Here is a 55452-nt window from a genome sequence, read left to right on the forward strand (position 1 = left end):
ACCGCGCTCACAGCGGCCTAAGACCCCGAGTCAACAAAAGCCGGGGCAGTCCCTTTTTTGGTCTTGGATCGCAGTGTTGGCAGGGGTTTTTGCGGTTTCTACCGACCAAACCGACCTTTTTGGGGATGGGCGGGCTTATATAGGGAAGAGGTATGTATTGGTTATATATATGGGGTCCCCTATAGAGAGAGTTAAAAGGTCGGTTAAGTCGGTTTTATATAGGGGCCCTGCTTCCCAGTGCTGGCACGATTTTTGCTGACCGACCCAGTGGTCGGTTTCGGGTCGGTTAGCGTCGGTCCTACGTTTTGCCCGTGATTGGCGCCAGATCCGGGGTGCTGCCGCACACAGACAGGTATGACCAACCAGAACCGAGCGCAGGCCGGCGTCCCGGCCAGCGGAGAATTCGCAGCCACCGAACACAACGACAGCGTCCCCGCCCTCCTCGTTCCCGGAGCGCCGTTCCGACTGTCGACGACCGCGCCGTCCGGTACAAGCGATTCGCCGCGAACCGGGCGGGGCTTGCCGTCGCGGATGTTGTAGTCGATGTCCTGGTCACTATCAAGGACATGAGCAGATCCGGAGAACCATGCTTGCTGCGACGCGCATCTTGCCTCCTCGACCAGAATCGCCGAGGCTTTCATGCCGGGCCGCCCCGCGGAACCCCAGCCAACACGGGCGACTGGGAAATGGCCGCTCAAGCGCTTATTTCAAACGCCTATAACCTAAAGCGGCATTTTCCGGATAAGGTTATTTGACATATAATCCCCGTTAGGTCTAGCAGAAAGGTTTCCGACAATGGAACAGCAAACTATCTTGTCGCAGGCCATGCTACTGCTGCAACAGGCGGAGGTTCGCATTTCCGGAGGCAACCTCGAAGCGCTCTCTTTGACGCTGCCGGACCGCAGCACCCGGGAAGTGAAAGTGCAGGTCGCCGACGCTCCTCCGACGCCCAGCAAGCTCGATGCCATCCTCAAACGCAAAGTCCGAACCCTCATCGTGACATCTCACCCGACCCTGGCTCTCTCCCAGGCCGCCTCCCAGGACAAAGTCGACCTCATCACCGTGGACCCGGCGTCGGTCACGATCGGAGGCGTGCAGCGCCTGCAATCGAGCAAGGAAACTGACTCTCCCACTGAGAAGACCCGCGGGCGCGCCCCGTGGGGTCGTTGGGCCATCCTGCGCGCGCTCGCCCTCGCCGACGGCCCCTGGACACAGCAGGAGCTTGCGGGCGCCGTCGGCATCAGCCAGCCGGCCGTGAACAAGCACCTGAAGCTCCTCACCCCATTTGTCGAGCATGATCAGTCGGGCTGGAAGGCCCACGACGTTTCCGCGATCGTGTCCTGGCTGACCCAGAACTACCCAGGTCCGCGCGGAGTGTCTTCATACTGGTACAGCCTGAAGTCCCCTACGGAACAGGCGGAGAAGGCAGCGGCATTCGCCAAGGAGATAGGCGCCTCGCCGCTAATCTCCGGTGACGCCGCAGCGGACATCTATGCACCCTGGCGACTTCCAGACAGCGTCCTCGTGTACCTGCGCGAAACTGTTGACTTCACCGACGCAGGCTTCAGCCGGGCCAGCAAAGAAGAGGCCACTCTGATCACCACGGTCCCTGAGGACCCGACCCTGTGGGCAACCGCACTGCTGGTTCACGTGTCCGCCAGCATCCCCCTTGCTGACCCGCTCGTGACCCTCCAAGATGTCTTGGCAGACGACGCCGTCGACAGCGACGAGGCCGCTGAGCACCTACGTGAAGCCATCCTCGCCGGGACCGCCCGATGACAGCCATTAACGTCATCTCAATGTCCAACGCCGCAGACCTGGGGTACCGCGCACTGGCAGATGTCGCCGCGGCGTCTGAAGGTATCCCGCTCGCGGACTACCGGATCGTCGGCGGCCACATGGTCCAGATGCTCATGCACGTTTACCCCACCCCCGCGGCAACGGAACGAAGCACGGCCGATGCGGATGCTGGAATCAGAGAGGCCGTGGCAGCTGGGCAAAACCTGCACCACCAGCTCCTGGCACGCGGATATGAGGCCGTGAAGGGCAACCATTACATCCGCACCGACGAAAAAGGCGCCAAGATCGAGGTAGATTTGCTGATTCCGCACACCGGCGTCGGCAGACCGATGACACGCCCCACCGAAGTCAACGGCCGCGGATTCGATGCAATTCCAGGCCTCGGGTTCGCCTTGAATGGCACGCCGTTGCTGATCGACGTGAAAGTACAGCTCCTTGGAGGTAAGGAAGACCTTGCCTTCACGATCCCAGTGCCAGACGTCGAGGCAGCCCTGATCCTCAAGGCTCTTGCGTGGAAATATCGCACCTCAGATAAGGACCTCGCTGACATCTCTTCCCTGATGGAAATCGTCCAGATGCACAGGGATTCCCTGGCGAGCTGGGGATTCGGGGACGCACGTCTGGCTGCCATGGGGCAGCGGCAGGACGCGGCCAGGGTGCTACACCAGCTAATTCAATTGGCCGACCGCGGCCGCATAAAGCCTTTGAGAGGCCTCGCGTCCCCGGCCAGGTTCGCGGCCCTGCTGCGCGAGCATGTCCCGGCGCCGACCCGGTAACTTGCCCTGAGCCAGATGCCGTGAAGACGAGGTTGTGGCCGGTCTACGCATGGTCCCCGGTGAATAAGCCAGATGCCGAGGAGGCTACTGTGATCACGTTCCGGTTCCGCCGCGCCGCACTGACCGTTCCACTTGCTGCTGTCGCCATGACGCTCCTGCCTGTTCCTGCGCAAGCCGACACTTGCATGCTCGATAACAAAGGCAATCAGGTCTGCGGTGCGAGTGGATTCCGGCCGCAGGCCAGCCCGGCTCCGACACAAGCGTTGGCATCAACAACGGCACCCCCGGCGCGAGTGGCCCGGACGGACGCCCCACGACGGCCGCAACTCCGCCGGCCTGGTCGGCACCCGGTTACCAGCCGCCTACGGCCCCTGCTCCGGCACCGAACGACCCGGCTGTGGCTCACCGGCACCCTGCCGCCTGGAGTGACCGCACCTGGAACCTCCGGGGTCACCGCAAGCGCCCCTCCGACTCAGACGGGCACGAAAGAGCTACCTCCGGCTATTCCTTCCGGCGCCTCTAACGCATCAGGATCCCGTGCGTCGACCGCCGCCGCCGCGGCCACGCCGTCGTCGACGGCAGCAGCGTCGGCACGGGCTACCCCGCGACCTTCGATGACCGAGATGGCGGTCCACACTCCACCCCCGATGACGACGTCAAGAACTGGCGCGGCCCAGCCCTCATGTCCTTCGCCGTCAAGATCCCACATAGCGACTCCGATCCGTTGTCAAGCTTTCCTGACACGACCTTGTCGTGCAGCCAGACCGGTTGTCAAGGAATCCTGACGACACTGCTTGGGGCGAGGTGAACGAAATCCAGTTCTCGTTCGTCTCGTGGACCGGGCGCAATGCAGGCGACCATCCCTCGCTGACCCCGTCACACAGCAGTTGAAGCGTTAGTCCTGCCTGTGGACAGCACGCGATGGCGCGCCTGCTGGAATGCCGCCGGGACATCAGACGAACGCACGGCACGACGGCGGAAATCACCGTCCTCAGCGTTGACGCCCGAGAACCTACCGGTTCGTGGATCACCATCAACTGGGACCGTTTCGGTCATGTCCAAACCGCATGGCTGGAAGCGCTGCAAGAACCCATCTGGACGGGATCAGTCCTGCTGATAGCCAGGTACTACCTCCGGGCTTCACATTGCCTTGCCTGGGCTCCACGCTTAGAACCCCTTGCGCCGCGCACGCCGCATTTGTCGGCAAGTCGGTGAGGTTCGAGTAGCCAAGAACATCATTCGCTGCTGGATGCATCTTCAAAGATCGTGCACGAGGTCCACTCCTCGATGCGACGACCACTTGCCAAGATCCGCCGAGACGCCCGTGTGGAGGGCATGTCGATCGGCGGGTTGGCAAAGCGGTATCAGGTCGGCAGGGACACCGTCGGCAGGCCTTGGCGGATCCAGTCCCGCCGGCGCGAAAGAAACCCATGAGAGCTCCTCATCGCCGAGCGGCCGACCCTGGCTACTAGGGCCAGGATTATCGGCCCACGCGTCGGCGCAGGGCCGTGACGAGTTCGTGTTCGTCCGTGTTGACCAGCTGAAAGTCACGGACGACCACTCTGCCCGCGACCACCACATGGCGTGGCCGGCGCCCGGGCGATGCCCACAAGATCCCTGCAACGGGATCCGCGACGCCGGCGTCGGCGATGCCTGCGACATCCCACGCGCATAAGTCGCCTGCGGCCCCGGACCGCAAATGGCCGAGTTCGGGGCGGCCAAGGCCTTGTGCCGAGCCTTCCGTGGCGATGCTGAGTGCCTCGCGGGCGGACACGGCCCGGCCCACAAGGGGCGCAATCTGCATGGCGAGCCGTGCATCTGCGAGGAGGTGGCCGGCGTCGTTCGAGCCGCCACCGCTCGTGCCGAGGCCCACTTTCACGCCGGCGTCGAGCAGTGCGGCGACCGGTGAGATTCCCCAGCCCATGGGGAGGTCGCAGCCAGGGGCATGGGTCGCGGTTGCGCCAGATGTGGCAATCCGGGAGATCTCCCAGGGCGTGACGCCGCACAGGTGAGCCAGGGTTACATCGTCCTCAAGCCAGCCCCAGTCCTCCAGAAGCTCCAGAGGGCGGCGGCCGTAGCGCTCCTGGGCAATTCCGACGTCAACCTGCTCGTTCGATTGGGTCCTGCGACGCAGCCCGTGCCGGCGGGCCACCTCGCCGAGCAGCTTGTACGTTTCAGGGCCGTCGCTGTGGACTCCGGCGGGCCCGACGGCGAGCTGGAGCATGCCATCGCCGCTCACCCCGCTGGTGGTGCCGGGCAGCAAGGCCGAAACGATATCCTCCGCGGAGGCAGCAGCGGCCTGGGGATCGTCGCCTGCGGTTCCCCGTACGAAGGCAAGACGCGCGCCAACTCGGCGGACGGCCTCGGCGCTTGCCCGGGCGATTGACACGGTGTCGGCGCCCCGGGGCCAACTCAGGTGGTGGTCGGCCACGGTGGTCACCCCGCACAGCAAGCCCTCCGCGGCACCCACTGAGGCCGCAAAACTCGCGAGTTCGGGGTCGACACTGGCCGCATCATAGGCGGTTGCCATGGTGGGCAGCCATTCGCTCATGGCCACACCGCGCGTGCCAGGAAGGGTGCGGAAGGCCGATTGAAGCAGGTGGTGATGCGCATTCACCAGGCCGGGTGTGACCACACAGTCGGTGGCGTCAAGGACCTCCCCGTCGTCTTGGGCGGGGTCGGCGCCCACCACGGTACCTTCACTGATATGCAGCGGGCCGGTGCGTTCCTCGTTGCCGTCGATGAAGATCCGTTCGGCGTTGGTTATAGTGAGCACGGGACTCCCTGGATAGTGGTCGTTTGGGTGAAAGTGGCGGCTGGGGTCAGAGATCGAGCACGAGGCGGCTGCACGCCGCGCGCGAGACGCAGACCATCATCACACGGTTCTCGGCTTGTTCCGCCGCTGTCAGAACGGAGTCTCGATGATCAGCCGTTCCGGAGACGATGGGGGTCTCACAAGTGCCGCAGGTACCTTCGCGGCAGGAGGAAAGAACAAAAGCCCCGACTTCTTCCACGGCCTCCAGGATCGTGCGGCCCTCGGTCACTGTGACGGTCACACCTGTCTGCTGGAGTTCCACCTCGAACGGTCCGTTATAGACCGGAGCGCCGTTCTCCTTCGGGGTGAAACGCTCCAGATGCACGCTTACTCCGTGATAGCCGGCGAAGGCGTCCTCGACGCCGTCGAGCAGCCGGGCGGGTCCGCAGCCGTACACGGCAAGCCGGGCACCGGGTCCTGGACGGCTGTCGGCCGCAAGAACGCTTAGTTCCAGCCGCTGACCTTCATCTGCGGCGTGGATCCGGACCCGTTCCGGATGGTAGGCGAGCAGTTCGTCCACGAACGCCATGGTCTGCCGGGAGCGCCCGGCATAGAGCAGGGTCCAGTCGAGGGCCCGTGCAGCTGCCTCGCGGACCATGGGAAGGATGGGCGTGATGCCGATTCCGCCAGCGACAAAGATGATTCGGGCCCCCGCTTCGGGTGCGAACGGGAAGTGGTTGCGGGGGCCCCGAACGCGCAGTTTGGTCCCAACTGTGGCGGAGTCGTGCAACTGGATGGAGCCGCCCCGGCCGGCGGGCTCGCGCAATACTCCGATCCGCCAGGGCGATCCGGTACTCGTGCCGCCGCACAGGGAGTACTGCCGTTCTATCCCGCCAGGTAACAGGACATCGAGATGTGAACCGGGCGTCCACGGGGCAAGGGCCGAGCCGTCTGCTCTTGCCAGCTCGAAGGCCACGACCCCCGCCGCAAGCTCTCGGCGTGCCGCGACGCTGACCTCGAACACCTCGACGTTTTCGGCGCTCATGATTTCCCGTCCAGATCGGCGTCCGCGCGCTCGAAGTGGACGTCGCCGGTCCCGCCGGTCAACGACCGGTCTTCCTTGACGACGATGGCACGGTAGACGCTGCCATCCGGTGAGCTCCAGCGGTGCCGGGTGCCGCCCGGGTAGTGGATCGAGTCCCCCGCATGCAGCAGCTCGCACCCGCGGTCGTCCAGGTCCACCAGCACGCTGCCGGAAATGATGAACAGGAACTCGTCCTCGTCATGCACAAAGAACCTGCCCGGTTCGACACTGGAGTCGCGCCATTCCAAGGTCATGACTCCCCGGTTCCCTCGGGCCAGGGTACGGGCCTCGCCCTTGCGCGTCGGCCCGCGGACGCCTTCGTCGGCCCGGACCACGTGGACGTTGCCGTGGTCGTCCGAGGACGCGCCGCGGGACTCCGCCGCGAGCATCAGCTCGATCTGGCTGATGCCCAATGCGTGGGAGATCCGATCCAGCGACGACATGCTCGGACGGGCAAGACCCCTTTCCAGTTGACTCAGGAAGGAATGCGAAAGATCTGTTGCTCCGGCGAGCTGGACCAGCGTGAGTCCCTTGTCCTTGCGCAGCACACGGACGCGCCGTCCCATCAGTGCGATCTGCCTGTCAATGGCGGGGGCCCGGCCGGTGCCTTCGCCGCCGGATCGCGCCACGTCTACCGGGTTTTTCACCGTGACTCCTTTCGGTCCTTCAGGACTATGGAACTGTAATTTCACCAGCCGTGGTGCAGGACCCCGGCTGATTCACGGTCGGGAAACCGACTTGTTACGTGGGCGAAACACAACCACCGTATGTTGAAGCTATCAACATGTTGAGTGTATCAACATTTTGCCACACATCGAGAGCAATGAAATCGGAGGACCGGATGCACCAGCTGCCTTTCCATATCTCGCTCCTTCGTTCAGCTACGCTTCCCGACGGAACCGTCCGGGACGTAGAGATCAACGGAAACCGGGTTGGCCGCGTCGTGGCCGCTGGGCAAGGCAGGCGGTCCGGCTCCGGAGCGGAGATAGACCTCAGCGGCTTCATGCTCCTCCCGGCCCCCGCCGAACCGCACGCTCACTTTGACAAGGCATTGTCCGCGGAGGCCATCCGGCCTCCCCTAGGAAATCTGCGAGACGCGATCGAGGCGTGGCGCCGCCACGCCTCCACAATGACCGTCGACGACATCCGCGGCCGGGCCCTTGAAGCGGCGCTCACGCTGCTCGCCAACGGCACCACGTCGGTGCGGTGCCACGTCGACGTCCTGCTCGGAGACAAACCCCTCCGCGGCGTCGAAGCCCTTGTTGCTGTCCGCCAGGAGCTCGAAGGGCTCATGGACCTCGAACTTGTGGCCCTTGCAGGTTCCGAGGTCCCGGACGCCGACATCGAAGCAGCCCTCGATCTCGGAGTCGACCTCGTGGGCGGATCACCACATCTCAGCGCAGACCCCTTTGCAGATCTGCGCCGACTGATCACACTCGCCGAACGCCGCGGCGTCGGCGTCGACCTTCACACGGACGAGAGCCTGGATGGCGAGCTCACGATCGTCGAGTTCGCCCGACTTGTCCGCGAATGGCCAGCGGGGCGGATGAGGACGGCCGGTCATTGCGTCAGACTGGGAACCCTCGAACCGGAGGGCCTCCACGGTGTGATTGACGAGATTCTCGCGAGCGACCTCGGCATAGTCACCCTCCCGATCACCAACCTCTACCTTCAAGGCTGGGACCACCCGGCATCGACGCCGCGCGGCCTCACTGCAGTCCGAACGCTCCTTGACCGGGGGGCCCGGCTGGGTGCCGGGGCCGACAACGTCCGCGACCCCTTCAACCCTGTGGGGCGAAGCGACGCCTTCGAAACGGCAGGGCTGCTCGTTGTCGCCGCGCATCTGACGCCTGCCGAGGCCTATCAGGCAGTTTCCGTCGGCGCCCGCTCCGTCATGGGCATGCCCGCGGCCGGCCCGGTGGAGGGCGCGGACGCCGAGCTAGTGGCCATCCGCGGCACCAGTATCGGCGATGTGGTCGCAAATGCCTCACCTGACCGATATGTCATCCACGCGGGGCGCCTCGTGGCACACAGCGAAATATCGCGCCGCATCGCCACCCCCGCAAGTCTGCGTCAACTTTCAGCCCCCATGGAACCGAGGTACTCCGCATGACCGAAACACAGGCAGCTGCGCTGTCGGAAACCCGGAACGAGGGGACGACGCTCCTCGATTTCCAGGATGTCGAAATGACCTTCCCCAACGGGACCGTCGCCCTCTCGGGCGTGGACCTCACGGTCCGCCAGGGTGAGTTCGTAACCGTTGTCGGACCTTCCGGCTGCGGCAAGAGCACGCTGCTGCGCATCGCCTCCGGGCTGGAAAGCTCCTCCCACGGAACCGTCAACATTGCCACGTCCCGGATCGGTTACGTCTTTCAGGATGCCACCCTGCTACCGTGGCGCGACGTCCAATCCAACGTCGAACTGCTGGCCGAGTTAAGGAAGGAGCCCCGGGCTATCCGCTCGCAGAAGGCCCGGGAGGCCATCGAACTGGTCGGGCTCAAAGGCTTCGAAGAGCACCTTCCGCGGCAGCTCTCCGGCGGCATGAAGATGCGGGCCTCCCTGGCCCGTTCACTCACCCTGGACCCGGAACTGTTCCTCTTCGACGAACCGTTCGGAGCCCTTGATGAGATTACGCGCGAGCGACTCAACGATGAACTTCTTCGGCTCTTCGCCGAGCGCCGCTTTGCGGGCTTGTTCATCACTCACTCCGTCTCCGAGGCCGTGTACCTTTCCACAAAGGTGGTGGTCATGTCGGGCCGGCCCGGAGCGATTGTGCGCACGTTTGAGGTGCCGTTCCCTGTGCCTCGTGACCCTGACATCCGTTTCACCCCCGAGTTCGCCGCCCTGGTCGGCGACGTCTCCCACGCACTCCGAGAGGGGCACCACTGATGTCAGCCACGATCAACCCCGAGAAGTCCCCCAAAGCCACAGCCTCCGGGCCTTCCCCCATCAAGCGAACGACGCCCGATGTTCGGGTTCGCAGGCCCAAGACGGCCACATGGGTTCCGCCCGTGCTCGTCTCCCTCATGCTCCTGGGGCTCTGGTACGCAGTCAGCTACCTGGTGCTGGACGAGAAGCGACGGTTCCTTATGCCGCCTCCGGACCAGGTGGTCAGAAAAGGCTTCCTGGCCCCGGAAGTCCTTGGCGAGATCCTGGCAAGCCTGGGGCAGACCGCTGCCGTCGCCCTCGCCGGTCTCGCTGCGGCGATCGTCATCGGTATGGCATGGGGCATCGCAATGTCACAGGCCAAATGGATCGAACGCTCGCTGTTTCCCTACGCCGTGATCCTGCAGTGCATCCCCATCCTCGCCTTGGTGCCCCTGATCGGGTTCTGGTTCGGCTTCGATTTCTTCTCCCGGACCGTGGTGTGTGTCATGATCGCGCTCTTCCCCGTCGTCTCGAACACCCTGTTCGGGCTCCAATCGGCTGACCGCTCCCAGCTTGAACTCTTCCGGCTGCAGAAAGCCAGCCGCTGGACGGTCCTGACCAAGCTCCAACTGCCAGCTGCCCTGCCGGCGGTCTTCGCCGGCATGCGCATTTCCGCAGGCCTCGCCGTCGTCGGCGCCATCGTCGGAGACTTCTTCTTCCGCCGCGGCACCCCCGGCATCGGCTCCCTCATCAGCAACTACCAATCACGCGTCGAATCCGCCGAACTGTTCGCCGCGATCATCGCCGCCTCACTGTTCGGCGTCGTGATTTTCTGGCTCTTCGGCTTGATCACCAAGTTCGTGGTCGGCGCCTGGTACGACGTCGACGCCCGCTAAAGACCGCGCCCGCCCACCCCACAAATGTTTCACCGTGCACGTCCCATCCTTATCCATTCAGGAACTTTTCCCACTTGAGGAGACACATGCAACGCCCAACATCCCGCACCTCAACCCGCGCCATTTTCCTGTCCGGCGTCGCGGCGCTCACAGCGCTCACGCTCAGCGCCTGCGGCTCCTCGAACGCCACGGCACCTGCTGCAAGCGCGGCAGACCAGACCATCGGCTCGGTTGACCTGAAGGCCGCCGGCTGCCCGGCCAACGTCGTGATCCAGACCGACTGGAACCCGGAGAGCGAACATGGCCACCTCTACCAGCTGCTTGGTCCCAACCCCACGATCGACGCTGGCAACAAGTCCGTCTCAGGCCCCCTCTACGCCGGCGGCAAGTCCACCGGCGTCAATGTGGAGATCCGTTCCGGCGGTCCCGCCATCGGCTTCCAAAGCGTGGCGTCCCAGATGTACCAGGACCCGGCCATCACCCTCGGCTACATCAACACCGACGCAGCAGTCCAGCTCTCCGCGACGATGCCCACAAAGGCGGTGTTCGCTCCAATGGATATCAACCCCCAAATGATCATGTGGGACCCCAATACATACAAGGCCAAGACAATTGCTGAACTCGGCCCCGAACTTGCTGCAAATCACGGCGTCGTGCGCTATTTCGGCAGCGCCAGCTGGATGAAATACATGACGGCGAAGGGCATCCTCTCCGAGAAGGTACTTGACGGAAGCTATGACGGAACACCGGCCAACTTCGTCGCCGGAGGAGGCAAAGACGCCCAGCAGGGCTTCGCCAGCGCCGAACCATACATCTACCAAAACGAAGTATCGGCCTGGAAGAAACCTGTAGCCTACCAGCTCATCCACGACACCGGATGGCAGATCTACCAAGCCGCAGTCTCCATCCGGTCCGCCGACGAATCCAAGCTGGGCGGCTGCCTCGCCAAACTTGTGCCCGTGCTCCAGCAGGCAGAGGTGGACTTCTTCAAGGATCCAAAGCCCGTTGAGAGCCTCATCCTTGACCTGGTCAAGGAGTACAACACGGGCTGGGTTTATTCCCAGGGCGTCGCCGACTTCTCCGTGAAGACCATGATCGAACAGAAGATCGTGGGCAACGGCAACAACTCCACGCTAGGCGATTTCGACGCCGATCGGGTGAAGACGATCCTCGACCAATCCGTCCCGCTCTTCACCAAGCCGGGAAGCACCCCCAAACCTGGCCTCACGGCCGAAGACATCTACACCAACAAGTACATCGACACCTCAATCGGCCTGAAATAGCCCCGAAAACAGCAACGCGGGACCAGCAGCCGGCCGTGCCTTCGACAGCGCGGCCGGCGCCTGCTGCGGTCTTTCCATAACGAAAGTGGCAATCATGAACTACACCTACCCTCAAACAACGATCGACGCGCTGGCCGGGGAGCTGCGCGGCATTCTGGGCGAGCGCGGGGTCACCACCGACCTTGCGATGCGTGAGAAGGCCTCGATCGACGGAGCCAAGCTCTCACCTGTCATCATGGAGCAGCTTCCGCTCGGCCTCGCGGACCTTGTCGCCTTCCCGGCTACGGCCGATGAGATCGTCCAGGCAGTGGGGGCGGCGGTGCGCCACGGTGTCTCCATTACCCCGCGGGGCAAGGGCACGGGAAACTACGGCCAGGCAATTCCGATGCCAGGCGGGCTCGTCCTCGACGTATCGCGGGCGAAGGGCATTCTCGACGTCGGGGACGGCTATGTCACGGCCGAAGCCGGGGCCACCATGATCCAGCTGGAAACAGCAGCCCGCGCCGCCGGCCAGGAATTGCTCATGTACCCGTCCACGGCCCAAAGCACCATCGGCGGCTTCCTCTCCGGCGGGTCCGGAGGCACCGGCTCCATCGAGCATGGTGTCATAGCCCAGGGGGACTTCGTGATCGCGCTGGACGTCGTTCACGCCGTCCCCAATCCCGAGCTAATCCACGTCGAGGGCCCAGAAGCCCAAAGCTACCTTCACAACTATGGCACCGCCGGCATCATCGTCCGCGCCACCGTAAAACTCGAACCGCTGCGCGAATGGCGCGCGTTCTACGCGAGCTTCCCGTCCTTCGAGGGGGCGCTTTCCATCATCCGCGAGCTCGGGCAGGTCGCACCGACCCCGCGCCTCGTCTCGGCGGACCTGCCGATGCTCGCCGCCGCGCTGCCCGTCGATGCGGCCATCCCGGCTGGCCGGGCCAGCCTGCGCGCCATCCTGGACGTGGCCGCCCTGCCCGCTGCCACCGCCCTCGTCGAACAGGCGGGCGGGCACGTGGAAGACGTCCGGGGAGGCCCTCAGGCAGTCATCAAACTCAGCATGATCTCCTACAATCATCCAATCGAGTGGTTACAGAAGGCGCACCCTGACACCTATTTCCACGTCGAAGTGGCAGGCGATGCCCTGATTGAACGCATCGACGAGGTCCACGCCGTGTACCCCGGCGGAATGCTCCACATCGAGGCACAACGCGACTACCCGATCGGCCAGCTCGCCGGGCGCTACGAAAGCAAGGCCGAAGTGGAGGCCGGCCTGGAGCGGCTCAAGAACCTGGGGGTGCGCGTCCACAACCCGCATCAGTGGTTCGTCGATTTCGAGGTCCAGAGAACCAAGGACCTCGCCGCGGTGACCGACCCCTTCCGGCTCCTCAACCCCGGGAAGCTCATCAACGACGAAGAACAGCCGCACGGCCTCATGACGGTGGAGGCCCAGCGATGACTCGCAAACTCGCAGAACTTTCCGGCCCCGCCGCCGCTTCGATCCTCTCACCATCGTCAGTGATCGTGGTGCCCACGGGCGCGATCGAACACCACGGCCCGCACCTGCCCCTGATAACCGATTACCTCCTGGCCGACTCGGTGGGCAACGCTGCCGTAGAGCGCGCGGCTGCCGCCGGCGTCGACGCCTGGATATTGCCGACCCTGGCCTACACCAAATCGGACGAACACGCCTGGGCACCGGGAACCGTGTGGCTCAGCTGGGACGCGATGATGAAGACCGTGATCGACATCGGCCGGTCCGTGGCCTCCACCCCGGCCAGGACGCTGGTGTTCCTGAACGGGCACGGCGGCAATGTGGCGCTCTTGCAGGTGGCCTTGCGGGAGATCCGCCGCCGCTTCGGCCTCAACACCTTTCTCATGGGGTGCCGGGTCTCGGCCGACGGCGTGGCGCCGCCAGAGGAAGAGTGCGGGCTCGGCATCCACGGCGGCCACGGTGAGACCTCGCTCATCATGCACATCCGCCCCGACCTGGTGGACATGTCACTCGCCGAGCGGAACGTGCCCGCCCATATTGCCGACGCGGAATACATCGGATTCCACTCCAAACCCGTCAGCTTTGGCTGGCTCTCGAACGACTTCGGTCCCATTGGGGTGGTGGGGGATCCGAGGTGGGCCAACGCAGCCGACGGCGCTGCCCTTTTCGAGGCAGCGGTCGCCCAAGCCGCCGCGGCGCTGGATGAAATCTCTCGTTTCCGGCTGGCCGGGGATGACGCATGATCACTTCTTCCGTGACCTTCCGGCCGTCGGCCAGCGGACCAACTGCGCCGTGAAGTGAGCATCGCTCGTCGATGAAGCAGCTACCACATCAACCCCTGCTGCCTTTAATGCCACGATCTTCGCATGCGGCAGTGCTCTGGCTTCACTACCGAACCCGACGCGGTGCTTGCAGAACGCACTCGATGACCTGAAGGAGGACCCCATGGCCGATGCGCCAATCCTCAAGCACCTAAACGACCTGATCGCACACGCGATTTCTCCAGGCGACACCGTCAAGCTCGTACCGCTAACCGGGCCGTCCGACGGCTCTCCGACAAGCGCCTTCTTTGAAATCTGGGAACCACGGGGCGTGCAGCCGGCCAATTCCCATTCGGATTCCGTTGAAATCTTCATCATCCTCAACGGTGAAGGCGAAGCCGTAAGCGACGAGCACACGGTCTCCATCAAGTCGGGAGACGTACTAATACTTCCAAGCGGATCCGTACATCACATCCGCAACACTTCAGAGACTGAGCGACTGTATGCGGTGACAATAATGGCAAACGACATGGGGTCCATGAAGAAAGGCTTCGAAGACCTTGTCACATCGGGGCGAACGGTTGACTTTGAGGAACCGGACAAGGCCGCGATCTTCGTCGGACTCGCCCCAATCGGCAAAGTGGTCGCCGACCCGCTTCATGGACAACGACATGTCTGAGCCCGGGTCGGGGTAAGCAAGCCGAAGATCTCACCGCGATAAATCTGAAACCTGACCCGAATTGATCGTGGGCAGCATGTCCCGCCGTTGGTCGCGCGCGTGGATGCTGCCAGCCAAACCGCCACTGAACGGGCTCCCGGATTTCGTCCGACTCAAGGAGCGAATCTGCGACCTTCGCCACCCGCTACGCCGCCATCATCCTCTATCAGAACCCCACCCGCTACCTGTTGAGGGCGAGTCCCTGACCCCAGCGGCCTCTTCCACTTGGCGGCGGTAGATTAATCGCCGTCCCGAAAGGCTGAACATATTGTCTGTTCTTCAGACTTCGAAAAACTCCTCCAATAACGCCGATCGTGAGGCTCTCAAAATTTGGCTGATGATCGTCCTGACATTTGCGACGGGCGTCGGAGACGCTGTCGGCTACCTTGGCTTCGACAAGGTCTTCGTCGGCAATATGACCGGAAACATCGTCATCATCGGCATGGCTTTGGCCGGGAGCTCGGGCCTACCTCTATTCGGCCCGCTGATCGCTTTGGCAGGCTTCAGCGCAGGGGCTGCGGGTGCCGGGTGGGTTCTGCGCGGTCCCGAACTCCGATGGACTTGGCGGGTGTCAGCCATTCTGGGGGCTTCCAGCCTCATACTCATGACAGTAAGTGCGGCCGCCTGGCTGTTCGACGGGCAACTCAGCCCTATGCAGAAGAACGTATTCGCGACGGCCATGGCCTTCGAGATGGGACTCCAGGCCTGCGTTGCGCGGGGGCTCGCCGTGCGTGACATGACGACGGTCGTGGTCACTTCGACCCTGGTCTCTTTCGCGGGGGAGTCATTGGTCGGCCGGCCGAAGGGTCGAGTGTGGAATCGAAGGCTCGCCGCAGTAACTGCCATCCTCGCCGGAGCCTTGACGGGAGCGGCACTACAGCATGTGCATCTAGTCCTGGCCATGGCCGCGGCAAGCTGCCTCACGATAGGGATGACTGTCACTGGACACCTCAGGTGGAATGGGCGATCTAGCGGTGCCCAAACGGACTGACACTCCTGGAGCGGGAAATGAACATGAGCGCCTGAGGGAGCGCCCGCGGAACTGGCACGGTCGGAGAGCGCCTTGAGATAGTCATGTCGAAGCCGCCCTTACCGCCATTGACCGTGATGACTCGTTGAGGGAAGAAGAGTCCGGATCCCACACACCTTAACTCTGTCGACGGATCGTACGCCGGCAACAGATATGCCATGAGAGGTGCCCGATGACAGGAACGTCCGACAAGAACCTATGATCCGGGCCGCAAAGTCATGTCGACCGGAACAGAGACCTGCATGAACTGGCGAAGGCAGAGCCCGGAGGGGGATTTAGATGCAGGTCAAAAAGCCGCAGTGCACAAAGGTGTGCACAATGTGAACACCCCCTTTGGCCGGACAAACACGCACTGGCGCCCTCTACCTCGCTCGCCGAAGACTGTTATTCGAGGAAGATCCTCGTAGATTATTTCGGTTTGGTCATGTCGTCACCACAACTCCTGACCATGAACGAGTAAAGGCCAACAACTGGCCACCGCTACAGCCAGAAAGGACGACCCATACCCCTAGATTCCAGCAGACGGAAGGCCCCCAAGCCAGGACCCTGATACCGCCACCCACACAACCGAACAGGCGACCGCGGCGCCTGGCACAGACCGCGAACAGCGTCAGAGGGACCCGCGGAGGGTCAATGTCCACACGTTAAAGCAAAAACCCCTCTGACGAGGGGTCATGCTGTGCCCAAGGTGGGACTCGACCCGGCTTCCGAGCCTTGAAAAAACTGGGAACTCCCGAAAACGTACCGAGTACGGCCCAATCCGACCGATATACGACCCAGTCCGACAGCAAAAGTGTTGACACTGTCAACAGCCCGCATCCGCCCCTAGGACTCCCCCGAACCAAACGCCAGAGAGTTCCAGCCATCAGCTTGGGACCGCTCCGCGGGACCTAGCGTCGAATCAGATGTTTTTCGATCACGATGGCGCTGCGCTGCAAATCGATCTCACCGGCGGCCACGCCCACCACCAGGTCGAAGCCCTCGTCGGAGTCGAAGTCGTGCCGGTAGCCGTTGATCCAGAGCAGGAGCACCATGAGTGTCCAGGCGGTGCGCTTGTTGCCGTCGATGAGCGGATGAAACCTGGCCACGGACTCCAGGAGCGCCGCGGCCTTCATGGCCAGTTGAGGATAGGCTTCAGTGCCCATGACCGTCGTAGCGGGGCGCGCTAGAGCGGAGGCGAGCAGCCCGATGTCACGGATATGGAACCCGTACCGGTCGATCACCTGCAATGCGTCCTCGATTTCGAGGTACAAACTCATGCATCCTCAAGGCGTTTGAGCAGCTCCGCGTCATGGCTCATCACGAAATCCAGACCCTCACTGATCTCGCGACGGCGGCCGTGCCGTTGCAGGACCATCTCGGCTCCCTGGAGAAGAAGCGCGGACTTGGACGTATGCTCCTCGGCGGCAAGCTCATCGAGACGGCGGTCGAGGTCCTCGGGAACGCGTAGATTCATAGCCATACCTCATGGTACCAAACCAGTACCAAGGAAACCTGAGGTGAGGAGATTCGAACTCCTGACCTCTTCTCAGGGGAGGGCATATTTCATGGGTTGCCAATGGCTGGTGTTGGCTTGAAAATCCGCGGAATCTAGGCGTTTTTAGTGCTGCGCAAGGTCACTGACATGTCGTCGTTTTTCATCGTTTCCGTGGGGTAAACGTGTGGCGGACAGATCTTGGTTGCCCGTCGCAGAGGTATTTATCTCGGCGGCGCTCTGGTGTTAACGCGCGCAACCGGGGGCGCCCCCACAGCACTTCCGCGGGAGTGGGCAGAACGCGGTACATCCCGGCACGCCCGCGCGAAAGGAAGAATCCCTGCCACGGGCCGAGCTAGTGTGCCTGCTGTTACGGAATCAGCTCACCGGACCGGATCAAGCTGGGTCAAGTTCCCACTCAAGTTTGTCCGCTTCCTCCAGCAGCTGGCCTTGGCTGGCCGTACTGAGGATCGCAGAAAACACCATTTCGCCGGGTTCAACGGGGATCTCGGCTATACCGTCGGGCTCAGGCAACCAGTCGTCGACGTTGACATCAGGAAATGAGCTCATCAGGAGCGCATATGTCTTCGGATCCGCTAGCCCATGGGCGCCAATCGCTATGTAGACGATGTTGCTTTCCATCATCCGCACCCTGACCCAAACCAAGGCTTCGCCAATTTGAAAGCAAAATGCTTTACTCAGGCTCAGGGACAGCCAGGCGCAGCGCCGGACCATCCGATGGGTGATCTCTTGAGTCGCGACCGCTTGTTCTGCGTACCAGCGTTTCCAATCCAAGGGCTGCGGGAGGAAAGGGCTGGTGTCTGCCGGGAGCGTAGCGTAAAAGTCCTTTTGAGGGCTATCGTTCTGGCGCCAGCCAGCGGCAGAGTCCCAATCAGGGCTTCGCGGCTCCGCGCCTTCGCCGATGCCCGCGCGAGTGATCGACAGATCGCTCAGTGCTTCAAAAGAAGCTCGATGTCGTCTCCGACCTCCTCGGTGGGAAGTGCAGCGTGTTCACGAACAGCGACATAGTCTGTCTCTCGGAGCGTATACATTCACAAACCGGCATCCCGAATGTTTCTGGGCGCGGCACAAGATCAGCCCCAGTGTCTCCTAGACTTCAACAGCTTGGCGCAGCTCATCCACCAAGTCATGTTCACGCCAACCTGACGTATCGAACTGTCTGTGCCTTCTGCTTCGGTGCCAAAATATGCCCATGACACCACGCCTCTTCGACCTCAGTTCCACCTGGCACCTCCCCGCAACGCCAGTGGGAGTCTGGGCGATCATCGCCGACGTTGACATGAGCTGGCCAAGCTGGTGGCCGGACTGCAGCTTTGCCGCACCGCTCGTTCGGACGGAACCGAGGAGCACGTCCCAAGAGGACGTCCTCAAGGCCACCACGTCCTGCCTCAACTTCAAGGCAGTCCTTGGCTACACGCTCACCGTCAGCATCCATCCGACAAAAGTCGTCACCCCGAGCGAGATTGAGTTCGACGCCGGCGGCCATCTGGAAGGCACCGGGCGGGTCACCCTCAGCCCAGAAGCAAACGGCACAGCCACACGCATGGACATCGAATGGAAGGTACGACCCACTCAGCGTTGGATGAACCTTCTGGCACCTATCGCTGCGCCGGCCTTCACGGCAGCCCACACTCTCATGATGCGCCGGGGCCAAACGGGTCTCCGACGAGCTTTGGAAAAGGGCACCACTGAACTACAAAAGTAGACCTGTCTACATGTTAACTAGCCACCCAATCGCAACGGTTCTACCATGGAATAGGTCGGCTGAACAGGGGACCTAAAACCCCAGCTTCGAACGCGGACTGAGAGCACAGCGAATGGGGGCACTGTGAACATCAACGCCACGCTTGCCGCGAGCCTCCACCGTCAGGAAATCGCTCCTCCTGACGGCTGGGAAGCGACTTTCCGCCAGATGGTGCTCTTCGACCTCGCCGCGGACATGGAGCTCGGGTTCTTCCTCTCGTACTACCGCAACTTTGCGATCCCGAGCATCGCGGCGACCCTGAACGCGAACGCCGAGATCCAGCAGCGCCCCATGAAGCGCTCGTACGACACGGCCATCGTGATCTACGAACTGATCGCCTGCGGCCTGGACAGCGACCGCGGCCAGCACATGGTCGAGCTACTCAACCGTGTCCATCGCAGCGTCCCCGGAAGCAAGGACGACTTCCTTTACGTCCTCCTCACCCTGCTGGTTGTGCCGATCCGTTGGATCCAGAAATACGCCTGGCGCCAACCTGCAGTAGCCGAGCTCGCGGCCGCCTCGCGCTTCTTCACGGAACTGGGCGCGCGTATGAACATCCCCGGAATGCCCGGTACCTACGCAGAAGCCGAGGCCTTCTTCGACCACTACGAGGCCAGCCACGTCGCTCCGTCGGCCGAAGGTCAACTCCTCATGGACGTCACCGTCCAGGTGTTCCAGGACCGTCTGCCGAAGGTCCTGCGCCCGCTCGCGAAACGGCTCATCAGCACTATGCTCGACGACGACCGCCTCACCGACGCGCTCGGCCTCCCCCAAGCCGGCCGGATCACCCGGGCCGCCCTCAAAACCGGACTCACCGTACGCAACGCAATCACCCGCCGTCGTCCGCTGAAAACCAAGCCGCATTTCATCCCCGGCGACGCAGGCTCGAGCCTGTACCCCGGCGGGTATTCCCTGGACCAGATCGGCCCGGCCAACGTTCCGCACTCCCCCGTCCCGTCCGGCAATGAACTACCGTGAAGCCCGCAAAGTAGCGAGGAAGGCCGAACACGCGTTCAGCTTGCCCAACAACGCCACGCTCGAGCTCATCCACAAGAAACTGGAACAAAAGCGCGGCAGAACCATCACGGTTGCGGAACTGCCCGAACTAGCCAACGAAGAAGTGTGCGGGGTCTGGCTCATCTGCGAGGACCGGGACGTCGTCCTCCATGCCCCGACCAAATCCGACTGGCACCGGCAGCAGATCATCCTCCACGAATTCAGCCACATGATCCTCGACCACGATATTGAGGGCATTAGCAGCGAACTGGTCAAAGCCCTTCTCCCCGATCTCGACGGCGAGATGGTGCTGCGCGCCCTAGCCCGCAGCAGCTACACCGACGACGCCGAACTCGCCGCCGAAGCCCTCGCAGATGAGCTCGCAACCCGCATCATCAACAGCGACGCCGGCACCCCACCGGAGCCACTGGCCTTCCGTCAAGTCTTCGGCTGATGGAATACGTCCCGGCAGCCACCCTCTGGGTATTGACCATCCTCAGGCTGCCCGCCGCGCTCGATCCGCACCGCGGCAGCGTCTTCCGCGCGACCATCCTGGCCGCAATCGCCTGCACCCTCTACATCCCCGCCGTCTACTACGAAGTCGACACAATGCTCGGTGGACGGAACCGCGTAGGCCTGGCTACTCTCGTGTCGTTGCTCCTAGGATTCTGGCAGTTCCGGACCGCCATTCTGCTTGCGGCGGTCGGCGATGTTGAAGCACGACGGCGGCAACTCGCCTTCGGCCGGTGGGCTGCGGTCATCTCGTGCTCCGCAGTGACGGCCGGATTCATTGCCAGCCGCACCCCTGTCACCGACCCGAACCTGCCCCTGAGTTACGGGGACCAGCCCGGAATGGCGGTGTTCCTATGGACCGGGTCAACGTTCATCATGTGGATCTGCCTCGATATCGCACGGGTGTGCCACAAATATCTCCCGAGCATGCGAGGACCAGCTTTCCGCTCAGCTTTCCTCCTCATATCCATCGGATGCATCCTCTTTGCCCTGGTCCTCCTCGACCGCCTGCTCTACGGGCTCGTCACGAAGATCGACGGTACCGCCAGCCCCGCCGCGGCTGTCCTGACGTTCTTGTACTGGGTCGGCGAAACCTTCGCCGTTCTCCTTGTCAGCCTGGGCTTACTTCTCCCCCGGCTCGCAAGTCACCTCAAACACGGCACCTTCGTACTCCATGTCCGGCTACTGCTCCTGGAAATCGGGCCGATCTGGAACCGCATAGCCTCCAGCCAACGTGAGCTGATCCTTGAGAATCGACGAGCCACTCGACTCATTGTGCTCAGCCGGCATGCGGAAACACAGCTCCACCGCCGCCTGGTCGAGATCCGCGACTGCGAAATGGCGACCTCCGCGGCCGGTCGGCGTCTCGACGCCCACGACCGGGCCATCGTGGAACGCGCCGAACTCGCCCTCGAACGGCGCTCCGGTACCAGGCCCACCCGCTAGAGTTCCCGCCGGGAGAACAAGACCGCGAAGCGTCATGCCGCGCCGCCACAACCCAGCCATGGACAGCCATAGGAATCATCGCTGTTTGTCATTCTGGTCTTCGATCGTCGCTGGGCGGGACCTCCGCGCAACCAGGGCGCTACGCGCCGCTCACCATCCAAAACTTCGTTCGGCGCTCCTCCGTCGCTTGTTTCTTCGCGAACTTTTGGATCGTTCCCGGTACCCCAAGTTGCGCTCCGGCCCTCATCCCAGCGGTGGCTCCGCTATCAGAACGACGCCGAAAACTGAACGGCCGCCCGTCAAGGAGAATCACCGTGGAAACGCTCACCATCAAAACACCCGCCGATGTCCTCAGCTTCATCGGCCACACCCTGGGCTTCTGGCCCCACGAAAGCCTCGTCTGCATCACCATCGACACCAACCGCATCGGCGCCACCCTCCGCGTGGACCTGCCAAAGCACGACGGCGGCGAACTCGCCTACGCACGCACCGTCGCCGACTACCTCGCCAACGACCCCAAAGCCACCAGCGCCCTGTTCGCCATCTACACCTCAGCCGCTCCGGAAGCCGGGGACACAAAACCATACGCAGCGATGATCGCCGCCCTCACCGGTGCCCTCGCCGAACGCGACATCACCATCAAGGACGGCCTCCTCGTTGGCGACGAAACAGTTTCGCCGTTCGACGACGATCCGAGCCTACCTGCCCCACTGCCTCTGTCGATGATCGCCTCAAGCGAAATCAACGCCGAACTCGTCTACCGCGGAAGCGCCGTCGCATCCACAGACCGTATCACCCTGCCGGCCTCGCCCAAAGAGACAGCGACGTTTGACGCCGTCGAGGCAAAGGTTGCATCCATCCGGGTCACCCACGACCACCGCGCCATCGAACAGGCCCGCACCTTCTGGGCCGACATCCTCAAGTCAGAGACCATCCCCAGCGATGACCAGACAGTCGCCCTGATCGCCAACTTCCAGTTCCCCGCGATCCGCGACCAGCTCATGGCAGACATTCCAGGCGTCGAGGGTCCGATGGAACGGATCCTGCTTGCCCAGACTCCCGACAAGCCGCAATGGTCCCGCGTCATGTGGGCCGAGGAGGTGCTGCTCCACGCCTACACCAACAGCAGCACAAAGCACGCGGCACCGCTTCTCACAGCCATCGCGTACATCAGCTGGTGGGAAGGTCGCGGCAGCAAAGCACACCAATACCTCGAACTAGCACTCGAAGCAGACCCCGGCTACCGCCTGGCCAAAATCAGCGATCAACTCATAGGCAACGGAACGATCGCTGGCTGGAACATGGACAAGAACACGGCGTACCGTATGCGGGGGCTTGGGACGGCAGACTGACAAACCTCAACTATTGGGCGTCGCCGAGTGATTCGGGTGTCGACATTTCTGCCCTTCCCCGCCTCACCGGGCGGATCCATTCTGAGGTTATGGGCCACCGGCCCTATGTCCGACGCTGGATTCACCCCGGCCCGGACACCGCCCCGGGTCATTCCCCAGTGCGAGTCCACTCCCGAACGGTGGTGACGCTCGTTGCCATCCCGACTCGATGACGTTCAATAGTCGCTGGTTCGTGCTTTCACCTGATCGTCGCTGAGTCCGGTGACTTCGTCGATCCATCTACCGAAGTCGCGGTTCGGCGCGTAGCCTGTCTCGGTCCAGCCGAGTTTGCTTGGCCGCACGGGAGGTGTTGAAATGTCCAGGCCGAACCGTTGGACTACGGACCTTGCCCCAGGGAAGAGACGGTCTACGGTGCCGATTGGATCATGTTCCCAGTCGCGCAACTCGTCGGCCGGGACTGCGTCCGGATGGAGGGCATCCAACACCAGCCCGCCGTCGTTTGCTGCCACATAGTCCGTCGACAACACGATTGCGTCGAGCACGTCATTGCGATCTACGCGCTCGTAGAGCAGGCCGCGACCATAGTCACGGGCCCAGTCCGTCCAGGGCACCAGCGAAGCAGGGCGGACCGCAACATATGAGATGCGGTGGCGCATCCGGTGATAGTCCAGAAGCTGCTCGCCGATGACTTTCGTGAATCCGTAGACGTCGCTCGAGTCATGCCAAGCCTGCGAGGAAAGCCAGACCACTTTCCCCACGCCGGCGGCGACGGCCGCCTGCAGGGTGCGGAATGTGCCATTTACATTGAGGTCCCAGAATTCCGTTTCAGTGTGATCGGCGACGTGGATGCCGTGCAGGGCCGGCAGGTGCACGAGAATGTCGGCGTCGACCATCGCGGCCTGGAGGCCCTCTCCGGTCCGGACGTCCGCCGCGTCGAAGCGTGCTTCCGTAGCCAGGCCGTCGACGGGTTTAAGGTCGGACAGGGTCAACTGGTATCCAGCGGCTAGGAGTCGTGGGGCGAGGCCACGGCCGATGTTCCCGCCGGCACCGGTCATAACGACGCGCGTACCCCTTGGCGCGGTGGCGGCATGGTTTCCGTAATTCATTACGCTCCTTTCCGGAAGTCGGGACATGCTGGAGGGTTTCTCCGGCATTCCCTGATCCGGGTCTTCGACAGGTTCGTTGCCCAGAGCACGTCTGGCTTGCCTCACGGGGCGGATGGATCGGGCCAGCACCGGTGTGTCTGGCGAGACCTCGGGCGGATGATCGACGAGGTGACATTCCTGCCTTGACGACAGCGGCGGCAGGGCAGATCACTCACCCCCCGATGTCGGAGGACCATCCTTGGCGATGGGACCACAACTTCCAGGGGCTACTTGGAACAGCACTAACGTCCTGCAAGCGGAATCTTGGTCTGGAGGGCCACAGGCCAACATCGACTGACGAGATCGCATGGCGTTGGAGTCCTTCCGAAGGCCCCTCAACAACCGCGGCCGAAGGGGGCCAAGAAACATGAGCTCGCCGTACGTTTCGATCAAGCGCTTGGTCGACAACTCTCGGTGCTGCGACATCGTTCCGGTACTTGCTGACCGATCACTCGATCTTGCAATGCCCTCACCGGATCGGTGTGTGAGTGTTGCCCTGACTAGCTCAGGCATACGGCCTCGGTCGAACGATGGCGGCGCCAGATGCGATCTCACGGCCAGCCCATTCCTCAACGATCTCGGCTCTGATCTTGCGGCTGTGGTCTGACCCATGCCTGCGGACCAGCTCACCATAGAGATCGGGAAGGTGAGCGCGACGAGCATCACGGCGATTCCGGCCAGGCTCACTCCGTAGAAGGCTCGATACTGCAGAGCTGCGGCTGGCCTGGGCATCATTCGTGCAAGTTCGTCGAATCCGTACCGGCGGGCGATGAGCGTGAGCAGTCCACCCCCAAGCAGCGCGCACAAGATCACGATTCAGACGATCCAGACAGTTCCTGCCCAGCTGCGAAGAGTGGCGGTGATGTAACCGTGCTGGGCGCGACTGCGAGGAGGACCCAGATGGTGCCCGTCACTGCGCTGCCCCGGCCACCGTTGAGTGAGTGGACACACGACGTTTCTTACCCCCTCTTGGAATCAGCCTCACTACCGACACACTCAAGACAGGCTCAAGGGTGCGGGCGAGGATCCGCTGGACGGAACCAGTCCCCAGTTCCTGTTCTCTGGCGGACTCGTCGACTTCCGCCAGGCTGCGTTCTGTGGAGGGGACATTGAGTTCGATGCGGCCCTCTTCGCCGGGGGCACAGCGAACTTCCGCCTGCCGAAGGATTGGTCCGTCCGACTATCGTCCCGTGGTGCGACTCACCGCCTGTGAATGTGCTGCCCCAAGAATTACCGTTTGTTTGGCATCACCTGGACTCCAAGCCTGCCAACTGAATCGGGTTATCAGAACCTGCGGCCCGCCGGGTACGGGTCCATCGTAAGTGAGCTTCTAGCCCGAAGACCGGACCGACCACGCCTCTCCGGCACGAATGAATTCGAAGGTGGCGGGGACCTCCGGATCGCCGACCGCTGGGTAGGCCTGTATCTGCCACACTTCGACGTCGATTCGGCCCCTCTTTGTCCCGGATACTCATCCGTGTCTTCGTCTCCCAGCATGGGACCCGCTCGAACCAGCGGACCGGCTCTGCACCGACCAGCCAGAGCTGCCCCTCGAGGGCAAAGTCGATCGGCACACCCTCCGCCGAGGTCCTCACATCGATGAGCTTCACGCGGGCGTTCTGTCCTCTGTATACGGATGCCGTTTTCTCCAGCCTAAGCGCGGGCCGCCGGCGGCAGTCATAGAGTGACAGCTGATACGGACTACAGCGCGGGAAGAAGAAGCAATGGACGATCAGACACGACGTGCGGCCTACGCCGCCCTGTACGCGGACATCCGTGTACTGGTAGCCGCCGCGCCGGCCCCGGCCGGCACGCCCTACGGCAGCGGAGAGAGGGCAAACCTAAGCGGTGCCGCCGCCGTGGCCCTGTCCTGGGGCTGGCTGATCCGGCTCCTGCGCACGGGGGAAGCGGCCATGCAGCTGGAGGCGGCCGGTTACGGTGAGGAAGCCTCGCCGTTGGTCAGATCCATTTTGGAACATGCCATGCGGTTGTACTGGGTAGCCCAAGAGGGCGGCGGCGTGGTGGAGGTGGCACTCCGGCAGCGCAGCGAGAGCATCACCAAGATGCGGGAATCCCAGTCGGGGGCGTGGACCTACACGGACGAGGAGATAGCGGCGCTCGAGGCGCTCCAGCTGCAGTCCAGCAAGGAATCATCATCCCTTGACACCCAAATCCATATCCGGAATTTCGTCGATAAGCACCCAGCGAAGCTCATGCCGGTTTACCAGGCGTGGCTGCTTGAGACGCAGCGGAGCCACCCGACACTCTCGAGCGCCCGTCCCTATTACACGATCGAGGACATCGAGGCGGGCTACATTCTTGACCACGAACCCGACGAGGTGAACCACCAGATCGGCAGCAAGGTCTGCGCAGCAGCACTGTTCGGGGTCAGCTCGTATGCGGAGGCTACGAAGACCAGCGGACACTTCGAGGAACCGCTCGGCATTCTGAACGGCAGGTACGTCGAACTTATTCAGAGTTAGCCGCAGCGTCTCACCAACGAACGTCTCGCAAACCCCAAGGGGCGAGTTCAGGCGGCAGGCGAGAGCTGGCCTGACTGCCTCTTGCACCCGCGGAGGGGCATCCGAAGGCGACATGTAGGGGGCGCAACCTGACATCGGACTCAAGTCCTCTCGGCCCTCCAATAAAGCAGACGTAACTGTGGACACTGTCCACACCCACTTTGGCAGGACAAACTTCAGGGCACTACTCTCGCAGGCGCGCCCTGAGACCGCCTCCCAGGGGCGCTCTTTAGCGAGATCGCCGATGTCATGTCGGCCCCGATTCCCCGACACATGAATAGGTGTAGGCCTCCCAGCCAACCCGAAAGAACCGGAACGAGGAACCATATAACCCACTTCAACAGGCGGAAGACCCACCAGCCAGGGACTTGAACCCCGCCACCACACACACCTGACCAGGCTCCGCGGCAGCCAAGCTAAAGCCAGCGAACCAGCCGTCAGAGCGACGCGACCACAACTTTTGTCAACACGTCAAAGCAAAAACCCCCTCTGACGAGGGGGAATGCCGTGCCCGAGGTGGGACTCGAACTACATTCCAGGCCTTGCAAACTCAGGGAACTCCCAAAAACATGATCATTCCGAGACCGTCCGGCGCCAGTACGACCCAGTTCGATGCCGGAGGTGTTGACACTGTCAACAGCAGTTGAATTCATGGACTAGGCAAAATCCGAGCTCCTCACAGCATCCTTGGGAATACAGCGCTCCATCTTCCCAGATAAGCGCTCTTCCATTGTTCCAGTTCCAAGACATGTCGGACGAGCTAATTAGGCTGGTCGCATGACCTCTCAACCCCGAATACTCGACACTGCCTCGGAGTGGCTGCACTCAGCCCTTTCGGATCCCGACGGCGACGTCGTCCTCACGAGCCCTTACCTCTCGTATATCGTCTGCAGGCGCATCGCGGACGCGGCGATGGGATCATCCCGCTCGTGGACCCTCTGCACGGTTCTGGATCCGCTCGCCGTGGCGAGCGGATTCCTCTCCGTCCAGGGAATGGTGCTCATGCTCGACGCGGGAGTCGAGGTTCGCCACGTAGACCGCCTTCACGCTAAGTGCTTCATCTTGGGGAGTCGAGGGATGCTCGGTTCCGCCAATCTCACAGGTACTGGGCTGGGCAGCTCGGTGAATGCGAACCGTGAGCTTGGTGTCGAGCTGGATCGGGATCAGCTTGTGGAAGCACGGACGATGATCAATGCTTGGCCTTCCCGATCAGTATCGAAGAGCGATCTCGACGACTTGGCAGTGCAAGCCGCGAGACTCCCGAAGCCCACTCCGGGGATGCGGGACCGGGACGAAGACTCGGCGCTTTTCGACATCGAACGGCTCCTTGCCGATGCTCGGGATCCGGAGCGATCTCTCTGGGTAAAGGTTGAGGGCGGCGCTCCGGTCTTGGACCAGTGGCGGCAAGAGTGGAGATTTGCGAACCCCGGTTCAAAACGGGGCGACAGATGGATCGGAGAACCCGCTATCAAGACCGGCGATCTCGTCTTCATCTGCGCGACAGGGACTAAGGACTGCTACGCCGTAGTCGAAGTGACAACAGATCCGGAGCTTCTGCCTAAGGACTACGTCGAATGGGCTGCGTACCGGGAGGGCGAGGATTCGGAGCGATGGCCCTGGGTCAACCGCACTAGGCCACGCCTCGTTCCTTCGAGTCTCATCGATTTCAAGTACGAAGACCTCCGTGGAGGAAAGAAGCTACCTCGTGGAAGCCGTTTCCGGCTGAGCCCTGAGGAGTTCGTCGCAGGTGTCCGAGTATTCGCTCAACGGGCGACGGAGTGATCCACTCGCCACAAGGCGGCCTTCCGATCCGCATGGCGTGGGCACCCTTCGTGTCTGAGGGTTGGGGAGGTTCGCATTGAGCACCGTGCGAGTTCGTCAAGGTGCGACAGCCGCATATAAGGCTCCGTCTGTTATCTCGTCAGCTCGATGTTTCTAATCCGCCGTCTAGTGCCCTTCGCTGGGGAGGCCACGCGCCCAATGACTGGAAGTATTCGGTCGCCTCAGCCTCTTCGGTGAACTCAAGGAGATTACCGACCTTGCCTGCTAGGACGTCCCGCACTTCGGCCGGTGTGGCGAAGAAGAACTCCTTCCGGGCGTTCGCCTGATTCACGGCGCGATCTGCGAAGTGACGGTGTAGATCGGCTTCGAGTGTGACGGCATCTTCGGAGAAGTAGATGGTGTGGATGTCGAAGCGGAAGGGGACAGAGGCTCCGCTGAGCTCGCTGACACGGTCGGTGGGGTCGAGCCGACGGGTCAGGCCGATCTTGACGACTCCCTTGCCGAACGCTCCCCGGTTGGAGATGACGTAGACGTAGCCTGCGCGGATGTTGGCTGCACGGTAGTCGTTCTCCGCGATCGCCTGGTCGATTTCGGCGAGCCGCCGGACGAGGTCGTCGTTCGTGGTCCCGGCAGCGGACAGGGTCTCGAGCGTCTGCGTGAGCAGCGCGCGTTCCTTGTCGAGCCGGGCACGTTCCTCCGCGAGCTCTTTCTCCACGCGCCGTTCCTCGCGGAGCCGGGCCCGCTCTTCGCGCTCCCGCTCCTTCTCCTCCTGCTTCATCATCAGCCAGTCAGCCGTCAGCTCGATCTCCTCAACGCGGAGACGATGGTACGCATCGCTGATGCGCATCTGCATTATCGCTCCCAATCGGGCGATCGCGACGCGGGAGGCTTCCAGCCGCCGTTTGGCCGTCTGAACGTTGCCGGCCTTCAGCGTGCGGATGCTGTTGTCGGCTTCGGCGTTGTAGGCGCGGAGCATTAGCTTGGCCAGGTCCGCGGACATCTTGCGACCCTTGGCCAGCGAGTTGTCGAAAGTGAACATGTTCGACGTCTCGATCGCATGGCCCTCGCGGATCAACGCCGCCGCGCGGGACTCGACGTCTTGGAGGCGTGGCAGGTATGCCGCGGCGTTCTCAAGAGGGTGGTGGTACCGGTAGATGCCGACTTCCTGCAGCACCTTCTGGTCATCGAGCTGAACAACGGCTTCAGACGCCACGGACGCGTCCTCGAGCAGTCGGCGGAGTCTCGCGTTCTCTGCCTCGAGTGCTTCTAGCCTCCCCGTTGACGTCTCACCCCCGGAACCAAGGGCGCCCGCCTGCGTTGTCTCTTGCGCGAGCTCGGCACAGTCAGGATCCGGCATACCGGTGGGCTCGTCGGCCGCTGTCTCCTCGCCCTGGGGGACCCAAAGCTGCCAGCCCGGCGGCGGTGAAGGCCATGATCTCGGCGGCCTCCAGCCCGCAGGGGGCATCCACCCGGCCCGTGCAGGCGGCCACCCAGGGGCGGGGTTGAACCGCAGGCGCTCCAGGCTCATGAACGACGTACGCCGGCGGGATCCACCGCTGACAGCGCCGAGGGGTTTTTCGACACGGCAGCACCGAGGTGCTGGAGGGTCGCAGCAGGGACCACACCAGAGAGATCGAACTCCAGGAACGTCTCCCGAGGTGAGGTCACCGCGACGAGCGGAATGAACGTGCTTCGCCCTGTCGCGGGGTCCTTCGTCTGGGGGCCAACCTGCAGGGAGACCGCGTGGATGATGCCCTGGCGGTCAGACTCGAAGATCTCGTGCAGCGATCTAATCGCAACCTGGTGGACTGCGGAGGCGTAGCGATTGTTCGCTTCCGTCTTCGACAGCTGGGTCTCGGTAATCTCGTCGCTGGCCTTGACATACCTATAGGCCTTCACGGTGCGGACCTGGTCCGGTGCTGGCACAGCGACAGTGAGTTTCAACTCAGCCGTCTCCGGGTCGAACTTGGCCTCGTGCTTAACCGGGAAGGGGTCGGGATAGAGGGAGTTCGCCAGGACAATCCCGACGTACTCCTCGACCGCGTCGGCCACCCCATAGCCAAGGGCGGCCTCAAGGTCGTCAATGGCAGCGTTGTGCTCGGCGACCTCCTTCTCGCGCTCCTCGCAGTCCCCCTCATAACGGGAAATTTCAGTTTTGAGCTGCTCGATCCTCTTCTTCTCGAAGGCAGCGTGCGTCGCTTTAAGCGCAGCCTCCTTCGCCGGGAGCGAGTCCCGGTACGCCGTCCACTCACGCATGGCCTGCTCATACTCGGCCTCGGCCTCTTGGCGCGCCGCCTCGAGCTTCTTCTTCCGGCCGAAGAGTCCCGTCGGAGGCTCTGGTTCACGCAGGACCGGAGCTGGGGGAACCTCGATAGGTCCAGGAACTGGATTCGGACGTTCCAGTTCGGGATGAGGGAACGACGGGTGCTGCACGGTCCGCTTCAGCGACTGCAGGTCAACCCAGTCGTCTGATTCTAGGGTGGCAGCAAGGAGTCCGTCGATCTGCGCGTACTCGTTGGCTAGGTCTTCGTTGAGCTGCTCGGCCAAGGCCTGCTGCGCCTCGGCGTGCGCGGCCTTGGCCTCCTTCTCGAGCCGCTTGCGCTCGGCCTCCGACGCCCGTTCCGCTGCCGCCGCAGCCCGAACGGCGGCAGCCCGCGCCCTCTCCGCCCTTGCCCGGGCAGCCGCTGCAGCCCGTTGAGCAGCATTCTGCCGCTGCTGAGCCAACCGCTGCTGACGTTGAATTTCTGCAAGAAACCCGCGACTTCGAGCCATTCCAACCACCCCCATACAAAAACGGACCAAAGACCACTTTAGACCGTCGAAACGCGGAACTGATGAAAGCTGAACGCTTCTTCCAGCGGCGTTTCCTGCCCGGGGCTGAACGTGAGAATGAAGCTCAGTTAGCTGCTCTTTCGTAGTTAAAGTTCTGCCCAGCGAAGCCGGAAAGGTCCGGGTACATAGTTCTGTGGGAACGGTTGAAACTATTTTCCAGGATGGGGAGAATCACTTTCTTAACCTCGGGTGGGATGATGAGTCCCATCATCCCGAAGGAAGGCCAACGGCTTCCCTGAATATCGACATCCATTTCCTTCATCTCCCTCACCAGACTCAGCAGGAGCCAATTTCCCTTGTACGGGAAGCCCCACATTGGTGTTGCTGCCGACTGCTCGGGCACGGATGCAGTGATGAATAGCCCCTCTTGGGCTGTCATGCGCGCGTCACGAACGACAGGCTGAACCAAGAAAGGCATTTCGTTCGCTGCTGACTTTTCGAGCGCGTAGGAGTAGTCAAATCCAAGGGGATCTTCCATCCCTCCCCATGTCTGCTTGGGCAGGAACGGGACTGTTTCAATGACAGGGACATCACTGACCGCCATGCCTATAAGCACCGCTGGCCCATCAATCAGGCTCTCATCTGAACAGGCGAACCATAACGCTGTCAGCGGGTTGTATGTGACATCGATAAGTCGAGTCGGGATTCCGTGGTGCTGCATAAGGGCCAACATGTGCAGGTCAGAAGCATAACCATACTGCGAGTGCCCTAAGCCCCATTCTCTGGCCGCTTGGATGGCTCGCACCTCGTTGAAACGCAGGTTTTCTTCGGTCGGTTCCACCCCGCTTGTGGCGAGTTTTCGGGCAAGTGCTGACTTGACCTCATATTGCGCGCTGGGAAGGCCACGCCATACAAATTTGGTCTCAATGCCCAAGGAGAAGCTCAAGAAGCCAATCTCGGCCCAGAGTTCCTCAGGAGTCTCGACGCTTCGGGCCCATGCTGAGTGCCAGGTTGGGATTTCCTTATCCTCATTCTGAATGTTAACCGCAGGCTGGCTGTTGCCTGCGCTCTTGTCATTGCTCATGTCCTGCTCTGTGTTCCTCACCGTTCTCGACCCACCCTGGGTGCATACCCTTCGTCGCCCATGATCACGCGTCACCTCCGGATGTTCTGCGCGAGCACTTCCTCCTCCTTGAAGACATCCCGCCCTGACACATGCCGCCAGATCACGTGGTCAAGCCGGCGTGGCTCCGTGGGATAGAGCTCCGCAACCCGCTTGATCAGTACCGCAGCATCCTCCTCGCTGAGCCGCCGGTCCCCCAGCTCGGCGTGCTCCTTGATGAACCGGATCACCATACGATCCGGTTTCACCGACTGGAAGCCGGCAAGGATAAGAAGGTAGTTGTACGTCACGCCGGAACGCTGGCTTGGCAGGTCCAGCCAGACGTTCTTCAGCCCGGTGAGGTGCTCGTCCTCGGCGTAAGCCCGATGCAGGTCATTCCGTGTCCTGTAGTTCAGCTCGTGGAGTTTCTCAGCCGCCTGCCGGATCACCTCGGCCTTCAGAGGGGCGTTCTTCTTGGTGTGCGCCGGCTTGCGGTTATCCACGACCTCGTCGGCCCAGACAGCCGCACTATTGCCCCCGGCAGCAAAGGTCGCCAGGAGCTCCTTGGTGCCGTCCTGGTCCGCGTCACCGCCCTCGGCGCGCCGATAGGCCCGGTACTCATTCACGACGTTGATGACGCTGTTGTAGTGAGAACCCGTCGAGAAGATGGAGTCAATGATGCAGAGCGCCAGGCTGTGCGGGTAGCCATCGGCGGCAATCCACTTGCTCTCGTCCCCAAAAATGCCTCGGCATACCTCTGTCAGCTTTTCCGCTTCGGCGGTGAAGTCAGTCGTCATCCTCGGACTCTAGCAAGCATCACCAAGATCTTCGGGATTCAGGTATTGCGTACCAGCTCAGCCCGTTGAGGGTGGATAGATTCAGTGTGAAACCTGCCGCCTTTATGAAACGAGCAAATTGACTCCTCCCCCGTTTGATAAAGAAGGCACCGCCGTCCGTCGGCTCGTAGTCAGCGCTTCCCAATGCCTGCCAGCCTGTTGCTCAACCACAGCTGCCACTGGGCTGGCGATGAACGGAACGGGATCACGAACTCATGGAAGATCACCGGCCACATTGCGGCTCCGCCTTCAAGGAACGAGTCGTCACGGCCACACGACGGAAATGTGTTGACCGTCGTGGACTGGCGAGTCGCCCTAATGCTTTCCAGAGCCGGCTGCGGGCTGTCTGTGGTGAAAATGGGCGCGTCCCCACTGCAGATGTGCTGCCGCCGTTCTCGAACGTGCCGACACCTTCCAGGTTGTGCATGAAGACGAACGATTGGTAGGCCGATGGCCTACCAAAGTAGGTGCGTTCTGCGTAGGCATAGCTGACCGAGCCAACCTCTTCGATCACGCCTGACGGCTGCTCTACGACATCGGAGAAGCGGGACCGACCAAGTTTTCCCTTGACTAAACCAAACGTCAGATTCCTGAGGTCTACTTTGAGGCGCTTGTCCGTGACTGTTACCGACCAAGCCAGGACCTCGCCGCTCTGGATGCGAGCGACGATCCAGGCGTGCTCGGTCGTGAAGATGTAGTCCACGGCGCCCGCGACGTTATAGGCGTCCTTCTGCATGAGAGGCGTACCGAAAAACGACTTCGCGTAGTTGAGTGAAAACCCAATGCAACCGCCAAATTCACGATCGGGATAACTGGGGCTGTCTTGAGCTGATTTGGAAGAACCTCATCGGCCGCGCAGCAGGCGGAAGTTCAGCGACAGCGCGTACCGAAGCCCTGCTGGCTATGAGCGAGACAGAGCTCGAACTGCCGGAGGCCGATCGAACCTCCCCTCGCCCTGATCATGCCGCGCTCGACGCTCTCCGGGCCGACCTCTTGGTGGCGCCAGAGAACCTGCGCAAAGCCGAGCCCGAGTTCGCCCACGAAGAAGTCCGTCGCTTCGCGACATCCGTGCGCCTCGTGCGGTCACCTTCCATCACAGAAACCTTGAAAACATCCGGGCCCATGCGATGGTCGATGTCCGCCGCCAAGCTCGCATGCGAAGGCAAGCTCACCGGTGCGGACGATCCAAATACTGAGCTTGCGGCACTGATGGCCCAGTTCGACGCCCTCGGTGACGGTTCCACGGCCCGCTGGAAGGACGTACCGCTTGAAGCTGTACTTGAGATGCCGAACGCGTACGACCTTCTCCGGCACATCCTTGACGCAGGTGCCGCCGATTCGGACGACATTCTTGCGACCTTCGTCAGAGTCGTTTCGCTCCACTAGCGGCACGAAAACATGGTCGACGTGCCACGCGGTGAGCCGGTCGTGCGCCTCCTGATCGAGGAGGTCAACGAGCTGTGGCACCAGGACGACGAAGTGTTCGGCAGTCGACCTCGACTGGAGCGCATGGGGTCTCGGTTCGTACGACCCCAAGTTCCTTCTCCAGCTCACCGAGGCCTACTACATCGACAACCGAGGCGGTAACGGCTCGAGACTCTGGAACGGTATACGCGACCACCAGACACGCGGTTTCCAACGTTTGAGCAACCACGGGTATGGGTCGTTCTGGGTTCTAATTCGAATGTGTCAGCACAAAGACTGGGTTCCGGTCGTGAACCGGATACTAAACCATGCAGCAAACATCCGTTGCCTCGCTGAGGACGGCCCAGGAGCTGTCGCTGCCGGCTCGAAGTTCACGCTTGCGATCGACGGCACCGAGCGAGCCTACGTCGGAGACAGCAACGTCTGGGGATGGTACCGCGGCAATACCAATGGACCGTACCCATGCATGAGTGCACTCCAGGCCGTCGAACGGTGGGTCGACAGCAGGATCGCCGACGGGGCTGAGATTGGAAATGTGGCGACAGCTCTGTTGAACGGATGCGAGAACCTGGCCATGCCTGCACTTATTGTCGGCACCACCATCCGTCACTTAGCCGACGACCCGAAGGTGCTTGATCGGTACCTTGTCGAGCCTCTCGTCTGGTACTTCGACTCCATCCGAGCTACTCATGAGTCCTTTGGATTCATGCGCGCGCCCGATGATGCCATCACAAATCCCGAACGACGTAAATGGTACCTGCGCGACATCGCAGGGTTCCTTGCGGTAAGCGCCGGCCCTGAGCCCCAACAAGAGCTCAGAGACTTAGGCGCGAAGCTAGTCGCCAACGCCGCCCGGTTCGACGCTGGCGAGCCCACCCTCCATCGCTGGGCAGCTGCGCTCGACGCGGACAACATGACGACCGAACCCACAGAGGGCGGAGTGCTCATCTCGGTCAAGGAGCCCAGGATCATCGAAGAAGAGCTCGCTCCGCTGCGAGCCGACATGACCCGCGGCAACCTCCTCATAGGGCTCCAGAACAAGTACTGGATTCCGGCACGACAGCAGAAAGAAGGTTGGACGCCGCCAACTCCGGCTGAGATTGCGGAAGACCTCGCACTGGTCAAGGACCTGCACGACAACCCACCTGAATTCGCAGCATCCGAACCGTGCCTCGCACTCGCCTACGTTGCATCAGCCGCAATCCGTAGCGCCGCGGAAGGAAATCCCGCAGCGTTCGGCCAGAATAGTTCCTTCGCGATCACTTCCATCCTGGGCATCCTCGAACGGGCCGAGGCCGACGCCTCACACGACACCGACGTAGTCACGTTTGAGAACGACATCGGAACGCGGGCAGCCGCCGCCGCAGCCATCCCGCACCTGCTTCTTCCTGAACTTGCCGAACACCTCGCGACGGCCGGCGCGACCCCGGACGATGTCGCCGCGGCAGCCGCGGCCCTGGGCCCGCTCGCAGCGACAGACACCTGCCTGAAGTTCGCTCGTGGGTGTGACACCATCTGGGAGCATCCGTGCTCAGGCGACCCATGTATGCATCTGACCGCTTACCAGTGGGCGCTCGACCTCACCCGGCTCTGCGAAATCGGCGAGTTCGACGACGCGCTTCAGCAATTCCCCCAGGTCGTCGTAACCGGCGACGTCATGGCTCGGATTCCGGAGATTCCTCGGGAGCGGCTCGACACGTCCCGCCTCAGCGCGACCATCCGGGTACTCGGGCGCGCCGCCTCATCCAGCGCCTGCGTCGCGGAGATCGCCCAACAGGACCTGGAAACGCTCCTGAAGGCGCAGGCACACGCCATGGTCACCCAGGAGCTTTCCGAAGACGTCCACTTCGTCGACGACCGCGGTGCCCAGACCATATCCGCCGCACGGGCGCTGCTGCACATCCGGTCGCGTGCGGGCGCAGTCGACGACCTGCTGTTTGAGTACGTCACGGCCCTCGCCCCCGCCAGCCACGTGTTCAGCGCGTTCCTGCGGGACTTGGCAGCGGTCGGAGCGGAGACCCAAGAGCTCGCTGACGCCGCGGGAGAAGTGTGGCCGACCCTGTTTGCACACGTCCTGGACCAGGTGGACGCCAACAGAGCCATTTACGACCGAGCAGATAGCTTCAGTGACTACGCGCTGAGCCACCTCCTTCCGAACCACCCTGGGACTACCCAGTCACTGCACGACGAGCTCGGGCGCCACGCCTTCGAGTGGGTGAAACCCGACGATCTCGTGGACCTTATTCCTCAGTGGCTCCCATACGCAGCCGGCAAATCCTCATGCCTACTCGAGCTCATCCGGTTCCTGCGCCAACTCCCCATCGAGACACAGCTGAGCAAAGGTCTGAGCTGGCTTGACGCGCTGTGCCTTTCGAAAACGGACCGGCAGCTCGTCTCCTATGCGCCGATGAACGAGTGGCTGGTGGAGATCAAGCCAGAGGCCGACGCACGAGGAGCCGGAAGCAAGTGGCTCAACCTCGTCGACCGTCTGGTGTACGCAGGCAACAGGACTCTCGCAGAATACTCACGCTGAACCGACGAAAAAGTAACTCAGCTCAGACAAGCCAGGCGAGCGATCTTGCGCTATACCGGGTTGCAGAAGCCGTGCCCGCCAGCAGATTCCAGGCTTCGCCTCGGCTTTGGATCCAACTGCTACAACTCCAAGGTGACACTATGAGCGGCCGTGAGATCGTCCAAGGGCCGCGTCTACAGATCCCCGATGCGGAAGTGGTCCGGAACGATGCCGCCGCCGCGCGGGAGACTGGCAAAGGCAGCCTCGTGCCCCACTCGACCAATTGCCACATCGACCGCCTGGCACGTGGAAATCAACAGCTCAAGATCACCTCCGCCAAAACCCGCGATCACAATTGGCGATGATTGGCCCTCATTTTCCAACTGTCCAAGGATTCTTCCTCCCACGACCGAACGATGTGCCATTCCCCGAGGAGCGTGCTGGACCCGTAGGTAGGGGCGGAAAACTGGAATCATGTCAGCGTACTGTCCAAGCGCCCGGTCGGCAGCCTGCACCGCCAACCGGAGCGCCGAGGACGCCTCGTCGTGTTCATCGGCATCGTTAGAAGCATTGGCCGCGGCCATTCGCTCCTTGGCTGCCGCCAGGGCGACGTCGGACGCTCGGACCCTGTCCACGGCCTCCTGCGAACCGGCGCGTTGCAGTGTCACTTCCACGATTCTCAGAAAATCAAAGGCCTCCCACGAATCGTCGAACTGCTGCTTTCCGGTGGCCAGATGTTCAACGAAGATTGGCTCAATGCGCTGAAACAGCAGCTTGGCCGGCGAGCCTGAACTCGAAACTATGGTTTCAGGTGTCAGCGCGTCTCCAGCCAGCGTGACCCCTTCATAGGGGGCTGGAACCGGCATGCGAATGAGTGATCGCGCGAGTTCGTATCGTCCGGCGGCAATTGCGGCCACGCCTGCGGAGTATAGAAACTGGCCTGCGCAAATCATCTGGAGGCGAAGAACATCTGTCAGTCCACTTCCTCTGGCTTGCCCGGCGAATCTGGGAATTTCCGGAATCCACCAGCGGTCCGTGGACTCGCTCCCCCAGTAGGCTGCCGTGGCCAGCAAAGCCGTCGGCACGAAGGTTGCTTCCTCCACGCGGGCGACCATCGCGCGGTATCCGCCGTCGGGCGACTCTTCACCCGTATGGCTCAGGAGGAGATCGTTCTGATTTCTTAGCCGATCAAGCTCCTGCTTGATGAGATCGTGAAGTCCGATAGCGGTGGCTCTGCCGGAAAGATAGCGTTTGGCAGTGCCTACCGCGGCAGCTACGGCTAGGGGGTGCCGCGCAGCACGCTCCCCCAACGAGTCAATGGCATCAGCCAAATTCCCAAGAGCAGCGTCCGCCGTCGAGGAAACCTTGACAGCACCGAGTGCAGATCGCAGGCCCTGAGCCAATTCACTGAGGTCTCTCGGCTCAATCCAATACGGCGTGTAAATGCGACGAGGGCTACGACTCAGAGCACGAACGAGCGCCGGATCGTACGTGGCCGACCAGCCGACCAGCACCAGCCCGTAGTCGAAAGTGATCCGATCCAGAAACTGATCCACGTGCAATTCGTAACCGGCCAGTTCCTGCTGGGTGTTTCGCATCGCGGTCGGATTCAGGTAATCACCATGCAGGTGGACAACGAGAGCGCCGAGGGTATGGAGCGGCGGCAACCCATGAATGTCAGCCGGGTGGCTAACGACGACAGGTTCGATACCTTCGTCGCGAAGAGCCGCCTCCATCAACCTGTCGAAATTGAGGGTCAGGACAATTCGAACCTTCCCGGACCGAACAAGCCTGGCTATCGCTCGATGACCTTGGGTAGGTCGCTTCAGAGCTTGTTCACGCTCTTCCTCGTCCGGCTCGAAGAAACTACGAAGAAGCTTCTGACGTTCAACTTGCGTGGGCCCCAACTTCTCCAACAATGACTCGTACGACGGTTCAACGCCAAACCGCTGGGCGTACCATTCGAATGGATCCGTCGGAGATTCGTTCTCCACGGCTGCAACCTTTTGGATCAGCTCTTCTTGGACACCCCACGCAGAGGGAACACCACTCGGTACTGAAATCCCCGCCCCAAGCACAAACGCGTAGGATCCCGGTGATGAGTGCATCGAGAAGGCCAAGCCGAGTAGCTGATCAAGCTCTGCGGTATCGGTCAAAGGCATGTGAGTTCTCCTGGGAAGTTGCCGGAATAAGCCCACTGTAGCCATCGGCACTGACAACGAACCAAGCATGCCAGCAGGAATGCCGGCATAAAGACCCCACCAGGAATGAGACCTGCCTGGCACTTCCAAAGGGGATTATCGCTATGCCGCAGGCTTACACATGTCAAGCTTTGTCAACAGAAAAAAAGACAAAAAGCCTCTGACCTGCGGAAACACTGTGCCCGAGGTGGGACTCGAACTGCATTTCCTCCCCCGCAAACACTGGACTCCCCCGGAAGCATGCGGAATACGGGCCGATCCGGCCCATGTACGAACCCAATCGGAAAAGGGTCGGTGTTGACATTGTCAACACCTACCCTTTTGCCCATTTCTGCGCCAAAGAATGACGCTTCAGTATTTCAAGGCCGCCAGTATCCTGGGCGATCTGGTCCGGATGCAACTCGCCCGCGGCACCCACCCGCATTACGCGGTCACCACGATCGTGCGGACCACGGCGGTCCCGGCCACCCTGATCAAGCTGACCGACATCATCCTTGATTGTCCGGCGGCGACAACTTTCTGGTCGCCATCGACGTCCTCGTCACCACCTTCCCGATCATGAACTTGGAGGAGAGGATGACGTGCGGGGCTTATTCCAGGGCTTCCATAGCCGCAAGAAAATCCTCATAGCTGATGACCGGTACACCCATACTCAAGGCCACGGCTACCTTCGTGTTCGGGCTACCGGCGCGAGGAGCCACAAGAGCCGAAGTGGTCGAGGTGACGGAACCTGCTACGCGGAGTCCGACTCCTTGAGCTAGTGCTTTCCACTCGGCACGGGACTTCTCGGGGCCCGAGCCAGTGAAGCAAACGGCGTCGCCACCGTTCAGCACGACGTCGGAAGGGGGCAGGACCGGCGTCGACCTGTTCCGCTTCCAATCCTCGACGAGTTCGCGGTCAATGGTGATCGCATTGGCCGCTTCGATGTAGTCACCCAGGCGAACATTTATGGGGGCGCTGTCGTCCCACATCTCAGTCCATCCGCTGATTGCCCGGTCTGTAGGTAGGCCCGTAGCGGGCCACGGCAGCATGGCGCTGAGGACCTCCTGTTCAACCCAGAAGGCAGCACCCCGATGCGGTACTTCGATGAGCTCAACCAGCTGTCCACCGGCAAGCCGGTGCCTGTCCAGGCGTGAATCGTTGCCGCTGTTGGTGATGCCGACCTTGTATGCGTGCCAACGCGGAAAGTGGAAGAGATACACGCGGTGGGGGCTCGATGGATCCGCGGCGCCATCACACACGTAGCAAGGAACGGCGCCCCTGTTCAGGCGACGCATGGAAATCCGCTTGGGTGTCTCACAGCGTGCGCACCGGGCAGCTTGGACAGTGTCCGTTCCTGACTCCGGTTCAGCGACCAACAAGCCATGGGACGAAAACCCGATGACGACATCGGAGGCACAGATGCCCTTGTTGCGGTTGTTGCAGATAGGGCAAAGGCACCAGTGACCAGATAGCTCTGCGGCCAAACGGCCGGGCAGCTCTACGTGCTCATGGCCGCAATTGCGGCACTTGATAGCAACGGGGTCCATGCCGTCATTGTGTTCTGCGGTATCGAACAATAGGTCATGGTGGAGCATTCCGACGGTCGCCTGGATGCGCTTCTTTGGCCACCACCATCTCCTCGCCGATGCTCGCACCGCCAGGTCTGTGGCGAGCAGCTCCCGGTCTGTCTCGCTGAGTCCAGTCGGCGCCTTCAGTGCCGCACCCACGGCCTGGTCCAGTTCTGTCTTTGTCCTGGCGCGGTTTTGCTCTCCCCATTCGCGCCAGTGGCACACTCTGCACACTGGCCCGTACGTCCGCTGATCGAGCACGTACTCGAACCGGTAGGGCAACCGAGATTTGCAGGCGATGCACTCTGTACGGCGGTACGTCTTGCGGTCAACAAAAGGCTCGAGTGGGATCAGGCCGCCGACACGAAAAAGCTGGTCGATGCAGTCCAAACACCAGGAAGGTCTGGTGGTGGTCCTAAATGCCGCAAGCTTGCCACAGCCTTCAGTAGAGCAGACCTGTGTAACTGTCCTTGCCATGATGCTGTCCCCCAAATGAATTTGTGTAGTGGCACACTACCCTGCGAGGGCTACAGGGTCCCAGCCAGTACACGGCGGAGCGGCATCAGATCCCAGTGCCGTCGAGCGCCGAGGCGTTCCTCACCCATCGCGCCGCGATCCCAGGATGGTGTGCGGCCGCTCTTCAGAGAGCGCGACTATGAGGCCACCGACTCGACACCTCTTCTCGCGCAGCCTTTCCCCGCCCTTCGCCTTGCGGCGCTCAGATTCATGGCCGATGCGGTGAACTGACGATGTCATGTCGCCCCTCCCCTGCCTCGCACGGACTCGACCAAACCGACAGAACCCTTCTTCCGGCGGCGACCCTGGACTCGGTGACTCAAATGCGAGTCCTCGCCAACTGCTTGGTCTCAGATCCGGTGGGACTAGTTGTTCGATGCCAAGACTGGAAGCCGTGCACGCTGATAGGCCCGACCCGACAATCCCCACCGAAATGTCCGCAGCCGATCAGAAGTCATGCCGTTTGATTCTCTGGCGCCGATGGACAAGCAGAAGTATGAACTGCTTGTCATTCTGATATCCCCCATGATCGCTGGGCGGGTCCTCCACGCAACCAGGGCGCTGCGCGCCGACCCCGGGAACGAAAACTTCTCCAAAGCCGAGTTATCCGCGCTGAGGGATGAAGTTTTCGCCCCCGTGGCCGGTCCCCCAAGTTGCACTCCGGCCCTTCAACCCAGCCGATGGTCCCCTACCAGAACGACGCCCACCACCAACAACCGCAGAAGTACACGAAAATCAACGGGTAAAGGGAATAAGGGAATCAAGGGATCATGGAAAAGCTCACCATCAAAACCCCATCAGACGTTCTCAGCTTCATTGGGCACACCCTCGGCTTCTGGCCCCAGGAAAGCTTGGTCTGCATCACCATGAACGACAACAGCATCGGTGCGACCCTGCGCATCGACCTCCCCACCAACCCGGCCAGGAAATCCCCTATGCACACACTGTCGCCCACTACCTAACCAGCGACGGCAACGCCACCTCCATCCTCTTCGCCATCTACACCAGCGAAACCAACCAGCCCGGACAGGCCAAACCCCATGCCGGCACCATCGCCGCGCTCACGGGCGTACTCGCCGAACAGGGCATCACCATCCGGGACGGACTCGTCGTCGGAGACGAAACCTTCTCACCCTACGACGACGAACCCGGCACAAGCCTCGCCCTGCCCGTCAGCTCCACCCAGACCAGCGCCATCAACGCCGAATTCGTCTACCGCGGCAGCTTCATCGAACCCACCAACCGCATCACCCTCCCAACCACCGGCCAGGAAGCAGCCAAGGCAACAGCCGTCCAACACCACATCGAAACCATCAAGACGCAACCAACCGACACCGCCCTCCGGCAAGGCCGGGAACTCTGGGCCGGCATGCTCGACTCCAAAACCTTCCCCAGCGATGACGACTGCCATGCTCTCAAACCTGCAATTCCCCACGATCCGCGACCGGCTCCTCGCAGACATCCCAGGGGTCGACGAACCCATGCAGCAGATCCTCTTCGCCCAAACCAAACAGACCCCGAAGTGGTCACGCATCGAGTGGGCACAACAACTGCTCCTCCACGCCTACACCCGCACCAGCGCCCAGCACTCCGCCCCAGTCCTCACGGCCATCGGCTACATCAACTGGTGGGAAGGCAAAGGCAGCAAAGCCCACCAATACCTCCAACTAGCCCTCGACACCGACCCCGCCTACCGCCTCGCCCGCCTCAGCGACCAAATGATCGGCTCCGGCATAGTCGCCGGCTGGAACATGCACAAAAGCACCGCCTATATAGCACTGCCCTTCGACATGCCGTGAAGCCAATTTGAAGGTTCACTTGGTCAGGCAGGCTCCTGCACCACAACCGGGACTCATTTCGATGGTTGCCCGCCGCTTCTGCTGCGAAGGAACGGCCAATCTGCCTCCTACTTCCAGCCGTGGATGACTCCAACCGGCCCCCCGTCACGGACCGCTCAACTACGCCCGAGTCCATGCAGCGTCGTCAGTATTTGATGAGATACGCAGACTCCAAGTTGACGGAATCTCCACTATCGGTGTCCGGGAGTCCGGCCAAATGGGTCCTTGAAAGCGCCAAATTGAACGCCGCTCAAGCCAAGGTGACCGCCTCGACGCAAGGTCCTTCGTTGCACGCCCGGGTTGGATTTCAGAAGCTAATGAGGGCGCTTTCATGTGAAGAGTGTTGTCAGCGGCGGCTTGCCCAGCCTCGGTCAACGACGCTGATGTTCCAGTTCCTTGGAAGCGGAACACACGGAAGTACATTCACCGCGTGTCACCGTCTTTCGAGAAACATGGGGCGGCAGCAACGACTAGTTACCGGCGCTACCTTCTTTTCAAGGGTCCGTTTGCGAAGGGTCTTGCTCCGTCGTGGTCGTCGGCAAACAGCTTCCTCAAACCTTGTTCCAAGACTAAGCCCGGGACTCCAGGGGTCTCCTTCCACGTAATCAGGAGTTCCTCACAATCGGCCAGTTGCAGACCTGGCAACCGCCGGCGTGGGACTTCGGGAGGCCAAGACCGTATTGCCGATATGAATCTATGCGGCCACGCAGATGCGTGCTCTGACCGGCCTTCGTGCCGGCACCTCCGATATAGAGGACAGGCGTATGCGGCACCCAGCTTCGCCTAAGAGCGTCAGCAGGGCGCACGGTTCGGTCCTGCCCCTTAAAGCGACCCCCTCGACTCTCTGTTAGAAACCGGGGCTCGTCCGAAGAAGGGCGAAGGACAACGTATGCCCCGTGACTCAGCGGCGGGGCCATAGGGTCCATAGCCAGCATGGTGTGAAATTCTCGGAACCCCATGCGCTCTAAAGTGTTGCGGTCCATGATCAAATGTCAGCACGTCACTTCGACTCCTTTCGCGAGCTGGCACCGTCTACGAAAGGGCTCCGTCGGGAACGCAGTGCGGGAGGTTCACTGATTTTCAGGATGCTCCGGTTGCCCGCCCCTACCCTGCCTCGCGCAGCGTGAACTCTGGGATTCAGCGAACTTTCCTGGATTCATCGGATCTTTGTCTTGACGTCCGCGGGCGGGTCGACAGTGCCCGTACATCCTTGCCTTCTCGCGCCGGTGATCAAATTTCCTTTAGATCTGAACGACGGAGCCCAACACGAGCGTGTCATTGTTCGACAGTGGGTGTAGACCGTGGACAAACGCGTACAGAGACGTTCTACAGGCAACGCCTCCGTTTGCCCGGAACGTGATCCACAGGTATAGCAGGGTGAATTCGCCTTCTTCCACGCGGCATCGGATCGTCCGCCTTATGTCATTAACGTCCATCGCGTTCTCACCCGATGCTTTTTGTCGTCAGGTAATGCCCCCCAGCTAACGGCGGCCTGCCGGAGCAGGCTGCGGGCTTGCTCCGGATTTTGTGCGGTGGGGGCCGAGCTGCTCCTCTGATTCCCGACGAGGCTGAGGCTTAGGCGCTTTTGTACGTAGCCTGCTTTTCGGAAGCATCATGAGCTGGGATTTGCCCGTGTTTCCCCCGCGCACCAGGAACAGGAATTATCGGACGGCCCCTGGTCTCCGTGCCAGAGTCGCATTCTCTTCGTGGCTTGAACCTGTACTCTCTGGGACTCTCTTCGGGATGGATTCCCCTACGTCCGAGATTGTGCGACTGGGATTTCCGAAGATCTGTCGGCATTCGAGTTTCGGCCGCGCCGTCGGTGGTTCACCAGTTCTGGTGTTCGCGGGTCAGCCCGAAGGGGACAGCATCACTGAGGGCTACCGTGAAGGAGTCACGGTCATGTCGCGTGACCAGAATGCCCCGACGCCCTTCCTGCGTTGCCCATGTCATGGCGATGGCCACGGCTTCATCGAGCCGCCGTTCCATGTCGGCACGGTCGGCCACGGTGCCTACTGCGATTTCGAGGTCAATTGCGATTTCCATGTCTCCAGCCTTTTCGTGTTTCGAATGTGTGATGCGCTGCTGCCATTGGCTCCCGCCGTCGCCGGTGTTGCCGTTGCAGGGTTTGAGGTAATTAGTTGCTGGCTCAGCCAACGTGCTCCCGGCTACTTGGTTCGATCAGCCCGGCTAGTCCGCGGCTACGGGACAGACGTGAAAGCTGCCTTGGCGTAGGCGACGGCTTTGTCGACATCGGCCCGATCTCCGGCAGGCACAGTGGCGATTGGCCGCGCCGTCAGGATTCGACATAGTCCGAGACGCCCCGCTGTCCGCGGAAACGTCCTGGCCGTAAATAAACAAAGGTCTTTCTCGTTTCAGGGTGGCCAGCAGCTCTGCTGCGATCTGATTGCAGAGGATCTCTACCAGTATGGGATTCAAATCACGGCCTGAATATATTTCAACAACACAAATATTGTCGGTTCAGTGTTCCTTTCAACACTTGTCGCGTTGAGTCGGACTACGACGGTACCGGTGAGCAGCCATTCGGGAAGCGAGGCTTCCATTGCAGGCAACGAGGGGTCGCTTGAGGTCGGGCGTTGGTTGTAAAGGGTGCGTGCCGGCGGGACAGTACCGCCCGCACTACGCGCAGAAGAAGGCGCGGACCCGGCGTCAGCGACCACGGCAGGGAAATCGGGGTGCTTCCTGAACTGAAGGCTTACGTCCAGGCAAAGCTGGACCGCTGGTGGAGTCCTGGACTGATCTGCCGTCAACTGAAGAAGGCGCAAGGATCTGCACATCGTCCACGAAACGATCTATCAGGCCCTCTACATCCGTGGCCGCGGCGGCCTCTCCCGGGAACTCGTCAAATACCTTCGCACCGGCCGGGACCGGCACAAACCCAACAGATCAATTGCCAGAAGATCCTCCCGGTTCGCCGGCGACGGGTTGATGGTCAGCGACCGGCCGGACGGAGCCAGCGACCGTTCCGTTCCCGGACATAGGACGGCGATCTGTGATCAAGAAAGAAGTGGGTGCCTGGATCTGGTTAACCGGCAGTCTGGCCGAGTTGTCTCCCTTGGACCGGCGGACCATCGAGCACGCCGCGACCGTCATGGCACTAGAACTCCTCAGAGCCGGAAGTGTCGCCGAAACCGCTTGGAAGCAGTCAGGAGAAATTCTCTCAGGGCTTCTCACCGCCCGTGGCCCCGCATCCCTCTCTTTTATCGGGCAGGCCGAAGGCACGGGCATGACTTGTCACTACTTCACACCGTCATCGTGACAGGACGTGGTTGGGGGCAAAATGCCGGACTCCAGCACCGGCTCACCCGCACCGTGGGGCTCCCAAACAGGGAGTCTCGTCCGCGATCCCTCATCGGGGTGCACCAGGATTACGTTGTCACATTGTGGCCCTTGGGCCGCGAACCGTTGGAGTCCGCCCGCCACGCCCACGAGGATATTCGCCGAAGGCGAGCCCAGTCCGGGTAGTTCGATTTCGGCCTTGACGGCCCGCGCCGCGGTCGAGCTGGCCAAGCTTAGAGGAATGTCCGGGCAGACCCTGCTCGTTGGCGATCTTCGGCTGGCAGGGCTCTTGCTTCAGGTTCCGGATTCGGTGAGCCTGCTCTCGTATTGCGAGGACGTCGTGGCGCCCTTCCGCCGTCACGACGCCTCCCGGGATACGACAGTGGTTCAAACCTTGTCAGCACTGGTACGGAACGACCTCGACGCCCGGCGCCGCAGAGCAGTTGTCCGTTCACACGAACACTATTGTCCGACGGCGACGGACCATCGAGGGGCTGCTCGGTTGCGAACTGACAAACGTGGCGGCCCTGACACACGTCGCGACCGCGCTCCAGCTTGAAGAGGTCATTGCGGCCCATAGTCCCTACGAGGGGTATCTCCGGATTGCTGGCGTCCGAAACACGCACGGACAACTGCGACAGGGTCGCACGAGCGGGGCAAGCAGCTATTCAGTGCTGAGCAGCCGCCATTGTCGACTACGACCATCCTTCTCTAGTGTCACGAATCCTCCCCATTACGAGCCTACTGGCGCTCAGCGATGAGTCGCTCTTGAATTGGGGCTGATTTCCTAATGGGGGCCGGTGCGGACATGGGATTTGTGTCGGCAACGTCGCCGATGGCCAAGGCTGCTGCGAGGTCCATTGCGTGGTCCGGGCGTGAAAGGTCTTTGTTGGTCAGGGTTTGTATGCGACGAAGCCGTTGGGCGACCGTGTTTGGGTGAACTTGCAGAAGCCGGGCTGTATCTATGTTTATTTGCCCTGAGGAGAAATAGGTTCGCAAGGTCTTGAGGAGCTCAGTTCCACGGGTTTCGTCATGGCTGCGGACGGGACCGAGGGCGCGGTCCGCGTATCGGAGTAGCTGGCTGGAGTCGTCGAGTTGCAGTAGCAAACCTACAAGCCCAAGATCATCAAAAGTGACTGATGTGTCAGTTCGCCCAGCCAGGGCGAGCATGTTCAAAGCCCCGGCCGCAGACCGGTATGCACGGGGGTACATGCTGAGGCCCCTGATGGGACCGCGGGATACAGCGGTAGCGGTGGCGCGAGGCCGGCGTGAAGCGGCCATCTTGCGGATCTTCTCGGTTGTGGTGGTCTCCACTGCAGGACTCTCAAGGGACGTCGGTAGCAGTACGACAATCCTGTCGTGATGGATGGCGCACAGGGGCCGCGGTTTCAACGCTGACGCCCAGGCGTTAATCCGCCGGAGGCCCTGCTGCAGGCAAACGTTTATATCGTCTTGTGCCACCTCGGACAGGGAAACACCGACCATCGTATGTTCAACGCTCAAGTCGTGGCCCAAGCGTTCGGCGCGGGCGTGGATTGTATCCAATGCGGAGGGCTCGCCGCTGAGGAGGTCATTCAGGACCTCTCCCTGAAGTCTCCACTGCGCTTCTTCAGCGGTTCGCACGCGCAGGATTTCAAGAGAGGTAATCACCGTGGCGTGTTCAACGGCACGGGTCTCGATGGGAGTCAGAGGTCCGGAGTCGGTCACCGTCCAAATCCGTGCAACTTCACTTTCGTTGAGAAGCACAGGAAATATCACGAAGGAGAGCGAATGTTCTTCCCTGATGCCGGTTCTGGTTCTATCGTCGGGGAATACTGCGTCGAGATCGGATCGTCCGATCACTGCCCCCTGGACGTCTTCGATCAAAACTGCGCGGTGTATCAGAATCGAGAGTGCGACGGCGATGCCAGGAACGCCGCCTCCTCTTAGGGCAATATCCGTCAGTTTTTGGTGAATCTCTTCGGATTTTTCCAGCAAGTCGCGCTGCGAGTGGAGTTCCCTGTTGAGTAGCACCAGTTCGTCTATTCGACTGGCTTCGGCGGAACGCAGGCGGGAGGTGGTGAGTGCTATCGCCGCATGGTCTGCGAGTACCGCTAGGAGCGCTATCTCTTGCTGACCGAAGTCGTGAGTGCCCCTGCGATAGCAGTTCAGGGTGCCAATAACTCCTTGACGCGAATCGAGCAGAGGCACGGAGATCATTGATCGATACCCCTGCTCCCGCGCAACCCCACCCCACGGCGCAAACTGCGGCTCCGCTTGGATATCGGCAATCGCGACGGGGCTTCCGGTTCGGAAGGCCTTGCTGGAGGGGGCTTCTGATTCGACGCTCTGGTTCAAAAGAACCGGATGATCCGCATTGACCTGGTCTATGTACTCCTGGGAAAGGCCACTTGAACCCTCAATGGTGAGCCTCTGACCGGACGAGTCAGGCAAGAGCACCCCACAGAACTCGTAGCCCATAAGCCCTGCAGCGGTTTCGGCGATCAAATCGAGCACCCGCGAGAGCGGTTGAGCTGTGACAACCGTCTGCGTGATGGCCCGAACACTGTCCAGCCAGCGACGGACTTCAAGCGATCCTTGGGCTCTCTGGCTATCACGCGTCATCCAACGAGTGTATCCCAAAATGTTTCCAACTACATAGTTATTAAATAACTGTGTTCGCAAAGACATGCTTTTCCTGTGATTTGAATCCCATACTGATAAGGATCCCTTTTCCGGAACGTCAAAGCCGACGGACGACAAGAAACGAGGCACACATGATCGAGCACCTCATGTTCATCGACGGGAAGGATGTTCCCGCAGAGAGCGGAGCATTCCTGACTATCTCAAACCCTGCAACGGCACGTCCGATAGCCACAGTGCCTGACGGTGTCCGAGTCGACGTCGACAAGGCCGTTGCCGCCGCCCGGATGGCCTTTGTATCAGGGCCATGGCCTCGCATGAGCCGGACCGACCGGGCAAGGGTGCTGCTGAAGGCTGCTGACGCTCTGGAAGCGGCAAGCGAGTCTTTGTTCACGCTCGAAACACAAAACAATGGCCGCCCCATTACTGAGACCCGCGCGCAGTTGTCGCGTGTACCGGAGTGGTTCCGCTATAATGCGGCCCTTCTCGCCGCCCAGCGGGACGCTGTTCTGCCCAGCGACGGCCCTTACCTGACGTACCAAAAGCGCGCTCCCCTCGGGGTCTGTGGAATCATCACTCCCTTTAATCACCCGGCACTGATCCTCGCCCGAAGCCTTTCTGCTGCTCTGGCTACCGGGAACACTGTCGTGGTGAAGCCGTCGGAGCTGACTCCGCTTACAACCCTTGCCATCGCCCGGATCGTCACAGAGGCAGGCGTTCCGGAAGGCGTCATCAACGTTGTTACCGGCGGACGCGAAGCCGGGATCGGTTTGAGCGAACACGCTGACGTCGCCAAAGTTACACTTACCGGCGGGACCGAGGCTGGACGTTCTGCCGCCGTCGCAACGGCGTCGCGGTTTGCACGTATCACCGCTGAATTGGGTGGCAAAACCCCCGTGATCGTCTTCGGTGATTATGATCCGGTCGCTGCTGCTGAGGGTGCTGCCTTCGCTGCCTTTGTTGCCTCCGGACAGTCGTGCGTGGCCGGAGCACGCTTCCTCGTGCAACGGGAACGGTACGCCGAGTTCGTTGAGGCGTTGGTTGCAAGGGCCAACGCAATCAAGATTGGTGACCCCGCGAAGCCTGAAACCCAAATTGGGCCGATGATCAGCGACGCACAGCGCCGCAAGGTTTTGGACTACATTTCCATCGGAGAAGAAGAAGGTGCTCGCCTCGCTGCTGGCGGCAACGTTCCCGAACTGCCCGATGATCTCCGCGATGGGTATTTCGTGCAGCCCACCGTTTTCGCCGATGCAACGAACAGCATGCGTGTCGCCCAGGAAGAAATCTTCGGTCCCGTCGCCGTGGTCGTGCCATTCGACACTGAGGCAGAAGCCATCGAAATGGCCAACGACAACCGCTTCGGACTCGGAGCAGCTGTATGGACCCATGACCTCGCCCGCGGGCACAGGGTGGCTGCGGCTATTGAGTCAGGCATGGTTTGGGTCAATGACCACCACCGGCTCGAACCGTCGCTGCCGTGGGGTGGAATCAAGGAATCCGGCGCCGGCAAGGATGCAGGAACAGAATCCTTCGACGATTTCACCTGGATCAAGACAATCATCGTGCGGATCGCCGATAGCGACGTCGACTGGTACGGGTCCGACACCCCTGGGCGTTTGAACTAAGTCACCCCGGATCCTGAAAGGACGACGCACATGACACAGACCAAACAAGTTCCGGTGGTGACCCCCGGCTGGCGACAGCAAATCACGCGGGTGCAATGGCTCGTACTGTTCGGCACCACCATGGGATGGGCGCTCGATGGCTTCGCTGGCAGCCTCTACGCGCTTGTCCTCGGCCCGGCTATGACAGACCTGTTGCCGCACTCCGGCATCGCCGTCAGTTCCGCTCAGATCGGCGTCTACGGAGGCCTCACAGTGGCCCTCTTCCTTGCGGGGTGGGCCACGGGTGGAATTCTCTTCGGCGTCTTGGCAGACTACTTCGGCCGCGTCCGCGTCTTGTCAATCGGCATCCTCACCTACGCAGTCTTCACCGCCGCTGCGGCTTTCGCGGATACATGGTGGCAGCTTGGCATACTGCGTTTCATAGCCGGCCTCGGGTCAGGCGTTGAAGCCCCGGTTGGAGCGGCACTGGTAGCTGAAGTCTGGCGTAACAAGTACCGTGCCCGTGCCTGCGGCGTCATGATGTCCGGATATGCAGGCGGGTTCTTTATGGCAGCGCTGGCATATGGCCTGCTCAGCGAAAACGGCTGGCGCTTCATGTTGGTTCTGGCTGTTGTTCCGGCGTTTCTGGTCTGGTTCCTGCGCCGCTACGTCCCGGAGCCGGAAGAGATCAAAGACGTTATCGCCAGGCGTAAGGAACGCAAGGGCAAAACCTCGCGCCTACCAGAAGACCAGTTCGTTCTCCGCAGGCTTCTTTCGCCACCACATCTGCGGGCAACACTTATCTGTACTGCACTGGCCACCGGGGCACTTCTCGCCTTTTGGAGCGTCTCCACCTGGTACCCCCAGATCATCCGTGACATGTCGGCCGCGGAATCACTCCCAACGCAGGAGGCGAACCACCGAGTCGCCATCTCGTCCATGCTATTCAATGCGGGTGGAATTCTCGGCTACGCATCATGGGGTTTTATTGCCGACGCCATTGGACGCAAGAAGGCATTCCTGATCAGCTTCCTCATTTCCGGAGTCAGCGTCGCTTACCTGTTCCCCTTTGAGCACTCCTACGCCACGTACCTGATCGTCATTCCCATCGTTGGCTTTGGCCTGTTCGGCGCCCTGTCGGGGAACTTCGTCTACGGACCCGAGATGTTCTCACCAAGCATGCGGGCGAGTGGCATTGCCCTGGCGAACAGTATTGGCCGTTATATCACCGCGGCTGGCCCGCTTGTCGCAGGTGTCATCGCAACCTCCTGGTTTGGCGGCAACCTCGGAGTGGCAACAGCTGTCTTGGCCGCCACGGGAATCATCGCCCTCATTGGCTTGTATTTTGCCCCCGAAACCCGCGGCGCGGAACTACCAACGGATGCCCCAGCAGGCACCCCTGAAAACCACACCTCAATGAAAGGAACCGCAGCATGAGCGCTTATGAAGGATCTCGCGCGCTTGTCATCGGAGGATCGATCGGCGGACTAACAGCTGCCCTTCTACTCCGTGACTTGGGATTTGACGTGGACGTCTACGAACGGACACCCACAGACCTCGACGGACGCGGCGGAGGCATCGTTCTACAACCGGATACGTTGCGCTGGTTCCGGGAACGCAGTTCCCAGCGGCCGGAAGATGTCAGCACAACGACAAGTTGGGTTCAGTACATCGGCGCCGAAAACCGCATCATCGACCGGGACGCCCGGTCATGGTCCCACACATCCTGGGGCACGTTTTACCAGGCCTTGCTCTCCGACTTCGGGCGCGACCACTACCATCTGGGCGAGTTCGCCTGCGGCTTTGACCAGGACGAGGACTCAGTCACCGTACGGTTCGTCAGCGGTCGGGAAGAAAAGGCCGCGCTCGTTGTCATCGCTGACGGCATTACGTCGGCCAACCGTGCCCGGATCGACCCCGATGTCACCCTTGAATACTCCGGCTACATCGGATGGCGCGGAACCGTCGACGAGGCAGACCTTTCGGCAGAAACTGCTGGCCTGCTCAATGACGCCGTCACGTATAACGTGGTTCCCCATTCCCAAATCACGATGTATCCCATTCCCAGTAAGAGGGGACTTGCAAAGGGGCAGCGGCTGATGAACTACGTCTGGTACCGCAACGTTCCGGAAGGTCCCGAGCTCGATGAAATGCTGATCAGCAAGCAGGGCTTCCCGGGCAAAGTCTCGGTTCATCCCAACCAGGTCCAGGATCGGTACGTGAACGAAATGAGGGAGACCGCCTCCCGGATGCTGGCACCTGCCGCAGCTGAGCTGGTCACTTCTACAGAATCGCCCTTTATCCAGGTGGTGTGGGATTCCCGGGCATCGAAGATGGCCAGCGGCCGTGTCGCACTCATTGGCGACGCTGCGTGCGCCGCCCGTCCACACGCGGCCGCCGGTACAGCCAAGGCTGCTGCCGACGCATGGGCCCTCAGCGACGCTTTGACGGCTGCGGCAGGCAATATTGCCGAAGCGCTGGAGAAATGGGAGCCCAGCCAGCTCGAACTGAGCAGCAATCTGCTGACCCGTGTGAAAGCCATGGGCGAAAGGTCGCAGTTCACGAACACCTGGACCCCCGGTGACCAGGACCTTCGATTCGGCCTTTACGGACCCGGACGTTAAGCACACACACACAAGAAAGGCTTCACCATGAGTACCAACAGCTTTCTGAGCGATCTGCCCCTGGCAGGAACCCTTGTAGGAGAGAATTTCGACGGATGGTCCGAGGAGCTCCACCGGGAGTTCGAAACCCGCGCCTTTGACGGTCAGGTCGGTTCTAAGCTGCTGAGCCAGAACGACCGCGTCAGGGTGTGGGAAATCCGCCTCGCCCCGGGTGATCGCTGGCACGCACACCGTCATGTTCTTGACTACTTTTGGACCGCGGTCAACGCCGGTACCAGCCGGCAGCACACTCACGACGGCACCACCCGTGATGTCTCCTATTCTGCAGGAGAGACACGGCACTTCCATTTCGGTGCCGGAGAATATCTGCTTCATGACATTGAGAACATAGGTCAGACGGATCTCGTCTTTACCACCATCGAGCACCTTGACTCCGACAACGAACCATTGCCGCTGGATGCGGCATGAGCGCCGGTTTGATCGACGTTCACGCCCACTGGTTGCCGGCCGAGTTGTTCGGGCTTCCGTCTGGCTCGCCTTATGGTGCTATGCGGGACCAGGACGGGGAGTTGTTCCTCGGCGACCTGCCCTTGTCGATTAGGACAGAGGCCATGAGCGACGTGAACGCCATTATCTCGGACATGGACGCGCACGAGATCTCGCTGCGGGCCTTGTCGCCACCGCCGTTCGCCTTCGCAGTAAACTCATCGTCCGAGGACTACATCGATGAGTACAACGCGAGCCTATCGAAGGTTGTCACCGAGTCCACCGGGCGTCTTGCCGGTCTTGGACTGACTAGGCTCGATGATGCCTCGGCTGCCGCACGACAGGTCGCAGACATTGCCAAGGCCGGTGTTCTGGCAGGGGTGGCCATCCCCCCGATGCTGCGGGGAGCTTCCCTGGACGTTGGCGTGCTTCGGGCTGTGCTGCGGTCGGCGGCCCAGCATCGACTGGCAGTGCTTGTTCACCCCATGCAGCTGCCACGGCCTGAATGGTCCTCCTACTACCTGGCGAACCTCATCGGGAATCCTGTGGAGACAGCCACCGCGGTGGCGTCCGGGATCCTCGGAGGCGTCCTGGAAGAGTTGCCTGATCTGCGGATTTGCTTCGTCCACGGCGGTGGCTGTGCTCCCGCCATTCTCGGACGATGGTCGCACGCGTGGCAGGCCCGGGCCGATGTGCGGGCAGGCAGTTCCATCGATCCGCGGGACCTGTTCCGCTCCGCCTACTTCGACACAGTCACGCACGACCTGGCCGCGCTTGAACTGCTGGCATCGCACGCCGGCGAAGACCGGATCCTCTGCGGAACGGACTACCCGTTCGACATGGCAGAACCAAATCTTCCCGCCTTCGTGGACAGCACCGGGTTGGACCGCGTCGCATTACAGCGAAGCGGAAAAGCATTCCTGGGCGTGCGGGTACCACAAATGGAGCTCCAATGACTCAGCTGTTCGACACGATCACTTTTCGGGAACTGACGATACCCAATCGGCTTTGGATGTCTCCCATGATGCAGTTCTCTTCCAACCCGTCAGGGCCCGAAACCGGAGCAGCAACCGATTGGCATTTCCAGCACTTCGCGGCTCGTTCATTGGGCGGTGTGGGCCTGGCAATGGTCGAAGCAACATCCATAAATCCGCAGGGGCGTAGCAGCGACTATGATCTGGGGCTTTGGAACCAACAACAGGCAAGCTCCCACCGCAAGATCATCGATTTTCTCCACGCCCACGGGACCGCTGTCGGCATCCAGCTGGTCCATGCCGGCCGGAAGGCATCAACCGGTCGTCCGTGGCAAGGCGGCAGCCATGCAGAGAACCGCTGGGACTCTGTTGGACCCAGTACTGAGCCGTTCGGGGCCATGCCCGCACCGAAGGAACTGACGCGTGCCGAAATTGGGGCTCTAGTCGACGACTTCGCACGGAGCGCAGGCCTTGCCCACAAGGCCGGCTTTGATGTGCTGGAACTGCACGGGGCCCACGGATACCTGATCCACCAGTTCCTTTCGCCGGCGTCCAACTTCCGCACCGACGAATACGGCGGATCCCTCGCTAACCGGATGAGATTCGCAGTGGAAGTCGTCGACGCCGTACGGCAGCAGTGGCCCGACGAGAAGCCACTGTTCTTCCGGGTGTCGGCGACCGACTGGCTGGCCGGGGACACCGACGATGAGCGCGTTGGTTGGACTAAGGACGAATCGGTCCTGCTCGCGAAGACCCTGAAAGAACATGGAGTCGACCTGTTCGATGTCTCCACGGGAGGCATAGTGCCCGACGCTCGGATTCCTCTACGGCCAAGCTACCAGGTGGAATTCGCCGAACAGATCCGCAGGGAAGCGCCCATCCCGACAGCAGCCGTAGGGCTCATTACTGAACCTGCCCAAGCCGCACGGATCATCGCCTCGGGCCAAGCTGACGCCGTGTTCCTGGGCCGGGAACTGCTCCGCAACCCCAATTGGGCTCGGGAAGCAGCGCAGCAGCTGGGAGAGCCCATCAATTATCCCCACCAATACGCGCGGGCATCGGCTAGACCAGCCCCTGCCGTCTTGTCGAGGTCCTGATTTGGGGCCACGAAAAGCGACCTCGCAAACCTCAATCCTAAGGAG

General features: G+C 61.6%; 49 protein-coding genes. 31 read left to right on the forward strand and 18 right to left on the reverse strand.

Going from position 1 to position 55452, the window contains the following annotated elements:
• Positions 1-354: 354 nt before the first annotated feature.
• The 3 genes from QRN51_RS13935 (at position 355) to QRN51_RS13945 (ending at position 2576) form a co-directional block, all read left to right on the forward strand.
• On the forward strand, positions 355-540 hold the full coding sequence (locus tag QRN51_RS13935) for a hypothetical protein (protein WP_284990439.1): 186 nt from the start codon (positions 355-357) through the stop codon (positions 538-540).
• 255 nt (positions 541-795) lie between these two features.
• On the forward strand, positions 796-1779 hold the full coding sequence (locus QRN51_RS13940) for a winged helix-turn-helix domain-containing protein (RefSeq protein WP_284990440.1): 984 nt from the start codon (positions 796-798) through the stop codon (positions 1777-1779).
• Positions 1776-2576 carry a hypothetical protein gene (locus tag QRN51_RS13945; protein WP_284990441.1) on the forward strand — a complete coding sequence of 267 codons (801 nt, stop codon included), beginning with the start codon at positions 1776-1778 and terminating at the stop codon, positions 2574-2576. Before QRN51_RS13940 ends, QRN51_RS13945 begins: the two co-directional genes overlap by 4 nt.
• 472 nt (positions 2577-3048) lie before the next feature.
• Here the strand turns inward: QRN51_RS13945 and QRN51_RS13950 are convergent, their stop codons facing one another.
• The 4 genes from QRN51_RS13950 to QRN51_RS13965 form a co-directional block, all read right to left on the reverse strand.
• The gene (locus QRN51_RS13950; protein WP_234750513.1) at positions 3049-3285 is read right to left on the reverse strand and encodes a hypothetical protein; all 237 of its coding nucleotides are present in this window, start codon (positions 3283-3285) and stop codon (positions 3049-3051) included.
• A gap of 771 nt (positions 3286-4056) precedes the next feature.
• The gene (locus QRN51_RS13955; RefSeq protein ID WP_284990443.1) at positions 4057-5352 is read right to left on the reverse strand and encodes an amidohydrolase family protein; all 1296 of its coding nucleotides are present in this window, start codon (positions 5350-5352) and stop codon (positions 4057-4059) included.
• Between the two features lie 46 nt (positions 5353-5398).
• Positions 5399-6376, reverse strand: coding sequence for a PDR/VanB family oxidoreductase (locus QRN51_RS13960; protein WP_284990444.1), 978 nt, complete (start codon positions 6374-6376; stop codon positions 5399-5401).
• Complete coding sequence (locus tag QRN51_RS13965) at positions 6373-7062, reverse strand: helix-turn-helix domain-containing protein (RefSeq protein ID WP_284990445.1); 690 nt, start codon at positions 7060-7062, stop codon at positions 6373-6375. The genes QRN51_RS13960 and QRN51_RS13965 overlap by 4 nt, the downstream gene beginning before the upstream one ends.
• A 194-nt stretch (positions 7063-7256) precedes the next feature.
• Between QRN51_RS13965 and QRN51_RS13970 the strand changes: the two genes are divergently transcribed.
• From QRN51_RS13970 to QRN51_RS14005, 8 genes are all read left to right on the forward strand, one after another.
• On the forward strand, positions 7257-8528 hold the full coding sequence (locus QRN51_RS13970) for an amidohydrolase family protein (RefSeq protein ID WP_284990447.1): 1272 nt from the start codon (positions 7257-7259) through the stop codon (positions 8526-8528).
• The gene (locus tag QRN51_RS13975; RefSeq protein WP_284752121.1) at positions 8525-9304 is read left to right on the forward strand and encodes an ABC transporter ATP-binding protein; all 780 of its coding nucleotides are present in this window, start codon (positions 8525-8527) and stop codon (positions 9302-9304) included. The genes QRN51_RS13970 and QRN51_RS13975 overlap by 4 nt, the downstream gene beginning before the upstream one ends.
• Positions 9304-10179 carry an ABC transporter permease gene (locus tag QRN51_RS13980; protein ID WP_284990449.1) on the forward strand — a complete coding sequence of 292 codons (876 nt, stop codon included), beginning with the start codon at positions 9304-9306 and terminating at the stop codon, positions 10177-10179. Before QRN51_RS13975 ends, QRN51_RS13980 begins: the two co-directional genes overlap by 1 nt.
• 86 nt (positions 10180-10265) lie before the next feature.
• The gene (locus tag QRN51_RS13985; RefSeq protein WP_284990450.1) at positions 10266-11462 is read left to right on the forward strand and encodes an ABC transporter substrate-binding protein; all 1197 of its coding nucleotides are present in this window, start codon (positions 10266-10268) and stop codon (positions 11460-11462) included.
• Between the two features lie 94 nt (positions 11463-11556).
• Positions 11557-12906 (forward strand): FAD-binding oxidoreductase, encoded by a 1350-nt coding sequence (locus QRN51_RS13990; RefSeq protein ID WP_284990451.1) that lies wholly within the window; start codon positions 11557-11559, stop codon positions 12904-12906.
• Positions 12903-13685: a creatininase family protein gene (locus QRN51_RS13995; RefSeq protein ID WP_284990452.1), complete on the forward strand. Its 783-nt coding sequence runs from the start codon at positions 12903-12905 to the stop codon at positions 13683-13685. The genes QRN51_RS13990 and QRN51_RS13995 overlap by 4 nt, the downstream gene beginning before the upstream one ends.
• 202 nt (positions 13686-13887) lie before the next feature.
• A complete protein-coding gene (locus QRN51_RS14000) occupies positions 13888-14382 on the forward strand; it encodes a cupin domain-containing protein (RefSeq protein WP_284990454.1) in 495 nt (164 codons plus the stop codon).
• A gap of 376 nt (positions 14383-14758) precedes the next feature.
• Entirely contained in the window at positions 14759-15412 is a 654-nt protein-coding gene (locus QRN51_RS14005) for a YoaK family protein (RefSeq protein WP_284990455.1), read from the forward strand.
• A 929-nt stretch (positions 15413-16341) separates the two neighbouring features.
• On the opposite strand, the gene QRN51_RS14010 is transcribed toward QRN51_RS14005, so the two are convergent.
• The 3 genes from QRN51_RS14010 to QRN51_RS14020 form a co-directional block, all read right to left on the reverse strand.
• Positions 16342-16710 carry a type II toxin-antitoxin system death-on-curing family toxin gene (locus QRN51_RS14010; protein ID WP_284990456.1) on the reverse strand — a complete coding sequence of 123 codons (369 nt, stop codon included), beginning with the start codon at positions 16708-16710 and terminating at the stop codon, positions 16342-16344.
• Positions 16707-16913: a ribbon-helix-helix protein, CopG family gene (locus tag QRN51_RS14015; RefSeq protein WP_350224982.1), complete on the reverse strand. Its 207-nt coding sequence runs from the start codon at positions 16911-16913 to the stop codon at positions 16707-16709. Before QRN51_RS14015 ends, QRN51_RS14010 begins: the two co-directional genes overlap by 4 nt.
• A gap of 408 nt (positions 16914-17321) precedes the next feature.
• A complete protein-coding gene (locus QRN51_RS14020; RefSeq protein ID WP_284990458.1) occupies positions 17322-17720 on the reverse strand; it encodes a hypothetical protein in 399 nt (132 codons plus the stop codon).
• A 418-nt stretch (positions 17721-18138) separates the two neighbouring features.
• Between QRN51_RS14020 and QRN51_RS14025 the strand changes: the two genes are divergently transcribed.
• From QRN51_RS14025 to QRN51_RS14045, 5 genes are all read left to right on the forward strand, one after another.
• Positions 18139-18651: an SRPBCC family protein gene (locus QRN51_RS14025; protein ID WP_284990459.1), complete on the forward strand. Its 513-nt coding sequence runs from the start codon at positions 18139-18141 to the stop codon at positions 18649-18651.
• A 123-nt stretch (positions 18652-18774) separates the two neighbouring features.
• Positions 18775-19668 (forward strand): oxygenase MpaB family protein, encoded by an 894-nt coding sequence (locus QRN51_RS14030; protein WP_284990460.1) that lies wholly within the window; start codon positions 18775-18777, stop codon positions 19666-19668.
• Positions 19655-20140, forward strand: coding sequence for a hypothetical protein (locus QRN51_RS14035; RefSeq protein WP_284990461.1), 486 nt, complete (start codon positions 19655-19657; stop codon positions 20138-20140). Before QRN51_RS14030 ends, QRN51_RS14035 begins: the two co-directional genes overlap by 14 nt.
• A complete protein-coding gene (locus tag QRN51_RS14040; RefSeq protein WP_284990462.1) occupies positions 20140-21144 on the forward strand; it encodes a hypothetical protein in 1005 nt (334 codons plus the stop codon). The genes QRN51_RS14035 and QRN51_RS14040 overlap by 1 nt, the downstream gene beginning before the upstream one ends.
• A gap of 314 nt (positions 21145-21458) precedes the next feature.
• Positions 21459-22496: a DUF4192 domain-containing protein gene (locus tag QRN51_RS14045; protein ID WP_284990463.1), complete on the forward strand. Its 1038-nt coding sequence runs from the start codon at positions 21459-21461 to the stop codon at positions 22494-22496.
• Positions 22497-22711: 215 nt separating this feature from the next.
• On the opposite strand, the gene QRN51_RS14050 is transcribed toward QRN51_RS14045, so the two are convergent.
• The gene (locus QRN51_RS14050) at positions 22712-23602 is read right to left on the reverse strand and encodes an NAD-dependent epimerase/dehydratase family protein (protein WP_284990464.1); all 891 of its coding nucleotides are present in this window, start codon (positions 23600-23602) and stop codon (positions 22712-22714) included.
• 1763 nt (positions 23603-25365) lie between these two features.
• On the opposite strand from QRN51_RS14050, the gene QRN51_RS14055 reads away from it, so the two are divergent.
• Complete coding sequence (locus tag QRN51_RS14055) at positions 25366-26124, forward strand: hypothetical protein (RefSeq protein WP_284990465.1); 759 nt, start codon at positions 25366-25368, stop codon at positions 26122-26124.
• A gap of 816 nt (positions 26125-26940) precedes the next feature.
• Positions 26941-27945: a hypothetical protein gene (locus QRN51_RS14060; protein WP_284990467.1), complete on the forward strand. Its 1005-nt coding sequence runs from the start codon at positions 26941-26943 to the stop codon at positions 27943-27945.
• A 139-nt stretch (positions 27946-28084) separates the two neighbouring features.
• On the opposite strand, the gene QRN51_RS14065 is transcribed toward QRN51_RS14060, so the two are convergent.
• The 5 genes from QRN51_RS14065 to QRN51_RS14085 all read right to left on the reverse strand — a co-directional run bounded on the left by QRN51_RS14065 (position 28085) and on the right by QRN51_RS14085 (position 33439).
• Positions 28085-29158, reverse strand: a complete 1074-nt coding sequence (locus QRN51_RS14065) for an SNIPE associated domain-containing protein (RefSeq protein WP_284990468.1) — start codon at positions 29156-29158, stop codon at positions 28085-28087.
• Positions 29159-29469: 311 nt separating this feature from the next.
• Entirely contained in the window at positions 29470-30669 is a 1200-nt protein-coding gene (locus QRN51_RS14070) for a hypothetical protein (protein WP_284990469.1), read from the reverse strand.
• 172 nt (positions 30670-30841) lie between these two features.
• A complete protein-coding gene (locus QRN51_RS14075; RefSeq protein WP_284990470.1) occupies positions 30842-31801 on the reverse strand; it encodes an FRG domain-containing protein in 960 nt (319 codons plus the stop codon).
• A 71-nt stretch (positions 31802-31872) separates the two neighbouring features.
• Positions 31873-32616, reverse strand: coding sequence for a DUF8548 family protein (locus tag QRN51_RS14080; protein ID WP_284990471.1), 744 nt, complete (start codon positions 32614-32616; stop codon positions 31873-31875).
• Positions 32617-32878: 262 nt separating this feature from the next.
• Positions 32879-33439, reverse strand: coding sequence for an ETEC_3214 domain-containing protein (locus QRN51_RS14085; protein WP_350224985.1), 561 nt, complete (start codon positions 33437-33439; stop codon positions 32879-32881).
• A 119-nt stretch (positions 33440-33558) separates the two neighbouring features.
• Here QRN51_RS14085 and QRN51_RS14090 point away from each other — a divergent pair, with 119 nt between their 5' ends.
• Positions 33559-34041, forward strand: coding sequence for a hypothetical protein (locus QRN51_RS14090; RefSeq protein WP_284990474.1), 483 nt, complete (start codon positions 33559-33561; stop codon positions 34039-34041).
• Between the two features lie 328 nt (positions 34042-34369).
• Positions 34370-36613: a hypothetical protein gene (locus QRN51_RS14095; protein ID WP_284990475.1), complete on the forward strand. Its 2244-nt coding sequence runs from the start codon at positions 34370-34372 to the stop codon at positions 36611-36613.
• A gap of 173 nt (positions 36614-36786) precedes the next feature.
• Here QRN51_RS14095 and QRN51_RS14100 read toward each other — a convergent pair whose 3' ends face one another.
• Positions 36787-38754, reverse strand: coding sequence for an SIR2 family protein (locus QRN51_RS14100; protein WP_284990476.1), 1968 nt, complete (start codon positions 38752-38754; stop codon positions 36787-36789).
• 382 nt (positions 38755-39136) lie between these two features.
• On the opposite strand from QRN51_RS14100, the gene QRN51_RS14105 reads away from it, so the two are divergent.
• Entirely contained in the window at positions 39137-39355 is a 219-nt protein-coding gene (locus QRN51_RS14105) for a hypothetical protein (protein ID WP_284990477.1), read from the forward strand.
• Between the two features lie 28 nt (positions 39356-39383).
• On the opposite strand, the gene QRN51_RS14110 is transcribed toward QRN51_RS14105, so the two are convergent.
• A complete protein-coding gene (locus QRN51_RS14110) occupies positions 39384-40322 on the reverse strand; it encodes a BRCT domain-containing protein (RefSeq protein WP_284990478.1) in 939 nt (312 codons plus the stop codon).
• 1307 nt (positions 40323-41629) lie between these two features.
• Between QRN51_RS14110 and QRN51_RS23305 the strand changes: the two genes are divergently transcribed.
• Positions 41630-41821, forward strand: coding sequence for a DUF4192 family protein (locus tag QRN51_RS23305; RefSeq protein WP_350224983.1), 192 nt, complete (start codon positions 41630-41632; stop codon positions 41819-41821).
• Between the two features lie 167 nt (positions 41822-41988).
• On the opposite strand, the gene QRN51_RS23315 is transcribed toward QRN51_RS23305, so the two are convergent.
• Complete coding sequence (locus QRN51_RS23315; RefSeq protein WP_350224984.1) at positions 41989-42270, reverse strand: hypothetical protein; 282 nt, start codon at positions 42268-42270, stop codon at positions 41989-41991.
• On the opposite strand from QRN51_RS23315, the gene QRN51_RS14120 reads away from it, so the two are divergent.
• On the forward strand, positions 42257-42658 hold the full coding sequence (locus tag QRN51_RS14120; RefSeq protein WP_284990479.1) for a DUF4192 family protein: 402 nt from the start codon (positions 42257-42259) through the stop codon (positions 42656-42658). The genes QRN51_RS23315 and QRN51_RS14120 overlap by 14 nt on opposite strands.
• A gap of 1866 nt (positions 42659-44524) precedes the next feature.
• On the opposite strand, the gene QRN51_RS14125 is transcribed toward QRN51_RS14120, so the two are convergent.
• Positions 44525-44743, reverse strand: coding sequence for a hypothetical protein (locus QRN51_RS14125; RefSeq protein ID WP_284990480.1), 219 nt, complete (start codon positions 44741-44743; stop codon positions 44525-44527).
• A gap of 967 nt (positions 44744-45710) precedes the next feature.
• On the opposite strand from QRN51_RS14125, the gene QRN51_RS14130 reads away from it, so the two are divergent.
• The gene (locus QRN51_RS14130; protein ID WP_284990482.1) at positions 45711-45977 is read left to right on the forward strand and encodes a hypothetical protein; all 267 of its coding nucleotides are present in this window, start codon (positions 45711-45713) and stop codon (positions 45975-45977) included.
• A gap of 394 nt (positions 45978-46371) precedes the next feature.
• Positions 46372-46758 carry a helix-turn-helix domain-containing protein gene (locus QRN51_RS23320; RefSeq protein WP_350224986.1) on the forward strand — a complete coding sequence of 129 codons (387 nt, stop codon included), beginning with the start codon at positions 46372-46374 and terminating at the stop codon, positions 46756-46758.
• On the opposite strand, the gene QRN51_RS14135 is transcribed toward QRN51_RS23320, so the two are convergent.
• Positions 46739-48739 (reverse strand): helix-turn-helix domain-containing protein, encoded by a 2001-nt coding sequence (locus QRN51_RS14135; protein ID WP_284990483.1) that lies wholly within the window; start codon positions 48737-48739, stop codon positions 46739-46741. The genes QRN51_RS23320 and QRN51_RS14135 overlap by 20 nt on opposite strands.
• A 14-nt stretch (positions 48740-48753) precedes the next feature.
• Here QRN51_RS14135 and QRN51_RS14140 point away from each other — a divergent pair, with 14 nt between their 5' ends.
• From QRN51_RS14140 to QRN51_RS14165, 6 genes are read left to right on the forward strand one after another with little or no spacing between them, the layout of a single operon-like run.
• Positions 48754-50247, forward strand: coding sequence for an aldehyde dehydrogenase (locus QRN51_RS14140; RefSeq protein WP_284990484.1), 1494 nt, complete (start codon positions 48754-48756; stop codon positions 50245-50247).
• Positions 50248-50277: 30 nt separating this feature from the next.
• Complete coding sequence (locus QRN51_RS14145; RefSeq protein WP_284990485.1) at positions 50278-51663, forward strand: MFS transporter; 1386 nt, start codon at positions 50278-50280, stop codon at positions 51661-51663.
• Positions 51660-52850 (forward strand): FAD binding domain-containing protein, encoded by a 1191-nt coding sequence (locus tag QRN51_RS14150; protein ID WP_284990486.1) that lies wholly within the window; start codon positions 51660-51662, stop codon positions 52848-52850. The genes QRN51_RS14145 and QRN51_RS14150 overlap by 4 nt, the downstream gene beginning before the upstream one ends.
• 27 nt (positions 52851-52877) lie before the next feature.
• Positions 52878-53318, forward strand: coding sequence for a cupin domain-containing protein (locus QRN51_RS14155; protein WP_284990487.1), 441 nt, complete (start codon positions 52878-52880; stop codon positions 53316-53318).
• On the forward strand, positions 53315-54292 hold the full coding sequence (locus tag QRN51_RS14160; RefSeq protein WP_284990488.1) for an amidohydrolase family protein: 978 nt from the start codon (positions 53315-53317) through the stop codon (positions 54290-54292). The genes QRN51_RS14155 and QRN51_RS14160 overlap by 4 nt, the downstream gene beginning before the upstream one ends.
• The gene (locus QRN51_RS14165) at positions 54289-55407 is read left to right on the forward strand and encodes an NADH:flavin oxidoreductase/NADH oxidase (protein ID WP_284990489.1); all 1119 of its coding nucleotides are present in this window, start codon (positions 54289-54291) and stop codon (positions 55405-55407) included. Before QRN51_RS14160 ends, QRN51_RS14165 begins: the two co-directional genes overlap by 4 nt.
• The last annotated feature ends 45 nt before the right edge of the window (positions 55408-55452 follow it).

It is taken from the genome of Arthrobacter sp. efr-133-TYG-120 (genome assembly GCF_030209785.1).
GTDB lineage: Bacteria > Actinomycetota > Actinomycetes > Actinomycetales > Micrococcaceae > Arthrobacter.

Coding starts and splice junctions, on each gene's coding strand:
- QRN51_RS13935 (WP_284990439.1), top strand. CDS start 355: ATGACCAACCAGAACCGAGCGCAGGCCGGCGTCCCGGCCAGCGGAGAA.
- QRN51_RS13940 (WP_284990440.1), top strand. CDS start 796: ATGGAACAGCAAACTATCTTGTCGCAGGCCATGCTACTGCTGCAACAG.
- QRN51_RS13945 (WP_284990441.1), top strand. CDS start 1,776: ATGACAGCCATTAACGTCATCTCAATGTCCAACGCCGCAGACCTGGGG.
- QRN51_RS13950 (WP_234750513.1), bottom strand. CDS start 3,285: ATGTGGGATCTTGACGGCGAAGGACATGAGGGCTGGGCCGCGCCAGTT.
- QRN51_RS13960 (WP_284990444.1), bottom strand. CDS start 6,376: ATGAGCGCCGAAAACGTCGAGGTGTTCGAGGTCAGCGTCGCGGCACGC.
- QRN51_RS13970 (WP_284990447.1), top strand. CDS start 7,257: ATGCACCAGCTGCCTTTCCATATCTCGCTCCTTCGTTCAGCTACGCTT.
- QRN51_RS13975 (WP_284752121.1), top strand. CDS start 8,525: ATGACCGAAACACAGGCAGCTGCGCTGTCGGAAACCCGGAACGAGGGG.
- QRN51_RS13980 (WP_284990449.1), top strand. CDS start 9,304: ATGTCAGCCACGATCAACCCCGAGAAGTCCCCCAAAGCCACAGCCTCC.
- QRN51_RS13985 (WP_284990450.1), top strand. CDS start 10,266: ATGCAACGCCCAACATCCCGCACCTCAACCCGCGCCATTTTCCTGTCC.
- QRN51_RS13990 (WP_284990451.1), top strand. CDS start 11,557: ATGAACTACACCTACCCTCAAACAACGATCGACGCGCTGGCCGGGGAG.
- QRN51_RS13995 (WP_284990452.1), top strand. CDS start 12,903: ATGACTCGCAAACTCGCAGAACTTTCCGGCCCCGCCGCCGCTTCGATC.
- QRN51_RS14000 (WP_284990454.1), top strand. CDS start 13,888: ATGGCCGATGCGCCAATCCTCAAGCACCTAAACGACCTGATCGCACAC.
- QRN51_RS14005 (WP_284990455.1), top strand. CDS start 14,759: ATGATCGTCCTGACATTTGCGACGGGCGTCGGAGACGCTGTCGGCTAC.
- QRN51_RS14010 (WP_284990456.1), bottom strand. CDS start 16,710: ATGAGTTTGTACCTCGAAATCGAGGACGCATTGCAGGTGATCGACCGG.
- QRN51_RS14015 (WP_350224982.1), bottom strand. CDS start 16,913: ATGGCTATGAATCTACGCGTTCCCGAGGACCTCGACCGCCGTCTCGAT.
- QRN51_RS14025 (WP_284990459.1), top strand. CDS start 18,139: ATGACACCACGCCTCTTCGACCTCAGTTCCACCTGGCACCTCCCCGCA.
- QRN51_RS14035 (WP_284990461.1), top strand. CDS start 19,655: ATGAACTACCGTGAAGCCCGCAAAGTAGCGAGGAAGGCCGAACACGCG.
- QRN51_RS14040 (WP_284990462.1), top strand. CDS start 20,140: ATGGAATACGTCCCGGCAGCCACCCTCTGGGTATTGACCATCCTCAGG.
- QRN51_RS14050 (WP_284990464.1), bottom strand. CDS start 23,602: ATGAATTACGGAAACCATGCCGCCACCGCGCCAAGGGGTACGCGCGTC.
- QRN51_RS14055 (WP_284990465.1), top strand. CDS start 25,366: ATGGACGATCAGACACGACGTGCGGCCTACGCCGCCCTGTACGCGGAC.
- QRN51_RS14060 (WP_284990467.1), top strand. CDS start 26,941: ATGACCTCTCAACCCCGAATACTCGACACTGCCTCGGAGTGGCTGCAC.
- QRN51_RS14075 (WP_284990470.1), bottom strand. CDS start 31,801: ATGAGCAATGACAAGAGCGCAGGCAACAGCCAGCCTGCGGTTAACATT.
- QRN51_RS14080 (WP_284990471.1), bottom strand. CDS start 32,616: ATGACGACTGACTTCACCGCCGAAGCGGAAAAGCTGACAGAGGTATGC.
- QRN51_RS14090 (WP_284990474.1), top strand. CDS start 33,559: ATGAGCGAGACAGAGCTCGAACTGCCGGAGGCCGATCGAACCTCCCCT.
- QRN51_RS14100 (WP_284990476.1), bottom strand. CDS start 38,754: ATGCCTTTGACCGATACCGCAGAGCTTGATCAGCTACTCGGCTTGGCC.
- QRN51_RS14105 (WP_284990477.1), top strand. CDS start 39,137: ATGACGCTTCAGTATTTCAAGGCCGCCAGTATCCTGGGCGATCTGGTC.
- QRN51_RS14110 (WP_284990478.1), bottom strand. CDS start 40,322: ATGGACCCCGTTGCTATCAAGTGCCGCAATTGCGGCCATGAGCACGTA.
- QRN51_RS23305 (WP_350224983.1), top strand. CDS start 41,630: ATGGAAAAGCTCACCATCAAAACCCCATCAGACGTTCTCAGCTTCATT.
- QRN51_RS14120 (WP_284990479.1), top strand. CDS start 42,257: ATGACGACTGCCATGCTCTCAAACCTGCAATTCCCCACGATCCGCGAC.
- QRN51_RS23315 (WP_350224984.1), bottom strand. CDS start 42,270: ATGGCAGTCGTCATCGCTGGGGAAGGTTTTGGAGTCGAGCATGCCGGC.
- QRN51_RS14125 (WP_284990480.1), bottom strand. CDS start 44,743: ATGGAAATCGCAATTGACCTCGAAATCGCAGTAGGCACCGTGGCCGAC.
- QRN51_RS14140 (WP_284990484.1), top strand. CDS start 48,754: ATGATCGAGCACCTCATGTTCATCGACGGGAAGGATGTTCCCGCAGAG.
- QRN51_RS14145 (WP_284990485.1), top strand. CDS start 50,278: ATGACACAGACCAAACAAGTTCCGGTGGTGACCCCCGGCTGGCGACAG.
- QRN51_RS14150 (WP_284990486.1), top strand. CDS start 51,660: ATGAGCGCTTATGAAGGATCTCGCGCGCTTGTCATCGGAGGATCGATC.
- QRN51_RS14155 (WP_284990487.1), top strand. CDS start 52,878: ATGAGTACCAACAGCTTTCTGAGCGATCTGCCCCTGGCAGGAACCCTT.
- QRN51_RS14160 (WP_284990488.1), top strand. CDS start 53,315: ATGAGCGCCGGTTTGATCGACGTTCACGCCCACTGGTTGCCGGCCGAG.
- QRN51_RS14165 (WP_284990489.1), top strand. CDS start 54,289: ATGACTCAGCTGTTCGACACGATCACTTTTCGGGAACTGACGATACCC.